This is a genomic window from Stenotrophomonas sp. YJH_SMC_19 (assembly GCF_059367915.1).
In genome coordinates this window covers 57,290-113,862 of the sequence record NZ_JCAFRI010000013.1, presented here as the reverse complement: position 1 = coordinate 113,862, position 56,573 = coordinate 57,290, and the positions used below count along the sequence as shown (strand labels likewise).

Genomic DNA, 56,573 nt, shown 5'->3' with positions numbered 1-56,573 from the left:
TCCCCGCCCTGAAGGCGATGCAGAAGGAAGGTGAGTCCGGCCGCCGCAAGATCACCCAGTATTCGCGCATCGGCGCCGTGCTGCTGGCAGTGGTGCAGGGCGGCTCGATCGCGCTGGCCCTGCAGGGCCAGGTCTCGCCGTCGGGCGCTCCGGTCGTGTACGCGCCGGGCATGGGCTTCGTGCTCACCGCCGTGGTCGCGCTGACCGCCGGCACCATGTTCCTGATGTGGGTCGGTGAGCAGGTCACCGAACGCGGCATCGGCAATGGCGTGTCGCTGATCATCTTCGCCGGTATCGTCGCAGGCCTGCCGGGTGCGATCATCCACACCTTCGACGCCTACCGCGACGGCAACATCCAGTTCATCCAGCTGCTGCTGATCGCCATCGTCGTGCTCGCCTTCACCTTCTTCGTGGTGTTCGTCGAGCGTGGCCAGCGCCGGATCACGGTCAACTACGCGCGCCGCCAGGGCGGTCGCAACGCGTACATGAACCAGACCTCGTTCCTGCCGCTGAAGCTCAACATGGCCGGCGTCATCCCGGCGATCTTCGCCTCGAGCCTGCTGGCGTTCCCGGCCACCCTGGCCATGTGGTCCGGCCAGGCTGCCAACCAGAGCAGCTTCGGCCAGGTCCTGCAGAAGGTCGCCAATGCCCTCGGCCCGGGCGAGCCGCTGCACATGATCGTGTTCGCTGCGCTGATCACCGGTTTCGCGTTCTTCTATACCGCGCTGGTGTTCAACTCGCAGGAAACCGCCGACAACCTGAAGAAGTCGGGCGCGCTGATTCCGGGCATCCGTCCGGGCAAGGCCACCGCCGATTACATCGACGGCGTGCTGACCCGCCTGACCGCAGCCGGCTCGGCCTACCTGGTGATCGTCTGCCTGCTGCCGGAACTGATGCGCACGCAGCTGAACGCCTCGTTCTACTTCGGTGGTACTTCGCTGCTGATCGTGGTGGTGGTGGTGATGGACTTCATCGCCCAGGTGCAGGCGCACCTGATGTCCCACCAGTACGAGAGCCTGCTGAAGAAGGCCAACCTGAAGGGCGGCAACCGCGGCGGTTTTGCCCGCGGCTGATTGGCCTGTTATACTTTCGTCTTCCTGACGTGATGGTCCCTCCGCTTCGCGGACTCCGGCCACACAAACGAAGGGCGGCCCCCGCAGCGGTTCCGGGTGGGGGTGTGATGAGGTGGTCCCGCGCTGGAGTAGCGCGGGCGGCCCCGGGGGGAACCCCAGGTCCAACCCCATCCGGCGCCGGAGCCTGGGCACACTCCCCAGGCCGGGTTCATGAAACCAATGGTTTCACGGGCTTCCATGTAAACCGGAACCTTGTTAGTATCGCTAGTTCACTTTTTTGATCCATCCTGCCGGATTGGCGTGCCCGAGGCGCGCTGTCGGCCATCACTCAGCTGGAGAACCGCGTCATGGCGCGTATTGCAGGCGTCAACCTGCCAGCCCAGAAGCATGTCTGGGTCGGGTTGCAAAGCATTTACGGCATCGGCCGTACCCGTTCGAAGAAGGTCTGCGAAGTCGCAGGCGTTGCTTCGACCACCAAGATCCGCGATCTGTCGGAGCCGGAAATCGAGCGCCTGCGCGCCGAAGTCGGCAAGTACATCGTGGAAGGCGATCTGCGCCGTGAGATCGGCATCGCGATCAAGCGCCTGATGGACCTGGGCTGCTACCGCGGCCTGCGTCACCGTCGTGGCCTCCCGCTGCGTGGCCAGCGCACCCGTACCAACGCCCGCACCCGCAAGGGTCCGCGCAAGGCGATCAAGAAGTAAGGGACTGAGAAATGGCTAAGCCCGCTGCTAAGACCAAGAAGAAGATCAAGCGCGTCGTCACCGACGGCGTTGCCCACGTCCACGCTTCGTTCAACAACACCATCGTCACCATCACCGACCGCCAGGGCAACGCTCTGTCGTGGGCGACCTCCGGTGGCGCTGGCTTCCGCGGTTCGCGCAAGTCGACCCCGTTCGCTGCCCAGGTGGCTGCTGAAAAGGCCGGTCGTGCTGCGCTGGACTATGGCGTGAAGTCGCTGGAAGTCCGCATCAAGGGCCCGGGTCCGGGCCGTGAGTCGGCCGTGCGTTCGTTGAACAACGTCGGCTACAAGATCACCAACATCATCGACGTGACGCCTATCCCGCACAACGGGTGCCGTCCGCCGAAGAAGCGTCGCGTCTAAAGGGAGCGATAAGAAATGGCTCGTTATATCGGTCCTACCTGTAAGCTCGCCCGCCGCGAAGGCGCCGACCTGTCCCTGAAGAGCCCGGCGCGTGCGCTGGACTCGAAGTGCAAGCTGGAGCAGAAGCCCGGCCAGCACGGCGCCACTGCCCGCAAGGGCAAGCTGTCCGACTACGCCACCCAGCTGCGTGAAAAGCAGAAGGTCAAGCGTATCTACGGCCTGCTGGAGCGTCAGTTCCGCAACTACTACAAGAAGGCCTCGACCAAGAAGGGCAACACCGGCGAGAACCTGCTGCAGCTGCTGGAAACCCGCCTGGACAACGTCGTCTACCGCATGGGCTTCGCCGTGACCCGTCCGGCTGCCCGTCAGCTGGTGTCGCACCGCGGCGTCACCGTGAATGGCAAGTCGGTCAACCTGGCTTCGTACCAGGTCAAGGCTGGCGACGCCATCGCTCTGTCTGAAAAGGCTGCCAAGCAGCTGCGCGTCCAGGAAGCCCTGACCGTCGCCGCCCAGCATGACCTGAGCCCGTCGTGGGTTGAAGTGGATTCCGGCAAGTTCACCGGCATCTTCAAGGCTGTTCCGGATCGTTCGGATCTGCCTGCGGACATCAACGAAGCGCTGATCGTCGAGCTGTATTCGAAGTAATTCACATTGGAGAGCCCCCGGCGACGGCCGGGGGTTCACTAGGAGAACCCGCAACATGACGGTTACCGCCAACCAGGTTCTGCGTCCTCGCGGTCCGCAGATCGAACGCCTTACCGACACCCGTGCAAAGGTCGTTATCGAACCTTTGGAGCGGGGTTACGGGCATACGCTGGGTAATGCCCTGCGTCGCGTGCTGCTGTCGTCCATCCCGGGCTTCGCCATCACGGAAGTCGAAATCGACGGCGTGTTGCATGAGTACACCACGGTCGAAGGTCTGCAGGAGGACGTGCTCGAAGTCCTGCTGAACCTCAAGGACGTGGCCATCCGTATGCACTCCGGCGACAGCGCCACCCTGTCCCTGTCCAAGCAGGGCCCGGGCGTTGTCACCGCTGCCGACATCAAGGTCGACCACAATGTGGAGATCCTGAACGGCGACCATGTGATCTGCCACCTGACCAAGGACACGGCAATCAACATGCGTCTGAAGATCGAACGTGGTTTCGGCTACCAGCCGGCTGCCGCGCGTCGTCGTCCGGACGAAGAAACCCGTGCCATCGGCCGCCTGGTCCTGGATGCCTCGTTCTCGCCGGTCCGCCGCGTCGCCTATGCCGTGGAAGCGGCCCGCGTCGAACAGCGTACCGACCTGGACAAGCTGGTCATCGATATCGAGACCAACGGCACCATCGACGCCGAGGAAGCCGTGCGCACCGCCGCCGACATCCTCAGCGACCAGCTGTCGGTGTTCGGTGACTTCACCCATCGCGACCGCGGTGCGGCCAAGCCGGCCAACAACGGCGTGGATCCGGTGCTGCTGCGCCCGATCGACGATCTGGAGCTGACCGTGCGTTCGGCCAACTGCCTGAAGGCTGAAAGCATCTACTACATCGGCGATCTGATCCAGAAGACCGAAGTGGAGCTGCTGAAGACCCCGAACCTGGGCAAGAAGTCGCTCACCGAGATCAAGGAAGTGCTGGCTCAGCGCGGCCTGTCGCTCGGCATGAAGCTGGAGAACTGGCCGCCGGCCGGTGTCGCCAGCCACGGCATGCTGGGCTGATATCGGTAATGCCTGAAGGCTCCACCGTTCGCGGTGGGGCCTTCAACGCAACACACCATGCCATGACGAACCGCAGGTTCGCGCGGCAGGTCGTCCAGGACGGGCGGCCAGGACCATCCGCAGTCCGCGCAGCAACGCCAGGATGGCGACAACGATCCACACAGCCACATCATTAACCAAGGAATATCACCATGCGTCACCAGAAGTCTGGCCGTAAGTTCAGCCGCACCAGCGCCCACCGCGAAGCGATGTTCAAGAACATGGCCGCCTCGCTGTTCAAGCACGAGCTGATCAAGACCACCCTGCCGAAGGCCAAGGAACTGCGCCGCGTTGCCGAGCCGCTGATCACCCTGGCCAAGGTCGACTCCGTCGCCAACCGCCGTCTGGCCTTCGCCCGCCTGCGCGACAACGAAGCCGTGGGCAACCTGTTCACCATCCTGGGCCCGCGCTACGCGAACCGTCCGGGCGGCTACCTGCGCCTGCTGAAGTGCGGCTTCCGCGCCGGCGACAACGCGCCGATGGCCTACGTCGAGCTGGTCGACCGTCCGGTCGTGGCCGAGGAAGTGGCCGAGTAATCGGACCGCTCCAACGCGACACAGCGAAAGCCCGGCCTCCGCCGGGCTTTTGCGTTCTGGTAGCGCCGGGCCATGCCCGGCGTTTCCGTATCCGCTACGCTCGCCGGGCATGGCCCGGCGCTACCTGCGGCACAATGCGACCCACACCCTTCCGACAGGCGTGCCGTGTGGCGGTTCAGACGGTGCGCACTCTCGGTTACGCTTGGCGCCTGATCCATTCGAGCGTTGACGATGAATCCACTGCGCTGGCCCTTCCGCGCCCAGTTCTTCCTGGGCTTCCTGATCTGCGCGGGCCTGCTTGGCTACGCCATCTTCCTGCAGCTGAAGATGGGCCTGGAGCCGTGTCCGTTGTGCATCTTCCAGCGCCTGGCGTTCGCTGCGCTGGGCCTGCTGTTCCTGATCGGTGCACTGCATGGTCCGTCCAACCGCCCGGGACGCGCGACCTATGGCGTGCTGGCCTTCATTGCCGCGGCAGTAGGTGTCGGCATCGCCGCGCGCCACGTCTACGTGCAGATGCTGCCGCCGGAAATGGGTTCCACCTGTGGCCCGCCGCTGGCGTTCCTGAGCGAGACCATGGGGCCACTGGAGGTGTTCCGCACGGTGCTGACCGGTACCGGCAACTGCGGCAACATCGACTGGACGTTCCTGGGCCTGACCATGCCGATGTGGTCGGGCGTGTGGTTCGTGCTGCTGGCGCTGTGGGCGCTGGTGGTGTCGCTGCGCAAGGTCAGGCGCTGAACGTGGCCACGCATGGCGTGGCTCTACTGGGTAGTGCCGGCCGCTGGCCGGCATACCGTGGGATTGCCGGCCAGCGGCCGGCACTACCTCAGAAGTCCTGCTGCAGGCTCAGGTAGGCACCGCGGCGTGGTCCCCACTGCGGGGCGAACACACCCACGCCGCCACCGTCGCGCAGCTGGTAGCTGCGGTCCAGCGCGTTGATCACCGCCAGCTGGACATGCAGCGGATGCCCGCTGTCGGCGTTGAAGTCATGCCCGGCGCTGAGGTTCACCTGCAGGTACGACGGCAGCTCGCCGCCGTTGGGCACGCCCTCGATGTCGGAACGCAGGCCGCTGCCGAACACGTAGTTGGCACCGATCCGGTTGTGTCCGGCGAAGGCGTAGCTGAGACCACCCGATGATGTCAGCTTCTGGTCGTGGTCGAGGTGGATCCAGTGGTTGGCCACATAGGCCAGGGCATCCGGATCGAGGTTGTACTGGCCGGTGATGACGTCGGTACCGATGGCCTTGTTCAGCGCGGCGTTGAAGTAGGCGCTGAACGGACCGTTGCTGTAGTCGGCGCTGAACTCCAGGCCGCGGATGTGGCCACGGCGGTAGTTGAAGGTCGAATAGATGTAGGCAGCGCCGAACTGGCCTTCGTCCTGCAGGCGTGCGACGCGTCGGTCATACGCGTCCAGGCCCAGGGTCAGGTGCTCGCCCAGTTGCTGCGAGACGCCGATGTCGTAGTAGTCGCTGCGCTCGGCCAGCGGCGTGTTGTTGCCGCCGCTGGGCTGCTGGTTGGTGGTGCCGTCGTACAGCGCGATGTCGCTGCTGGCAATCAACTCGCTGGCCGGTGGCGTGAAGTAGCGCGAATAGCCGGCGTGCACGGTGGTGCTGTCGCTGGCATTCCAGACCACGCCCACGCGCGGGCTGAGCTGGCCTTCGGTGCGGCCGAAGGCCTTGTAGCGGTCGCCACGCAGGCCGTAGTTCACGGTCCAGTCGTCGCCGATCTTCCACTCGTCCTGTACGTACAGTGCCAGCGTACTGGCGTGGAACGCGCTGCGGTCGGGGATCAACAGCGGTGTCGTGCCGGACTGCTGGCCGCCGTCATCAACCGGGAACACCCAGCTGTTGCTGCTGGCCCGCGCGTTCTCGTAATTGCCGTACAGGCCATAGCGCAGCGTGTGGTCGTTGCCCAACGGCGTTGAGAAGTCGGCCTGCAGGGTGTTGGCGCGGTTGCTGCGCTGGACCTGCGAGGCGACGCCGCTGAACACCAGGTCGCCCACCACGTCCGGGTTGAACGCCACGTCGCTGTAGCGCTGTCCGGCCGATAGCTGGTACGCGGTGCTGCCCAACGTGCCCTGCAGCACCAGCATCCCGAAGCGGGTGGTCTCGCGCTGGGTCTCATCCAGCTGGCTGGAGTCGAAGGTGGTGGTGTCCAGATATCCGAACTGTGGCGTCTGGCCCGGGTTGACCGGGATCTGGAAGCGGTTGTTGGCGAAACCGGCGAACACACTCAGGCGGGTGTTGTCGTTGACCAGGTAGGTGAGGTCGGCGAAGGCCTTGCCCTGGTGAGTATCGTCGTGCAGCGGCTTGCGCGAGTTGGTGGGGTTCTCCAGGCCGACCTCATGCTGGTCGTAGTTGCCGGTCAGGAACCAGCTCCAGCGCCCCTGGTTGCCCCACCAGGAGGCGTTCGGATTGATCTTGCCGAACGAGCCGGTGGTCAGCCCCGCGCTGCCGCCATTGCCCAGCTCGGCACCGTTGCGGGTGGTGATGTCGACCACCGCTGCGGTGCGCTCGCCGAACTGCGCCGGCAGTGCGCCGTCCATCAGGCGGATGCTCTTGATGGTGCGCGCGTCCAGGGTCTGGCCGAAGCCGGAGATCGATTCGGGCAGCAGCACGCCGTTGATGCGGTACTGCAGGTTGGCGTGGTCGCCGCGTACGTGCACGCCGCCATAGGAGTCCTGGACCACGCCAGGGGCCTGCAGCAGCACTTGGCTGAGCGGCGCGGAGGCACCCAGCGGCTGCTTCTGGATGTCCTCGGCGGTGATCTGGTACTGGCTGCTGCCGATGTCCGGCGACAGCGTGTTGCGGGCCTGGTCGAGCTGGGCGTGGACGGTGACCGCATCCAGATCCTTGACGGACGAAGCGGGGGCGTCGGCTGCCGAGGCGAAGGCGGGCAGGCTGGCCAGGGCCAGGGCGAAGGTGATGCCGGTAGCGAGGGGCGAGGGCTTCATGGTGGGAGAGGTGGCGGCTGGATGTGGAAGGGGCCGGTCCATGACATTGAAGTGTTACTCCGTAACAAATCATGCGCCTGTCCCGGGCGGCTGACCATGCAGGATCTGGCCGCTGGCGTCGGCCTTTCTCTGCCGTTCAGGCGAGCCGGTAGGCCGGACCGGCCCTTTGCGTCAGCGGCCGGCTCTGCGACCATGACCGCCCCCCATCCCGGAAGTCTGCAATGAGCCTGTCCGCCGTTCCGCCCGTGCCCGATCCCGCCGCGACCGCCGCCGGCGCTGCCTGGTCGCCGGAGAGCTGGCGGGGCAAGACCGCGCTGCAGATGCCGACCTATCCCGACCCGGTAGCACTGGAGGCGGCCCTGCACGAGCTTAAGCGGCTGCCACCGCTGGTCACCTCATGGGAGATCCTGGCGCTGAAGCAGCAGCTGGCCGAGGCCCAGGAAGGCAAGCGCTTCCTGCTGCAGGGCGGCGACTGCGCCGAGAACTTCAGCGACTGCGAATCGGGCACCATCTCCAACCGGCTGAAGGTACTGTTGCAGATGAGCCTGGTGCTGGTGCACGGCCTGCGCCAGCCGGTGATCCGCGTTGGCCGCTTTGCCGGCCAGTACGCCAAGCCGCGTTCGGCCGATACCGAGACCCGCGACGGCGTGACCCTGCCGAGCTACCGCGGCGATGTGATCAACGCCCCCGCTTTCACTGAAGCAGCGCGTCTGCCGGACCCGAAGCGGATGCTGCAGGCCCACGCGCATTCGGCGATGACGATGAACTTCGTGCGTGCGCTGATCGACGGTGGTTTCGCCGACCTGCACCACCCCGAATACTGGAACCTGGAGTGGGTAAGCCACTCGCCGCTGGCGGCCGAGTACCAGAAGATGGTGGCCTCGATCGGCGATGCGGTGCACTTCATGGAGACCCTGGCCGGGGCCCGCGTGCACAACCTGAACCGCATCGACTTCTACACCTCGCATGAAGCACTGCTGCTGCCCTACGAGCAGGCGCTGACCCGCCAGGTGCCGCGCCAGCAGGGCTGGTTGAACCTGAGCACGCATTACCCGTGGATCGGCATGCGCACGGCTGCGCTCGATGGCGCGCACGTGGAATACCTGCGTGGCGTGCGCAATCCGATTGCGATCAAGGTCGGCCCGTCGGTGACGCCGGACCAGCTGCTGCGCCTGATCGATGTGCTCAACCCGCACGACGAACCGGGTCGACTGAGCTTCATCCACCGCATGGGTGCGGCGCAGATCGCCGAGAAGCTGCCGCCGCTGCTGGATGCCGTCAAGCGTGATGGCCGCCGCGTGCTGTGGGTGTGCGATGCGATGCATGGCAACACCGAAAGCACTGCCAATGGCTTCAAGACGCGTCGCTTCGACAATGTGCGTGGCGAAGTGGAGATGTCGTTTGATCTGCATGCGGCCGCGGGCACGCGCCTGGGTGGCGTGCACCTGGAGCTGACCGGCGAGGACGTGACCGAATGCACCGGTGGTGCGCGCGAACTGACCGAGCGTGACCTGGAGCGTGCGTATCGCTCAACGGTGGACCCGCGGTTGAATTACGAGCAGTCGCTGGAGATCGCGATGGCGATCGTGCGCAAGCAGGAGCAAGTGCGGTAAGGGGTTTTCGGCAGGGCTTGCAGCCCTGCACCTGCTGCAATCAACGTCAACGGCAAAAGCCGAAGCAGCGGCAACAGCCTGCATTCCGTGGGCTGGCGGGGCGGTGTCGGAGTGCGGGGACGCTGCAAGTACGTCCCTGTAAGCTTGGCAGCCGCATCCATGCGGCTGACACCCCGCACTCCGACACCGCCCCACCTTCGACAGGTTCAGGTCGCTATTGGTGGGTGCCGACCGTTGGTCGGCACATCTGTCAGATGTCGAATGAATCATCCACGCATGGCGTGGATCTACTGGTAACTGCGGCGATTGGCATGCGCGGCTGTTGGTAGGTGTCGACCGTTGGTCGATACGATTTTTCTGTCAGATAGCAGTATTCAAAATGGGCTCCGACCCCGTGCCGACCAACGGTCGGCACCCACCATCAGCAGCAGGTTCCGACAGATCGCAGAAAACTGTCGAAGGCGGGGTGGGTCCGGTTGCGGGGGCGTGAGCCGCATGGGCCCGAGGCATGCCTCGGGCGGGTTGGGCAGGACGCCCAACCCCGGTCTTGCCGTGTGCGCAGGACTGCGCACACGAGCAAGCGGCGACCGAGCTTACATGGGTGAGGGCGCTTTGCTTGCGAAGCACTGCTTCGCAAGCGCCCGAACGCACAGCCGCCGGCGGCTGGGCCGGGCCCCGGAGGGGGACTTGCAGCGCCCCCCGCAACCGGACCCACCCCGCCATCCCACAGGAAATCCGCTTCTGCTTCTGCTTCGGCTGTTGCTCCAGCACGCAGCAGGTGCAGGGCTGCAAGCCCTGCCGACCAACACCCTGCTTACGAACGGCTGACGTGACGCTCATGCGCCATGCGCGAGGCTGTCCACCTGGTTGTTCGACTGGAGGTGGCAACGGTGCACTGGCAGAGCGCACAGGCCTACGCATGGCCGTTGGGATTGGCCGTAGTGGTGGGCGGCATAGGCGCGTGGCTGATCCTGTGGATCTATCACCGGCTGAAAGGGCGTGATCGCCGACGTGCGCGTATCGGTCGAGTACTCGGGTTGCCGCTGGCCACCGCGTGGCCGCTGCTGCTGCTGATTCCCGCCTTGCAGGCGACGCCGCTGCAGGATCCGTTGCTGGGCCATCTGCAGCACGGACTGCACATTGCATTGATGGCCTGCTTCGTCTGGCTGCTGGTACGCGCGGTGGCGGCGGGCGAGCGCGCGATCCTGCGCAGCCATCCCATCGATGTCTCCGACAACCTGGAGGCACGCCGCATCCAGACCCAGACGCGCGTGCTCAGCAGGGTGTTGATGGGCGGCATCATCGTGCTCGGTGCGTCGCTGGTGCTGTTGACCTTCCCGATGGTGCAGAAGATCGGCACGGCGCTGCTGGCGTCGGCAGGCCTGATCGGGCTGGTGGCGGGCATCGCCGCCAAGCCGGTGTTCGGCAACCTCATCGCCGGCCTGCAGATCGCACTGACGCAGCCGATCCGCCTGGACGACGTGGTGATCGTCGAAGGCGAGTGGGGACGCATCGAGGAGATCGGCAGCAGCTACGTGGTGGTGCGGATCTGGGATGAGCGGCGGATGGTGGTGCCCTTGACCTGGTTCATCGAGAACCCGTTCCAGAACTGGACGCGGCGCAGTGCCGATCTGCTCGGCACTGCGTTTCTGTGGCTGGACTATCGGGCACCGATCGCGGCGATCCGTGCCGAGCTGGAGCGCATCTGCCATGGCCAGGCGCTATGGGATGGGCGCGTCTGCGTGACCCAGGTGACCGAAACCAACGAGCGCGCGATCCAGGTGCGTCTGCTGGTCAGCGCGCGCAGTTCCGGTGATGCCTTTGATCTTCGCTGCCTGGTGCGCGAACGCATGCTCGATTTCCTCGCACGTGAGCATCCGCAGTCGTTGCCGCAGGTGCGTGCGCGGCTGCAACACGAAGACGAGCTGGATATGCCGCGTGGTCCACGTACACGCACCTCGGATGTGCGTTCGCCAGGTGCTGAAGATGGTGAGGCCGCGATCGTGCCGGAGGAGCCGCAGGATCGGTAGTGCCGGCCGCTGGCCGGCAACGCCGGAGCGATCGAGCTGCCGGCCAGCGGCCGGCACTACCGGAAGCAAGATGTCGCGGCGTCACCGGAGCTCAGGGTTCGCCGGCGTCGATCAGCGCATCGGTATCAAAGTGTGGCGGCCGCCGCGCACGGGTGCGCTGCTCGTAGGCGTAGGCCATTTCGATCAGCTTCGGCTCGCTCCAGGCGGTGCCCATGAACAGCAGGCCGACGGGAAGGCCGTTGATCTGGCCCATCGGCACGGTCAGGCTGGGGTAACCGGCCACGGCAGCGGCGCTGTAGCTCTCGCCGGGGAAGTCGTCGCCTTCGCTGCGGATCGGCCACGCCACACCGGTGGTCGGCGCCACCAGCGCATCGAGCTGATGGGCGGCGAGGGCTGCATCGATGCCTTCCGGACCGGCCAACCGGCGCGCATCACTGCGCGCGCGGATGTAGGCAGGGTCTGCCAGGCCGGTGGTGGCATCGGCCTCCACCAGCAGCTCCTGGCCGAACAGGCCCAGTTCCTGCTTGCTGTGCGCCTGGTTGAAGGCGATCAGTTCGGCCAGGCTGCGCAGTGGCGCGCGGTGGGTGCTGAAGTAGCGCTCCAGCCCGGCCTTGAATTCGTACAGCAGCAGCGTGCGCTCAGCCTCGGCCCACGCGCCCTGGTTGGGCAGCTCCACTGGCACCACCACGGCGCCGGCGCGACGCAGCTCGGTCGCTGCCTGATCGATCAGCGGCGGCATGCCGCGGTACTTCAGCAGCGGCGTCTGCAGCAGACCGATGCGTTTGCCGCGCAGGCCCTGCGGGTCCAGGCGCGCGGTGTAGTCGTAGACCGCACGGCCGGGCATGGTCGCGGTGGCGGGATCGGCGTCATCGCGGCCGGCGATCGCAGTCAGCACGGCAGCAGCATCGGCGACGCTGCGGGTCATCGGGCCGGCGGTGTCCTGGCTGAAGGAGATCGGCACGATGCCATCACGACTGACCAGCCCGACCGTCGGCTTCAGACCGACCACGCCGTTGATCGCGGCCGGGCAGACGATGCTGCCGTCGGTTTCGGTGCCGATCGCCACGCTGGCCAGGTTGGCGGCCACGGCCACCGCGCTGCCGCTGCTGGAACCGCACGGTGAATGGCTGATGCGGTAGGGGTTGCGGGTCTGGCCGCCGCGCGCGCTCCAGCCGGAGATGGAGTCATTGCCGCGGAAGTTGGCCCACTCGCTGAGGTTGGTCTTGCCCAGCACTACGGCGCCAGCCTCGCGCAGCCGGCGTACCAGGTAGGCATCGTCCGGACGGAAGCCCTGCAGGGCCAGTGAGCCGGCACTGGTGACCATCGGTGCGGCGTTGATGTTGTCCTTCAGCAGCAGGGGGATGCCATGCAGTGGCCCACGCAGGCGCCCTTCGTGGCGCTCGCGGTCGCGTGCGGCGGCTTCCTTCAGGGCGTCGGGGTTGAGCTCGATCACCGCGCGCAGGCGGGGCCCGGTGCGGTCCAGGGCGGCGATACGCTGCAGGTAGGCCTGGGTCAGGGTGGTGCTGTCCAGATCTCCGGCAGTCATCCGCGCCTGCAGGTCGGCGACATCGGTTTCGGCGTACGGGAACGGCACGTTGCGGCTCGCAGGTTCGGCCGCATGCGCGCTGGGCGTGGCCGGGCTGCAGCCAGCCGAAAGCAGCGCCGGCAGCGCGGCGAGCAGGCAGGTCAGCAGAGGCGGCAAGGACGGGCGCATGGGGCGGCTTGGTCGGCTCCAATCCCCAGTGTAGCCGGTGCTCAGCGGTGGCGCTTGCGCAGATCGCGGGCGAGGACGTAGACCACGATCAGGTTGATCGCCAGGATCGTCCATGACGGCCAGCCGGGATGGCGGATGATCGCGAAGATGTCGAAAGGCAGGTACAGGGCGGCGGTCAGGCAGCCCAGCCAGGACGCCCAGGCCTTGGCCCGCCACAGGCCCCAGGCTTCGACCAGGTGCAGCAGGCCGTAGCCGATCATCCCCGCCGCGGCCAGGTGGACCGCGTCGGGACTGATCATGTGCAGCAGCGAGGGCAGGGTGCCATGATCCGGATCCAGGCTGAAACGCCGGATCAGGGCCATGATGCCGTGCCGCAGCGGCTGCGGTCCGAGCACTTCCAGCCCGGTGGCGGCCAACAGCGCCAGCATCGCCTTGCTCGCTTCGAGCAGGGCGATGACGTGCAGACCCGGATGCCGGTGTGGATCCGGGTTGTAGCCGCTCTGGTTCACGGGGTGCTGGCTCAGCCGCCGCGCGAAGCCTTCTTGCGATCGCTCTCGGTCAGGAACTTCTTGCGCAGGCGGATCTCCTTCGGGGTGATCTCGACCAGCTCGTCGTCTTCGATGAAGTCCAGGGCCTGTTCCAGCGAGTACTTGATCGCCGGGGTCAGCTGGATCGCATCGTCCTTGCCCGAAGCGCGCATGTTGGTCAGCGGCTTGGTCTTGATCGCGTTGACGGTCAGGTCGTTGTCCTTGGAGTGGATGCCGACCAGCTGACCTTCATACACGTTGTCGCCTTCAGCAGCGAACAGCTTGCCGCGCTCCTGCAGCGGGCCCAGCGAGTAGGCCGGCGTGGTGCCCGGTGCATTGGCGATCATCACGCCGTTGATGCGCTTGGCAATCGCGCCCTGTTCCTTCGGACCGTAGTGGTCGAACACGTGGAACAGCAGGCCCGAACCCTGGGTCAGGGTCTTGAACTCGTTCTGGAAGCCGATCAGGCCACGGGCCGGGATCTGGTACTCCAGGCGCACGCGGCCCTTGCCGTCCGATTCCATGTTCTTCAGCTGGCCCTTGCGGGTGCCCAGCTTTTCCATCACGCCGCCCTGGTGGATTTCTTCGATGTCCACCACCAGCTGCTCGATCGGCTCCATCAGCTGGCCGTCGATTTCCTTGATGATCACTTCCGGGCGCGACACGGCCAGCTCGTAGCCTTCGCGGCGCATGTTCTCGATCAGCACCGACAGGTGCAGTTCGCCACGGCCGGAGACCAGGAACTTGTCGGCGTCTTCCAGCTGCTCGACCTTCAGGGCCACGTTGTGGACCTTTTCACGGTCCAGGCGGTCCTTGATCTGGCGGCTGGTCAGGAACTTGCCACCGGACAGGTCCTTGTTGCCGGCGAACGGCGAGTTGTTGACCTGGAAGGTCATCGAGATGGTCGGCTCGTCGACGGTCAGCGCCGGCAGCGCTTCCGGGAAGTCCGGTGCGCAGATGGTGTCGGAGATGGTCAGCTCCTGGATGCCGGAGATGGCCACGATGTCGCCGGCCTCGGCCGAATCCTGCTCGATGCGCTCCAGGCCCATGAAGCCCAGCACCTGCAGCACCTTGCCGTTGCGCTTCTTGCCTTCACGGTCGATGACCGCGACCTGCATGTTCTTCTTCAGGGTGCCACGCTGGATGCGGCCGATGCCGATCACGCCCACGAAGTTGTTGTAGTCCAGCTGGCTGATGCGCATCTGGAACGGGCCTTCCGGATCCACTTCCGGCTTCGGCGCGTGCTGCATGATCGCTTCGTACAGCGGGGTCATGTCGCCGTCGCGCACGGTGTCTTCCAGGCCGGCATAGCCGTTCAGGCCCGAGGCGTAGACGATCGGGAAGTCCAGCTGCTCGTTGGTGGCGCCGAGCTTGTCGAACAGGTCGAAGACCTGGTCGATCACCCATTCCGGACGGGCGCCCGGACGGTCGACCTTGTTGACCACGACGATCGGCTTGAAGCCCATCGCGAAGGCCTTCTGGGTCACGAAGCGGGTCTGCGGCATCGGGCCGTCCATCGCGTCGACCAGGATCAGCACGGTATCGACCATCGACAGCACGCGCTCGACCTCACCACCGAAGTCGGCGTGGCCGGGGGTGTCGACGATGTTGATCCGGTTCTTGATGCCGGTCTTCTTGTCTTCCCAGGTGATGGCGGTGTTCTTGGCCAGGATGGTGATGCCGCGTTCCTTTTCCTGGTCGTTGCTGTCCATCACGCGCTCGGCGAGGACGGTGCGCTCGGACAGGGTGCCGGACTGCTTCAGCAGCTGGTCGACCAGGGTGGTCTTGCCATGGTCGACGTGGGCGACGATGGCGATGTTGCGAAGATTTTCGATGGACATACGAAAGGGGGCCAGTCGGCGCCGGATTTGGAAAAAGAAGTCCAACATTATACGTCGAACTTGACGATTCGCGAAAAGGTGGATTTCACATCCGTCGCGGGGCCCATTCAGCTGGCTGTCCGCCGTGTCGGCCGGGGCCGCCAGCGCCCGGAGACGCGGCTTCCCGTCCACGGGCTGAAGCCGGGTTCTTCACCGATGGTCGAAGCCGCCGCCGCCACGAGGCAGGTGTAAACTAGGTGGCTAGACGCGTTCCCCTCTGCATCAAGGATCTTCATGTCCCTCATCGCCACTTTCGACACCACCCAGGGCCCGATCAAGGTCGAGCTGTTCGCCGACAAGGCGCCGCTGACCGTGGCCAACTTCGTGAACCTGGTCAAGCACGGCTTCTATGACGGCCTGATCTTCCACCGCGTGATCGCCGACTTCATGATCCAGGGCGGCTGCCCGCAGGGTCGTGGCACCGGCGGCCCGGGCTACAAGTTCGAAGACGAGAAGAACGGCGTGAAGCACGAGGTCGGCTCGCTGTCGATGGCCAACGCCGGCCCGAACACCAACGGCAGCCAGTTCTTCATCACCCACATCAAGACCGACTGGCTGGACGGCCGCCACACCGTCTTCGGCAAGGTCCTGGAAGGCCAGGCCATCGTTGATTCGGTCAAGCAGGGCGACGTGATCCATTCGATCACCCTGGAAGGCGACGTCGACGCCGTGCTGGCCGCCCAGGCCGACCGCGTCGCGGAGTGGAACAAGCACCTCGCCGCCTGATCCCCCTTCGAAACGGCCACCCATGGGTGGCCGTTTCCCTGTTCCCCGCCGCCCGCCTGGCCTGCGTGGCTCTGCCCGCGGCGTCCCATCAAACGCTTGCAAGCAAGAGGAAACCCCCATGAAAGCACCCGTTCGTGTTGCCGTGACCGGCGCCGCCGGCCAGATCGGTTATGCCCTGCTGTTCCGCATCGCCTCCGGCGAAATGCTGGGCAAGGACCAGCCGGTCATCCTGCAGCTGCTGGAACTGCCGGTGGACAAGGCCCAGGCCGCCCTGAAGGGCGTGATGATGGAGCTGGAAGACTGTGCCTTCCCGCTGCTGGCCGGCATGGTCGGCACCGATGACGCCGAAGTCGCGTTCAAGGACGCCGACATCGCCCTGCTGGTCGGCGCACGTCCGCGCGGCCCGGGCATGGAGCGCAAGGACCTGCTGCTGGAGAACGCCAAGATCTTCACCGCCCAGGGTGCAGCGCTGAACAAGGTCGCCAGCCGTGACGTGAAGGTGCTGGTGGTCGGCAACCCGGCCAACACCAACGCCTACATCGCGATGAAGTCGGCCCCGGACCTGAAGCCGGAAAACTTCACCGCCATGCTGCGCCTGGACCACAACCGCGCGCTGAGCCAGCTGTCGACCAAGCTCGGCAAGCCGGTCGGTGGCATGGAGAAGCTGGTGGTGTGGGGCAACCACAGCCCGACCATGTACCCGGACTACCGTTTCGCCACCGCCGATGGTGCGTCGATCGCCGATGCGATCAACGACCAGGAGTGGAACGCCAACACCTTCATCCCGACCGTCGGCAAGCGCGGCGCGGCGATCATCGAAGCCCGTGGCTCGTCCTCGGCTGCTTCGGCCGCCAACGCAGCGATCGACCACGTGCGTGACTGGGTGCTGGGCAGCAACGGCAAGTGGGTCACCATGGGCGTGCCGTCCGACGGTTCCTACGGCATTCCGGAAGGCGTGATCTTCGGCTTCGCGGTGACCACCGAGAACGGCAAGTACACCCTGGTCAAGGACCTGCCGATCGACGACTTCAGCCAGAAGTACATCGACAAGACCCTGGCCGAGCTGGAAGAAGAGCGCGCCGGCGTCGCCCACCTGCTGGGCTGATGCAGGCGGTACCGGCTCCGGCCGGTACGTCTTCCATCAAGGTAGGTACCGAACGTTGGTTGGTACGCAGAAAACGGGGAGGCTTCGGCTTCCCCGTTTTCATTTGGAATTCCTGGAACCGCATGATCCACCTGCACTACATCGATGACGCACTGCTGGTGGCCGAGAAGCCGGCTGGCCTGTTGTCCGTACCCGGCCGCAGCGCCGAGAACCAGGACTGCGTGGTCGCGCGCCTGCAGGCGCTGTATCCGGATGCGTTGACCGTGCACCGGCTGGACCAGGTGACCTCGGGCCTGCTGCTGCACGCGCGCGGCAAGGAGACGCAGGCCGCATTGTCGAAGCAGTTCGAGCAGCGCCAGGTTGGCAAGCGGTATGAAGCGGTGGTGCAGGGGCTGCTCGAGGGTGATTCCGGCGAAGTGGACCTGCCGTTGATCGTTGACTGGCCGAACCGGCCGAAGCAGATGGTCGATCACGAACGCGGCAAGCCGGCGTTGACCCGCTGGCGCGTGCTGGCGCGTGATGTAGAAGCGCGGCGCACGCGCGTGGCGTTGGAACCGATCACTGGCCGCAGCCATCAGCTGCGGTTGCACATGGCCAGTATTGGCCATCCGATTGTTGGCGACGTGCTGTATGACGCGGCACCGGCGCACCGCGTGCATCTGCATGCGTGCAGCCTGCAGTTCACCCACCCGGTGACGGGCGAGGTGCTCGCGTTCGAGTCTGCGGCTCCGTTCTAGGGGGTCGGCAGGGCTTGCAGCCCTGCACCCGCAGAATCAACGTCAACGTCAAAAGCGGGCTATACGTGGGTTGGCGGGACGGTGTCGAAGTGCGGGGCCGCCGCAAGTACGTCCGTGTAGGCTTGGCAGCCGCATCCATGCGGCTGACACCCCGCACTTCGACACCGCCCCACCTTCGACAGGTTCACTCGGCTGTTGGTAGCGGTGGCCGTTGTTCCGCGCAGCTGTTGGTAGGTGTCGACCTTGGTCGACACGATTTTTCTGTCAGATATCGAATGAACCATCCACGCATGGCGTGGATCTACCGCGTCGACCAAGGTCAACACCTACCAGAGCAGTCGACCAAGGTCGACACCGACCAGAACAATATGCCGTTCCGGCAGATCGCGGAATCTGTCGAAGGCGGGGTGGGTCCGGTGGCGGGGGCGTGAGCCGCATGGGCCCGAGGCATGCCTCGGGCGGGTTGGGCAGGACGCCCAACCCCGGTCTTGCCGTGTGCGCAGGACTGCGCACACGAGCAAGCGGCGACCGAGCCTCCAAGGACGGATTCACGGCGTCCCCCGCAATCGGACCCACCCCGCCATCCCCCAGTAAGCCAGCTTCTGCTGTTGCTTCGGCTGTTGCTTCTGAGGTTGCCGGCCAGCGGCCGGCACTACCGCGGGTGCAGGGCTGCAAGCCCTGCATAACAAACCCCACCCCCTACCAAGGTAGGGCGGCCCGCGCGGCAGCACCGGACTATCCTCGAACCCATGACTTTGTCTGGGAGGGCTGCGTCATGAACTACGAGGAAACCTACCGTCGCTCGATCGACGAGCCGGAGGCCTTCTGGGGCGAGGAAGCCAAGCGCATCCATTGGCATAAACCGCCGCAGCAGGTGCTCGACTACAGCAACCCGCCGTTCCGGCGCTGGTTCGTCGGCGGCGAAACCAATCTCTGCTACAACGCCGTCGACCGCCACCTGGCCGAGCGCGCCGACCAGCTCGCGCTGGTCGCCATCTCCACCGAAACCAACAGCACACGCGAGATCACCTATCGCCAGCTGTACCGCGAAGTGAACGACTTCGCCGCGGTACTCAAGCACCTCGGTGTCGGCCACGGTGACCGCGTGGTGATCTACATGCCGAACATGGCCGAGGCGGTGTTTGCGATGCTGGCCTGCGCGCGCATCGGTGCGGTGCACTCGGTGGTGTTCGGTGGCTTCGCCGCGCACAACCTGGCGCTGCGCATCGACGATGCCAAGCCCAAGCTGCTGATCGCGGCCGACGCCGGTATGCGCGGTGGCAAGCTGATTCCGTACAAGCCGATGGTCGACGCCGCCTGCGCCGAAGCGGCGTCGCCGCCACCGCACGTTCTGATCGTGTCGCGTGGGCTGGATGCCGCCGAACCCTGCGTGCCGGGCCGTGACGTGGACTACGCGACGCTGCGTGCGCAGATCGGTGAAGTCGACGTGCCGGTGCAGTGGCTGGAAGCGAGCGAGCCGAGCTACCTGCTGTACACCTCCGGCACCACCGGCAAGCCGAAGGGCGTGCAGCGCGATGTGGGCGGCTATGCGGTGGCGATGGCGCAGTCGATGGAGACCGTGTTCGACTGCAAGCCGGGCCAGGTGATGTTCTCCACCTCCGATGTCGGCTGGGCGGTGGGCCACTCCTACAACGTGTACGGCCCGCTGATCGGTGGCTGCACGTCGCTGCTGTACGAAGGGCTGCCGACCAACCCGGACCCGGGCATCTGGTGGGCACTGTGCGAGCAGTACAACGTGCGCACGATGTTCTCTTCGCCCACCGCCATCCGCGTGCTGAAGAAGCACGACGCAGACTTCATCCATCGCCACGACCTGCGTGCGCTGAAGTACCTGTTCCTGGCTGGCGAGCCGCTCGACGAGCCGACCGCGCACTGGATCAGCGAAGCGCTCGGCAAGCCGATCATCGACAACTACTGGCAGACCGAAACCGGCTGGCCGGCACTGACCCTGCTGCCGGGCCTGGAGATGAAGCCGGTGCGCTTCGGTTCGCCGGGTTTCCCCAATCTCGGCTATCGGATGAAGGTGATCGACGAGAACACCGGTGAGGAAGTCGCACCGGGGCAGAAAGGCGTGCTGGTGGTGTCGCCGCCGTTGCCGCCGGGCTGCATGAGCACGGTGTGGAATGATGACAGTCGCTTCCTGCAGAGCTACTTCAGCCACTTCAAGGAACTGCTGTACAGCTCGCTGGACTGGGCGATCCGCGACGACGATGGCTACACCTTCATCCTCGGTCGCACCGATGATGTCATCAATGTAGCCGGGCACCGTCTGGGCACGCGCGAGATCGAGGAGGCCATTTCCAGCCATCCGCGGGTGGCCGAGGCCGCCGTGATCGGGGTCAAGGATGAACTGAAGGGGCAGGTGCCGCTGGTGTTCGTCACCCTCAAGCAGGGCCTGGATGGCGAGGATCCGGCGCCGGTGGTGGCCGAGATGATGGCGACGGTGACCACCTCGCTCGGCGCGGTCGCACGCCCGGCGCACGTACACGTGGTCAATGCACTGCCCAAGACCCGCTCCGGCAAGCTGCTGCGGCGCTCGCTGCAGGCGCTGGCCGAACAGCGCGACCCGGGTGACCTGTCGACGCTGGACGACCCCAGCGCGCTGGAGGAGATCCGCCGCGCGCTGGCCCGTTGATCCGGTAGTGCCGGCTACTGGCCGGCACCCCCCACTCAATCCCGAGGTTGCCGGCCAGCGGCCGGCACTACCCGCGGCACTTGCGCTAAGCTCGGCCTGTCATCGACCTGCAATACGCGGCGCGCGCCGGGGAAGGCGCGTGCCGTCCGGGGATGGCACACAGGGGGGCGTGCCCGTCAGGGCGCGCCGGCATTGCGCATCGAGGGAGGGGGAGGCAATGGCATTGCTGCACGCCAAGACGGCTGCTGGCCGTCAGGAAATCGAAGACCGTGGCCGGCGCCTGCCGGCGGCACTGCGTTCGATCCTGCTGATGGTCGACGGCCATCGCGATGACACTGAATTGCGTGGCCTGTTCGAAGGCCTGCGCGCGCCGGACGATGCACTGGAGCAGCTGGAAGCGCAGGGCCTGATCGAAGTGATCGGTGGCAATGCCGAGGTGGCACCGGTACGTGGCATCAGCACCGGCCGCGAACAGGATCCGGCGTTGTACCAGCAGCTCTACGACGCGATGAGCGAGGCGGTGCGGCGCCACCTGGGCCTGAAGGGCTACTTCATGCAGTTGAAGATTGAACGCTGCACCGATGCACTTGCGTTGGAACGCCTGTGCCCGGAACTGCTGGCGGCGGTGGGCAAGGCGCGCAGCCCGGCGCTGGCGCAGCGCTGGTGGCAGGAAACCCAGGCCGCCGTGGTCAATGGTGGCGGCGAGGTCGTGCAGGCCTGAGCCACCGCGTAAAGTGATCGGTTCACTTCCCCACAAGGAGTCCCGCGTGCAGGACGACCACGACGACACCGACACCCCAGGCTGGGACGCGATCAATGCGGCGCTGGCGCCGCTGTATGCCGGCCAGGAACCCCGTCACTACGGTACGGCGTTGCCGTACACGCTGGGTGGCCAGGATCCACTGGATGGCATCAGCGTTTACTGGGCGGATGCGCCGGTACCGCACTGGCATTACATCACCTACGGCTTCTCCGAGCTGTACGCCAAGGAGAGCAGCGATGCCGCCGCCAGCGGCTATGGTTTCGAGCTGACCTTCCGCCTGGCTGCTGAAGCCGGTGAGCACGCCGGCAGTACCCCGCCGGTGTGGCCGATGAACCTGCTGCAGAACCTGGCGCGCTACGTGTTTGGCAGCGGCAACGTGTTCGAGGATGGTCACCATCTGAACGCCAACGGCCCGATCGCGCTGGAGACCGGCACGCGTCTGTGCCACCTGGCCTTCATCGCCGATCCGCAGTTGCCTGCGCGCGACACCGCCAATGGCCACCTGCAGTTCCTGCAGCTGGTCGGGCTGACCGATGAGGAGATGGAAGCGGTCAAGCGCTGGTCGACGCGCGGCGTGCTGCAGGCGCTGCAACCGGCGATGCCGCTGTGGATCAGTGACCTGCATCGCGGCAACCTGTTGGAGGATCCGACACTCGCCGCACAGGTGCGGGCCGGCAGCGAGCGCGAGGGCTCCAGCACCGGCATGTTGTTCATCGAGACACTGGATTGGCGGCAGGAGGCGGGCGTCACCACCCTGGTGCTCGGCGCCGGCCAGGTGGCCAGTGTGTGCGAGCTGTTGCCATTGCGCCTGCGCCACGGCAAATCGCTGGAACTGGCCAGCCGCGAGCGGCAGTGGGAATTCATTCCGGCAGCGCGCGGTGAAACCGGCGAGGTATCGGCCGACAGCGCGCGCTGGGCGCTGGACGAGACGGGGCTGCAGGCCCTGGCGGGCGTGCGTGCCGAACGTGGCATCTACCCGGTGGCGGGAGCGCTGCGCATCGAAGTGGTGCCGACCTACCTGCGCGATGCCAACGGTGAAGTGATCCGCCAGATCGGCTGAGTGTGGTGATGGCGCCGGTGGGGTCAGAGCCGCCTGCTGTGCAGACGGATCCGACCCCGGGTCAGGCTCAGGCCAGGCCTTCGGCCTTCAGTGCGGCCTGCACGCCGGCATCGGCGTCCATGCGTGCCTTGTAGGCGGCCAGGTTGTCCAGGCCCGACAGGTCGACCTTGGTGCCGGCGGCCCAACGCAGGGTGATGTAGAAGTACGGATCGGCGAAACTGCGGAAGCCGGCCAGCCAGGGCTTGTCGGCCAGCTGCCTGTCAGCGGTCTCGAACAGGCCACGCAGGCGCTTGTGTGCGGCGGCGCGGATCGCGTCGAACTGGCTTTCGTCGGCGATGAACTTGCCCGGTGCGAACAGCGGCGAGAAGGCCGGATGCACGTCGGAATTGACGAAGGCCAGCCAGCGGGTGGCTTCGGCACGCTGGCGCGCACTGCCATCGCCGCCGAGGCCGGCCTGCGGGTAGGTGTCGGCGATATAGCCCATGATCGCGGCGTTCTGCAGCAGCACGAAGTCGCCATCGACCAGCGCGGGAACGGCGCCGGCCGGATTGATCTTGAGGAATTCCGGACCCTTCAGGGTGTCCTTGTTCAGCAGTTCGACCTCGAACGGCTGGCCGGTCCACTGCAGGGCGATGTGGTCGGCGGTGGAACAGGCACCGGGCTTGCTGTACAGCTTCATGGGAACTCCAGGTGATGCGGGCGGGAAACGCCCACTATCCCAGAGCCTGCCAGCGGGCGGCAACGCTGCCGCCAGCACGGATCGTTACGACTGCCGCGGCTTGAGGTTCTGCACCTTATAGAAGGTGTGATCGCCGATGGTGGCCACCTGGTAGGCGTTGCGCCAGTTCGGGCTGGCGATGGACAACGCGGCGAAGTGGCTGGCTCCGGGCACGATCTCGCGGCGCTCGCCGGCCGGCAGCGCCCAGTTGCGCTCGGCGTCGAAGGCCACGTTCATTGCCTCGCTCCAGGCCGCGTCATTGCCCAGCTGGGTGCCGGGGGAGACGATGGTCGGCGCGAACTGCTTGCGCGCGGTGACCACCTGGCACATCGAGTCGCCCCACAGGCCACTGTCGAGGCGGCGCAGGGCGACCTCGGCAACGGCTTGCTGGCCGCGCAGGGTCTGGTCGCGGGCTTCCAGGTAAACGGTGGTGCTCAGACACAGTGAATCAGCGGCCGGCTGCGGCAACAACTGCGACAGCCAGAGAATCCAGGCCAGTTTCATATAACTCCTTGCTCCGTATGGGCCGCACTCTCCGCTTCCAGTCGCGGGGGCGACAGGATGCGGGGTACGACTTGGCGTCATGGGGAGGCGGCCATCGGGGCCGCCCCGTGGGCAGCCCCAAAAGAAACGACCAGTACCGATCGTGGGGGCTGCGCCGGCTCACCGGAAACTGGCTGGTGAGCGGAAAGATGGCGCAAGGTAGGGGGGCGTAGCCGAACGCATCGTGAACCGTCCGGCTTGACATTCAGGTTCGGGAGGGGTGACGGAAATCACATTCCGTCCCCCATTCATGCGCTCATCAGAGCGCGGCGGCCACCCGGCTGCCCTGGTCGATGGCCCGCTTGGCGTCCAGTTCGGCCGCTACATCGGCACCGCCGATCAGCTGCGCGTTGATGCCGGCGGCCTGCAGTTCGGCCTGCAATGCGCGGTTCGGTTCCTGCCCGGCGCAGATCACCACATGGTCGACCGGCAGCAGCTGTTCGCTGCCTTCCACGCGGATGCGCAGGCCTTCGTCGTCCACGCCCAGGTACTCGACGCCGCCGAGCATGCGCACGCCCTTGGCCTTCAGCGTGGCGCGGTGGATCCAGCCGGTGGTCTTGCCCAGCCGCGCGCCGGGCTTGCCGGGGCTGCGCTGCAGCAGCCACAGCCGCCGCGGCGATGCCTCGGGCTGCGGCCTGGCCAGCGAGCCGCGGGCCTCGAACGTGCTGTCCACGCCCCATTCGGCCATCCAGCGCTGTGGGTCCAGCGAGGGGGACTCACCAGCGTGGCTGAGGAACTCGCCGACATCGAAGCCGATGCCGCCGGCGCCGATGATCGCCGCACTGGCGCCCACTTCGACCCGGCCCAGCAGCACGTCCAGGTAGCTGACCACCTTGGCGTGGTTGGCGCCGGGGAAGTCGACCTTGCGCGGCGTGATGCCGGTGGCCAGCACCACCTCGTCGAAGCCGGCCAGGCTGGCCGCGTCTGCTCGCGTGCCCAGGCGTAGCTGCACGCCGGTTTCAGCCAGCTTGTGGCGGAAATAGCGCAGGGTCTCGTGGAACTCTTCCTTGCCGGGGATGCGCTTGGCCACGTTGAACTGGCCACCGATCTCGTCGTTGGCATCGAACAGGGTGACCTGGTGGCCGCGCTCGGCGGCCACCGTGGCGCAAGCCAGGCCGGCCGGACCTGCGCCGACCACCGCGACCTTTTTCGGCGTGGCAGCCGGGCGGTAGACCAGCTCGGTCTCGTGTGCGGCACGCGGATTGACCAGGCAGCTGGCCAGCTTGTTCTCGAACACGTGGTCCAGGCAGGCCTGGTTGCAGGCGATGCAGGTGTTGATCGCCTCGGCGCGGCCGGCGCGGGCCTTGTTGGGCCATTGCGGGTCGGCCAGCAGCGGGCGCGCCAGCGACACCATGTCGGCGCCGCCGCTGGCGAGGATGTGCTCGGCGACGTCGGGCATGTTGATGCGGTTGGTCGCCACCAGCGGCACCGTTACATGCGGCTTGAGCTTGGCGGTGACACCGGCGAAGGCGGCGCGCGGCACCGAGGTGGCAATGGTCGGGATGCGCGCTTCGTGCCAGCCGATGCCGGAATTGATGATCGTCGCGCCAGCCGCCTCGATGGCCTGGGCCTGCTGCACGATCTCTTCCCAGTTGCTGCCGTCGTCAACCAGATCCACCAGTGACAGGCGGTAGATGATGATGAAGTCCGGGCCGCAGGCCTCGCGGATGCGGCGCACGATCTCCACTGCAAAACGCATGCGTTGGTGGGCGTCGCCACCCCAGCGGTCGGAGCGCTTGTTGGTGCGCGGGGCGATGAACTCGTTGATGAGGTAGCCCTCCGAGCCCATCACTTCGACGCCGTCGTAGCCGGCTTCGCGGGCCAGCTTTGCGCTGCGTGCGTAGTCGGCGATATGCCGCTCGACGCCGCTGGCCGACAGCGCACGGGGGGTGAACGGGTTGATCGGCGCCTTCAGCTTCGACGGTGCCACCGACAGGGGATGGTAGGCATAGCGGCCGGCATGCAGCAGCTGCAGGCAGATCTTCGCGCCGTGCTGGTGCGCGGCCGCGGTGAGCTGCCGGTGCGGGCGCACTTCCCAGGGCCAGGACAGCTTTCCGCCAAAGGGCTTCAGCCAGCCGACCACGTTCGGCGCGAAGCCACCGGTGACGATCAGGCCGACGCCACCTTCGGCGCGTTCGGCGAAGTAGGCGGCCAGGCGCGGGAAGTCGCGGGCGCGATCTTCCAGGCCGGTGTGCATCGAACCCATCAGCACGCGGTTGCGCAGCTGGGTGAAGCCCAGGTCCAGCGGGGCGAACAGGTGGGGGTAGGCGCTTTCGTTGGCTGGCGACATGATCGATACGCTTGCGTACGGAAGCGCGAAGCGTGCCGGGAAACGGCGGCCGGGGCAAGGGGCGCGGGCGGTAGTGCCGGCCGCTGGCCGGGTACGCTCGGCACATGCGTGCTGTCGCTCCCGCATTTCGCTGCGCGAACCGCGGGCCCCACTTACCGACCTCCAACCCCCGCGCCTGCGGCGCTGCCCCCGAACTCCGGGGGCGGTAGTGCCGGCCGCTGGCCGGCATTCGATCAGCTCAGGGTGATTGCGGTTGCCGGCCAGCGGCCGGCACTACCGGGGGACGCCCAATCCCGAACCAGCCCAGCGTTACTCCGCACAGGGGGCCAATCAGCAGGGCGAAGGCGAGGGTGCCGACACCGACGTTGCCGCCGAGCCACCAACCCAGCAGCAGCACGCTGCCCTCGATCAGGCTGCGCACCTTCCAGATCGGCCAGCCGGTGCGGGCATGCAGGCCGGTCATCAGGCCGTCGCGCGGGCCGGGCCCGAGCTTGGCGCCGATGTACAGGCCGGTGGCCAGGGCGACCAGCAGCATGCCGGCGCAGAACATCGCCAGCTGCCAGCCAAGGCCGACCGCCGGGGGAAGCAACCACAGCCCGAACTGCGCGGATGGGCCGATCAACATCACGTTGAGCACGGTGCCGACACCCGGCTTCTGTCGCAATGGCCACCACAGCAGCAGCACCAGTGCACCGATCACATTGGTGGCCAGGCCGAACGATAGCGGCGTCTGTGCGGCGATGCCCTGCGACAACACGTCCCAGGGGGCCACGCCGATCGCTGCACGGATCATCAGTGAGGCGCCGAAGCCGTACAGGAACAGGCCGATGATCAGTTGCAGCAGACGCAGGGGCAGGGCGGTGGGCATGACGGCGCTCGGGGAGAGGGGAGGGATCTGTTTCCACCGTAATCCCGATTCAGTCACTCCCATAGATACAGATGCCGGCCGATTCGCCGCTACAGGAGTCGTCGATCCTGCGTATGGGCCGTTCTGTGGAGCTGGGCCATGCTCCGGCTGCTTTGCCTGGCACCGCCAGCCGAACATGGCTCGGTACTGCACCGGCGTTCCAGCCTGGCTCAGTCGCCCCAGCCGGCCAGCGCCAGCTTGCCCACCGTGCGCCCGCTGGCCAAGCGCTGATGCGCGATGTCCAGATTCGCCGCATTGATCGCGCCCAGCGTCTCGCTGAGGGTGCCGCGCAGCTGGCCAGCGTCGATCATGCTGGCCGCGCGGCTGAGGATGCGGTGCTGTTCGATGCGGTCCGCCGTGGCGAAGCGCGAACGCGCGAACATGAACTCCCAGTGGATGCCGATGCACTTGGCCTTGTAGGGATCACCGATGCGCAGCGCGCCGCGCGGTTCGACGATGAGGCCGACATGGCCCTGTGGCGCCAGCAGCTGACCCAACGCATCCCAGTAATGGTCGGTGTCGGCCAGGTTGAGCGCGACCTGTACTGCGTCGATGCCCAATGCCTGCAGCTGGGGCAGCAGCGGCTGCCGGTGGTCGATTACATGCTGGGCACCCATCTGCCGGCACCAGTCGATCGATGATTCACGCGAGGCGGTGGCGATCACCTCGAATCCGGCATGCCGGCCCAGCTGGATCGCCATCGATCCAACACCGCCTGCTCCGCCGATCACCAGCAGGTGCTGGCCGGCATGGCGGCGATCATCCAGCTGCAATGGCATGCGCTGGAACAGCAGTTCCCATGCGGTGAGCGTGGTCAGTGGCAGTGCGGCCGCTTCGGCGAAGTCGAGCGTGGTCGGCTTGCGCGCTACCAGCCGTTCGTCCACAAGATGGAACTGCGCATTGCAGCCTGGCCGGGTGACATCACCGGCGTAGTAGACCTCGTCGCCGGACGCGAACAGGCTGGCGTCCTCGCCGATCGCTTCGACCACCCCGGCGGCGTCCCAGCCGAGTACGCGGGGTGCTTCGAGCGTGGCCGGATCGGTGGCCGCCCGCTGCTTGCCGTCGACCGGGTTCACCGAGACGGCCTCGACCCGGATCAGCAGGTCGCGGCCACGCGGAGGCAGCGGCGGGGGCAGGTGGATATCGCAGAGGGCGGGGGCGGATTCACGACTCAGGGCGACGGCTTTCATCTCGGCTCCGGCTGGGTACGTGGCTCCATCATAGAGTTCCTCACGTTTCAGCAGATACGCTGAATCGGGCGGCGCAAGCTGTTGCGCAATATGTCGTACTCCGCACCTAAATCCCGTCAAACCCTTGCAGCGTGAGGGTCTTGCGGATTTTCATCATCCTGTATAGGGTTTCAACGTCGGACCGGTGGAGGGTCGGGCGCGATACTTCACATGTTACGGGACTGTTAACATGACCTTCACCCGCCTGAGCATAATGTTCGCGGCGGTGGCGTGCTGAATCGGCTGTCGAACATCGACGCACTAGTGCTGGCCCATGCCTCTACCGGTTTCATACCCCCGAAATAGGAGCTGTACTCAATGAACAAGAAGATCCTTACTGCCGCGCTGCTGGGTGGTCTGGCTTTCGCCCAGGCTGCGTCCGCGCAGGAGTTCGATGACCGCTGGTACCTGACCGGTTCGGCCGGCTTCAACTTCCAGGACAGCGACCGCCTGACCAATGACGCTCCGTTCGTCACCCTGGGCCTGGGCAAGTTCATCAGCCCGAACTGGTCGCTGGACGGTGAGCTGAACTACCAGAACCCGAACTTCGACGCCAACAAGGACATGAACTGGTCGCAGTACGGCGTCTCGCTGGACCTGCGTCGCCACTTCATCAAGGAAGGCCGCGGCTGGAACCCGTACCTGCTGGCCGGCCTGGGCTACCAGAAGTCGGAAGAAGAGTACAACCCGATCAGCGGTGGCCTGGCTGACCGCAAGGACGGCAACTTTGCCGCCAAGGTCGGCGTCGGTCTGCAGACCACCTTCGAGAAGCGCGTCGCTGTCCGTGCCGAAGTCGCCTACCGCGCTGATTTCGACGACCAGAGCGTGAACCCGAAGCGTGCCGGCAACGATGAAAGCTGGTTCGGCGACGTGCTGGCTTCGGTCGGCGTCGTGATCCCGCTGGGCCCGGCTCCGGTCGCGGCTGCTCCGGCTCCGGCTCCGGTTGCCCCGAGCTGCGCCGACCTGGATGACGACGGTGACGGCGTCAACAACTGCGACGACAAGTGCCCGAACTCGCAGCCGGGTCAGACCATCGGTCCGGACGGTTGCCCGGTGCCGGTCTCCATCGACCTGAAGGGCGTCAACTTCGACTTCGACAAGTCGAACCTGCGTCCGGACGCCGTGGCGATCCTGAGCGAAGCCACCGAGATCCTGAAGCGTTACCCGGATCTGCGCGTTGAAGTCGCCGGTCACACCGACTCGAAGGGTACCGACGCTTACAACCAGAAGCTGTCGGAGCGTCGTGCTACCGCCGTGTACAACTACCTGACCAAGAACGGCGTTGACGCCGGTCGCCTGGTCGGCCCGATCGGCTACGGCGAGAGCCGTCCGATTGCTCCGAACACCAACCCGGATGGTTCGGACAACCCGGAAGGTCGCGCCAAGAACCGTCGTACCGAGCTGAACGTCCAGAACTAAGTTCTGACGCTCTGCCAGTAGGACACAGCAGGACCCGGCTTCGGCCGGGTCTTGTTGTTTCTGCGGCCCGGAATCCGGTGCCTGCCGGTCCGGGGGTAACCGTTCGTCGGGTTTTTGTCCGTAAAACCAATGGGTTGCCGTATTCATTGAAAGTGGCGCTTGAAAGCTGTCGCGGCATTGCTAAACTCGCCGCGTCACTTCCTTTCCTGGATGCCCTTCATGCTGCGCTCTGCATCGGCCGCCGTCCTGGCGCTGGCCCTGGTTCCCGCCGCCCACGCTGCGGTCGATTGCTCGGTCAACACCAGCGCCTCGCCGCTGCCGTTGCCGGCCACGACCATCGCGCCGGTGGCCGACGAGCTCTACATCCGTGGCAACCAGCTGGGCATGCCGGCCGGCGTGCTGAGCAGCAACTACGATCCGTCGCAGTCGCTGGACCAGGTGCTGCAGCGCCTGCGCATCGATGGCTGCCAGAACATCGCCAAGGCCATTCCGAGCGCACCGGCGGTGAAGCCGAACGATCCGGCGGCCTACAAGCCGCAGACCGAATTCGACAACACGCCCTGGCGCTTCGACATGAGCCAGAACGGCAAGCGCATGACCGCCGAAGAGTTCGACGCCTGGATGAAGGCGCGTGGCGTGCGTGTGGTCAAGGCGCGTCCGGCTCCGGCCGCCACTCCGGCCCCGGCCGAAGCACCGGCTGAGACCAAGCCGGTCGACAAGAAGTAAGCACCGCGGGGAGCAGAGGCTTGCGCACGCGCCGCCCACCTGCCACCCCCGCCGCCCGCTCCCACGCATCGCGTGGGCGTGCGACTCCCGCTGCCACCGCCGCCGGTGTCCGTCATGGCCTGGCGCGCGTGCTGTCCAAGGCCGGCGTCTGCTCGCGCAGCGAGGCCGCGCGCTGGATTGCCGAGGGCCGCGTACGCGTCTCCGGCCGCATCGTGCGGGATCCCGAGTTCCCGATTGGCCAGCCGGCGCCGCCGATCGAGGTCGATGGCCAGCCGATGGGCGCGCCGCAGCGCCTGTACCTGATGCTCAACAAGCCACGCGGGGTGGTGACCACCGCGCAGGACGAGCGTGGCCGCGACACCGTCTACCGCTGTTTCGATGGTGCAGGGCTGCCGTGGATAGCGCCGGTCGGGCGCCTGGACAAGGCCAGTGAAGGGCTGTTGCTGTTCAGCAACGATCCGCAGTGGGCGGCGCGCCTGACCGATCCGGAAACGGGTCCGCAGAAGACGTACCACGTGCAGGTCGACCGCCTGCCAGATGACGCCACGCTGGCGGCCCTGCAGGCTGGCGTGGATGACGAGGGCGAGTTCCTCGTGGCCCAGGCCGTGCGCGTGCTGCGCAGCGGCGACAAGACCGCGTGGCTGGAGGTGGTCCTCGACGAGGGCCGCAACCGCCACATCCGCCGCCTGCTGGCGGCCTTCGACCTGCAGGTGCTGCGCCTGGTCCGGGTTGCGATCGGCGGGCTGCAGCTCGCCGATCTCGGCAAGGGCCAGTGGCGGATGCTGGAGGTCAATGACCAGCAGCGGTTGGGGGCCGCTGCACCGGGCTGATCATCGCCCGCGGCCGGCGGTTGCCGGCCACCGTTCCAGGCGTAGGGGGCGCCTGGTTGCTGAACTTCCCGAACGGAGCCTGCCCATGTACCACCCGACCCTCAACCAAACCCTGCGCTGCGCAGGCCTGCTGCTGCCGATGGTGCTGCTGACCGCCTGTGGTGGCCACAAGAAGGTGGCCAAGGCAGAAACGCCGGCCGAAACCCCGGTGGTGGAAGTGAAGACCCCGGAGCTGGATGGCCGCGGCAGCTACCGCTTCCTGATGAGCAACGGCGACAAGAAGATGACCGCCGATGAGTTCGATGCCTGGATGAAGGCCAACGGCATCCGCGTTGCCAAGGGCAACGGCCAGGACGCTGCCGCCAAGCCGGTGGTGGTGGCCAGCAAGGACGAGCCGAAGGGCAAGAAGAAAAAGAAGTGATGCCGGGAAGGTGCCGACCTCGGTCGGCACGCCCTCAAGCTCTGGTAGGTGCCGACCTTGGTCGGCACGCTTTGACCGCTGGGATCAACCCTTGATCACGCCCAGCTCGACGCCAATGCGGGTGAACGCATCGATCGCGCGGTCGAGGTGCTCGCGGCTGTGCGCAGCGCTGATCTGGGTGCGGATGCGCGCCTGGCCCTTGGGCACCACCGGGAAGAAGAAGCCGATCGCGTAAATGCCTTCTTCGAGCAGGCGCTCGGCGAACTTCTGCGCCAGCGGTGCGTCGTACAGCATCACCGGGCTGATCGGGTGCACGCCCGGCTTCACGTCGAAACCGGCGGCGACCATCTTTTCGCGGAAGTAGCGGGTGTTCTCCACCAGGGTGTCGCGCAGGTCGTCAGCGGCGGCCAGCATCTCGAACGCCTTGATGCCGGCGGCCACCACATGCGGCGGCAGCGAGTTGGAGAACAGGTACGGCCGCGAACGCTGGCGCAGCAGCTCGATCACCTCGGCGCTGGCGCAGGTGAAGCCGCCCAGTGCGCCGCCCATGGCCTTGCCCAGGGTGCCGGTGATGATGTCGATCTTCTCCAGCACGCCCTTCACTTCGGCCGAGCCGCGGCCGGTGGCACCGAGGAAGCCGGTGGCGTGGCATTCGTCGATGTGCACCAGCGCGTTGTACTTCTTCGCCAGCGCGGTGATCTCGTCCAGCGGGGCAATGAAGCCGTCCATCGAGAACACGCCGTCGGTGGTGATCAGCTTGGTCTTGCAGCCGGCGGCATCGGCGGCCTGCAGCTGGGCTTCCAGGTCGGCCATGTCGCAGTTGGCGTAGCGGAAGCGCTTGGCCTTGCACAGGCGCACGCCGTCGATGATCGAGGCGTGGTTCAGTGCATCGGAAATGATCGCGTCGTTCTCACCGAGCAGCGGTTCGAACAGGCCGCCGTTGGCGTCGAAACAGGCCGCGTACAGAATGGTGTCCTGCTTGCCGAAGAAGTCGGCAATCTGCTTCTCCAGCTGCTTGTGCAGGTCCTGGGTGCCGCAGATGAAGCGCACCGAGGCCATGCCGAAGCCGTGGGTATCCAGCGCATCCTTGGCGGCCTGGATCAGGTCCGGATGGTCGGCCAGGCCCAGGTAGTTGTTGGCACAGAAGTTCAGCACCTTGCGGCCATCCTCGAGGGTGATCTCGGCCGACTGCGGGCTGGTGATGATCCGCTCGGACTTGAACAGGCCCTGGGCGCGGATGGCGTCCAGTTCCTCGGCGTAGTGGCGGGTCAGGGCGGAGGAGGCGTCGGTCATGGCGTGGGCACGGCTCTGAACGGGGAAACCGTTGATTCTACCGGGCTACGACGGCCTTCGACCGGGCCGGGCAGGGCACCGCCACGGGTGGCACATGTTGCATCGCAATAGCAAACGGGTTAAAAATTCGTGAACCGCGCCTGTCTGGCGCCGGTTGCCCGCTCCCCCTTCCCGCCCCCGCCACCCTCGGAGACGCCCATGAAGCACGCCCGTGCCTGCCTCGCCATTGCCGCTGCCCTGACCCTGGCCGCCCCGTTCGCCGCCAGCGCCCAGGAAAACGAATCGCCGTACAGCTGGAACGTCACCGCTGTTTCCGATTACCTGTTCCGTGGTGTGTCGCAGACCGACGAGGATCCGACCCTGCAGGCCGGTTTCACCTACACCAGCCCGGTTGGCCTGTACGCAGGCGTGTGGGGCTCGGGCGTGGATTTTGGTGCGGGTGACCCGAAGACCGAGGTCGACTACCTGATCGGCTACGGCGTGGACGTCACCGAGCGCGTCAACTTCGACGTGCTGCTGAACCGCTACACCTACCTGAAGTCCAGCCACCAGAACTACAACGAGCTGATCACCACCACCACGCTGGATGACACCTACAAGCTGACGGTGGCCTACACCAACGATGTCTGGAACAGCAGCACCGATGGCTGGTACTTCGGCCTGGGCGGCAGCTGGGGCCTGCCGAAGGACTTCACCCTGAATGCCAACGTCGGTCGCAGCACCTTCGAGGACGGCATCGCCAAGGACTACACCGACTGGAACGTCGGCGTCGCGCGCCAGTTCGGCCTGTTCAACGTCGGCCTGGGCTACTACGGCACCGACGGCAACGGCCGCGACAACTCCGGCAAGCTGGCCCACAGCCGGGTGATGCTGAGCGTCGCCGTCGGCAAGTAACGCCGCAGGCGTTACGGGTAGTGCCGGCCGCTGGCCGGCAACACCAAAGAAAAAGGCGCCCATCGGGCGCCTTTTTCAATTTCAAGGTGTGCCGAGCAGGCTCGGCACCCACCCATCGCGCACGGCGAAGGGTCAATTCCAGCTCAAAACAACCTTGCCGGCCTTGCCTTCTTCCATCAGGTCGAAGCCCTTCTGGAAGTCGTCGATCGGCAGCTGGTGGGTCATCACCTTGCCGAGCGGGAAGCCGGACAGCACCAGCTGGGTCATCTTGTACCAGGTCTCGTACATCTTGCGGCCGTAGATGCCCTGCACGGTCAGGCCCTTGAAGATGATCTTGTCCCAGTCGCAGCCGGCGCCCTTGGGCATGATGCCGAGCATGGCGATCTTGCCGCCGTGGTACATGCAGTCGAGCATGTCGTTGAACGCGCGCGGGTTGCCGCTCATTTCCAGGCCCACGTCGAAGCCCTCCATGTGCAGTTCCTTCATCACGTCCTTCAGCGACTGGTTGGCCACGTTGACCACGCGGGTGGCACCCATGTCGGCGGCCAGCTTCAGGCGGAAATCATTGACGTCGGTCACCACCACGTTGCGCGCACCGATGTGCTTGCAGATGCCGGCGGCGATGATGCCGATCGGGCCGGCACCGGTGATCAGCACGTCCTCGCCGATCACGTTGAACTCCAGCGCACAGTGCGCGGCATTGCCGTACGGGTCGAAGAACGCAGCCAGCTCCGACGGGATCTGGTCCGGGATCGGCCACAGGTTGCTGGCCGGCATCACCATGTACTCGGCGAAGGCGCCGTTGACGTTGACGCCGATGCCGACGGTGTTCGGGCACAGGTGCGGGCGGCCGCCACGGCAGTTGCGGCAGTGGCCGCAGACGATGTGGCCTTCGGCCGAGACGCGCTGGCCGATTTCATAGCCGGTCACGGCCGAGCCGAGTGCGGCGACGCGACCGACGAATTCGTGGCCGATGGTCAGGCCCGGCTTGATGGTGCGCTGGCTCCACTCGTCCCACAGGTAGATGTGCAGGTCGGTACCGCAGATCGCGGTCTTTTCGAGCTTGATCAAGACCTCGTTCGGGCCCGGGGTCGGCACCGGAACCTCTTCCAGCCAGATGCCCTTGGCCGCTTCGCGCTTGACCAGGGCCTTCATCGTTTGCTGCGCCATCGGGGTGGAACTCATCAGGGGGAAAGCGCGGATTATAGGGTGCCGCGCGGATTTCCCATGTTGCGCTGCGGGTGCATTGGCGGAACGAAAGGCGTGCGCAGGCGGGCGTTTCGAACGTGCCGCAAACAGCAGCGCCTCCCTGATTCCGGGGGAGGGGGCGTGGTCACCCTGGCCGGGACACGCAAAAGCCCATCCATGGTGCTCGATGGCGCCTTGCTCGTGCGCGCTGTCCTGCGCACACGGCAAGACCGGGGTTGGGCGTCCTGCCCAACCCGCCAGTCGCATGCGCCCGGCCCATGGCGCCAACGGTCCCGGCCAGGGTGACCACGCCCCCTCTGGACGATTCCATGTGCGCGGCCGACGTGCGCATGGCAGCGCAAGAAGTAGGCCCATGACTTCCGGGGTTCGGGGCGGGGCAGGGCGGCGGGCTACAATCGAGGGTTCCACTACCAGGGGCCGCTCCATGCGCTCGAACCTGCTTGCATTCTCCATCGTCGCCAGCCTCGGGCTGGCCCAGGTCGCCCATGCCGCTGAAGGCATGTGGGTGCCGCAGCAGCTGCCGGAAATCGCCGGCCCGCTGCAGAAGGCCGGCCTGAAGCTGTCCCCGGAACAGCTGTCCAACCTGACCGGCGACCCGATGGGCGCGGTCGTCGCCCTCGGCGGCTGCACCGCCAGCTTCGTCTCGCCGCAGGGCCTGGTGGTCACCAACCACCACTGCGCTTATGGCGCCATCCAGCTGAATTCGACCGCGCAGAAGAACCTGATCAAGGACGGCTTCAACGCGCCGACCCTGAAGGACGAACTGAGCGCCGGCCCGAACGCCCGCGTGTTCGTGCTCGACCAGATCACCGACGTCACCACCCAGGCCAAGGCCGCCATCGCTGCCGCCGGCAACGACCCGCTGGCCCGCAGCCGTGCGCTGGACGCCTTCGACAAGGCCCAGGTCGCCGCCTGTGAAGCCGATGCCGGCTTCCGCTGCCGCCTGTACAGCTTCTCCGGCGGCAACACCTACCGCCTGTTCCGCAACATGGAAATCAAGGACGTGCGCCTGGTCTACGCGCCCCCGGGCAGCGTCGGCAAGTTCGGCGGCGACGTCGACAACTGGATGTGGCCGCGCCACACCGGCGATTTCTCGTTCTACCGCGCCTACGTCGGCAAGGACGGCAAGCCGGCCGCCTTCGCCGCCGACAACGTGCCGTACCAGCCCAAGCACTTCCTGAAGTTCGCCGACCAGCCGCTGGGTGCCGACGACTTCGTGATGGTGGCGGGCTACCCGGGCCGCACCAACCGCTATGCCCTGGCCGGTGAATTCAACGAAACCGCCAGCTTCACCTACCCGACCATCGCCAAGCACTACAACGCCGTGCTGAAGATGATCGCCGACGCCGGCAAGGCCGACGCCGACGTCAAGGTGAAGTACGCCGCCACCGCCGCCAGCATGAACAACGTGGCCAAGAACTACCTGGGCCAGCTGGAAGGCTTCAAGCGCATCGACGCCGCGGGCCAGAAGCAGGCTGAAGAAGCCGCCGTGCTGGCGTGGCTGAAGAAGCAGGGCGCTGCCGGCAAGCCGGCCCTGGCGGCACACGCGCAGCTGCTCAAGCATCTGGATACCAGCAAGTCGACCCGCGAACGCGACCTGTTCGTCGGTCAGTTCAACAACACCTCGGCCGTTGGCGCGGCGATCACCCTGTACCGCCTGTCGATCGAGCGCAGCAAGCCGGATGCCGAACGCGAAGCCGGTTACCAGGAACGCGACCTGACCACCATCGAAGGTGGCCTGAAGCAGATGGACCGTCGCTACGTGGCGAAGATGGACCAGCAGCTGCAGGCCTACTGGCTGGAGCAGTACGTGGCCCTGCCGGCCGCACAGCGCGACAACGAAGTGCTGAACAAGTGGCTGGCCGGCAGCGATGCCGCTGCGGTGAAATCGCTGGTGGGCAAGCTGTCGGGCACCGAGCTGGGCAGCCTGGATGCACGCCTGAAATGGTTCAAGGCCGACCGCGCCGCGTTTGAGGCCAGCAACGATCCGGCCATCCAGTACGCCGTGGCCGTCATGCCGGCACTGCTGAAGCAGGAAGAGCAGAAGAAGATCCGCGAAGGCGAATCGCTGACCGCGCGCCCGCTGTACCTGCAGGCCGTGGCCGACTACAAGAAGAGCCAGGGTGAGTTCGTCTACCCGGACGCCAACCTGTCGCTGCGCATCACCTTCGGCAACGTCATGGGCTATGGCAAGGACGGCGTGAAGTACACCCCGTTCACCACCCTGGAAGGCGTGGCGGCGAAGGAAACCGGTGAGGATCCGTTCGATTCGCCGAAGGCGCTGCTCGATGCGGTCAAGGCCAAGCGTTATGGCGGCCTGGAAGACAAGCGCATTGGTTCGGTGCCGGTGAACTTCCTGTCCAACCTGGACATCACCGGTGGCAACTCGGGTTCGCCGGTGCTGGACGCCAACGGCAAGCTGGTCGGCCTGGCCTTCGATGGCAACTGGGAATCGGTCAGCTCCAACTGGGTGTTCGACCCGGTGATGACCCGCATGATCGCCGTCGACAGCCGCTACATGCAGTGGATCATGCAGGAAGTGGCGCCGGCGCCGCAGCTGCTGAAGGAACTGAACCTGGCGAAGTGAGGTAGTGCCGGCCGCTGGCCGGCAACCTCGACCAGACAGCCGGAGTTTCCGAAACCCCGCGACCCACGTCGCGGGGTTTTTTCATGCCCGGCCCGGTGCGCCGAACAGGTATCATCCCTGTTCCGCGTACTTCACAGGATGTGAACGAAACGCGGAAACCTCCTCCCCCCAGGACCCCTTGCACGCATGCGCATCCTGCTTGCCCGCCACGGCGAAACGCCGTGGAACGCCGAAGGCCGCTACCAGGGCCAGATCGATATTCCGCTTTCGCCGATCGGTGAAGCCCAGGCCCAGGCACTGGGTGCCCGCCTGGCCTCGGTGGACATCACCCGTGCCGTCGCCTCGCCGCTGTCGCGCGCGCAGCGCACCGCGCAGCTGGCGCTTGGCGCCGCCCGCGCCGACATGCTGCTGACCGAGCCCGAGCTGCAGGAAATCGCCCACGGTGAATGGGAAGGGTTGCTGGCGAGCGAGATCCACGAGAAGGATCCGTCGCGCCTGCAGGCCTGGCGCGAGGAGCCGGATACGGTGTTGATGCCCGGCGGCGAATCGCTGCGCCTGGTGCTGGAGCGCAGCTGGCGTGGGCTGGCGCGTGCCACCGAAGGCCTCGGCGAGCACGACACTCTGCTGGTGGTTGCGCACGATGCGGTCAACCGCGTGATCCTGTGCAAGGTGCTGGGCCTGCCGCTTTCCCGCCTGTGGACCTTCCGCCAGGCACCGACCACGCTCAACCTGCTCGAAGGCGCCGACCTGGACAGCCTGGAAGTGGTGCGCCTGAACGACTGCGCCCACCACACGCCGTTCTTCGGCGAAGCCAAGCACCGCGCCCTCTGATCCATCCCCCGCATCAACTGCTTCTGCTGGAACCGCTGCCGTGACGAACACCCCGACCACCCTGGCCGACTGGCTGGACTACATTGAACGCCAGCACCCGGCGAGCATCGACATGGGCCTGGAGCGCGTGCGCGCCGTGGCCGCGGCGATGGGCCTGGGCGCGCCGGCCAAGCGCACCATCGTGGTCGGTGGCACCAACGGCAAGGGCTCAACCGTGGCCTTCATCGAAGCCATTGCACGCGCCGCCGGCTGGAAGGTCGGTGCCTACACCTCGCCGCACCTGCTGCGCTACAACGAGCGCGTGCGCATCGACGGCCAGGACGTGGACGATGCCGCGCTGGTCGCCGCGTTCAATACCATCGAAGCCGTGCGTGGCGAGATCACGCTGACCTATTTCGAGTACGGCACGCTGGCCGCGCTGCAGCTGTTCGCCGACGCCGGGCTGGACCTGGCGGTACTGGAAGTGGGCCTGGGCGGCCGCCTCGATGCGGTCAACATCGTGGACGCCGACGTGGCGGTGATCACTACCGTGGACATCGACCATGCCGAGTGGCTGGGCGAGGATCGCGAGGCGATCGGGACCGAGAAGGCCGGCATCATCCGCGGCTGGAAGCCGGTGATCCTGGGCGAGACCGATCCGCCGTCGAGCGTGCTGCGCCGTGCCTACCTGGTTGGCGCCAATGCGATCCGTGGTGGCAGCGACTATTTCTACGAGCCGATCGATGCGCAGCGTTGGCGCTGGCGCGATGTCGGCCTGCGCATGGAACTGCCGACCCCGGCGCTGGCCGGCCCGATCCAGCTGGCCAATGCGGGTGCCGCCATCGCCGCGCTGCGCGCGCTGGACAAGCCGGTGCCGCGTGCGGCGTGGGCCGCCGGTGTCGCAGCGGCACGCATTTCCGGCCGGCTGCAGGCATTCGAGCGCGATGGCGTGCAAATCCGCGTCGACGTCGGCCACAACCCGCAGGCGGCGGGCCAGCTGGCGCGTGCGCTGAAGGCCGAGGTCTCGGCCGGGCGCACCCTGGCGGTGTACGCCGCGCTGCAGGACAAGGACGCAGCGGGGGTGGTGCAGGCGCTGGAGGACGTGGTGGGCGAGTGGACCCTGGCCGGGCTGGAAGGCCCGCGCGGGCAGAGCGCCGCCCAGCTGCAGGCACGCCTGGCCGGCACCGCCGCCGCCACGGCGCTGCTGGCTGACAGCGTCGAACAGGCACTGGCGCAGGTGCTGGCCCAGGCCGAGCGCGGTGACCGCGTGCTGGTGTTCGGCTCCTTCCATACCGCTGCCGCCGCCCTGCAATGGCTGCAGGGCGATGCCTGATACGCGTTCAGCCAACGCCGACGCCGTCCGGTCCGGCACCCGTATAATCGATGCCAATCTCCGGACAGTTGCCTGCCTCACGTGGATACGCCTCTGAAACAGCGTCTGATTGGTGCCATCGTGCTGGTGGCACTGGCCGTGATTTTCCTGCCGATGCTGGTCAAGGGACCCGCACCGGACAGCGGCGTGGCCAATGTGCCGATCGCCGCGCCGGATGCCCCGGCCGATGGCCAGTTCGAAACCCGTGAGCTGCCCCTGGTCGCCCCGGCCGGTGGTGCCACCGGCCTGCAGACCGGGCAGGCCAAGCCGCTGCAGGACGCCGCCACGCCGGCCACTCCGCCGACCGTGGACACCTCGCCGACGGTCGCCGCCGGCAACTATGCGGTCACCTTCGGTGCCTACGGCAGCAAGGCCGACGCCGACGCGGTGATCGCCTACCTGAAGCGCTCGCAGCTGCCGGGCTTCGCCGAAACGGCGACCATCAACGGACGCCAGGCGTGGCGCGTGCGCGTGGGGCCGTACGCCGACCGTGCACAGGCCGAGGCCGCCCGCCTGCAGGCGGTGAAGATCCGTGCCGATGTGAAGGCCGAAGTGATCACCCTGGATGCCGCAGCGGACAGCAGCGCCCCGGTGGCAGCCACCCCGGCACCGGCTACGCCGAGCGCCAGTACCCCATCCGCCGCCACCGCGCCGTCGGCCAGCAGCAACCCGGTGCGCAGTGAAAGCCTGCCGCCGAGTACGCCGACTGCAACGACCACTCCGGCGGCCAAGCCCGAGCCGCCGAAGCCGGCGCCGAAGCCCGAAACCCCGAAGCCCGAGCCGAAGCCGGAGGCCACCGCCAGCAAGCCGGCAACGGCCCCGGCCACGCCGGCAGCACCGGCCGCCAGCGGCGTCGGCTTTGCCGTGCAGCTGGGCGCGTTCGGCCAGGCCAACGATGCCAACGCCCTGCGCGACAAGGTCCGCGCCGCCGGCTTCAGTGCTTTTGTCGAGCAGGTGCGCACCGAAAAGGGCACCCTGCATCGCGTCCGCGTCGGGCCGGTGGCCAACCGTGGCGATGCCGAGCAGCTGAAGGCGCAGGTTGCCGCCAAGGTCGGCGTGGCCGGCATGGTCCGACCGCACCCATGACCCACGCGCAGCCTCGTTGCCAGCGCCGCCGAAGGAGCGGGGCGCCATGATCGACGTGGTGCTGCTGATCGTGATCGCCGCCTCCACCCTGCTGGGGATGCTGCGCGGCTTCGTGGGAATCGTCATCGGCACCCTGTCGTGGCTGCTGGCCGCGTGGGCGGCCTTCGCCTTCGGCAATGACGCCGCCCATTGGTGGGCCGCCCCGGCGGCCCCCGGTGGCGAACACTTCGTCGGTGGCTACCTGGGGGTCGGCATCGGCGTGATGATCGTGGTTGCGGTGATCGGCATGGTCATCAAGGCTCTGGTCCACCGCAGCATGCTGACCAGCCTGGACCGCCTGCTGGGCGGGGTGCTGGGCGCCGTGCGGGGCGGCCTGATCGCCGCGATCCTGCTGCTGCTGGGCAGTTTCACCCCGCTGACCGCCGAGCCCTCTTGGCAGCGCTCGGCGGTGCGGCCACTGCTGAACCCCACCGTTGCCTGGATGAACAGCAAGCTGCCGCACTGGGAGGTTCCCGGGGCCGATCTGCTGCCCAAGGCCTTGCCGACCGACGCGCTGTCCCCATCTGCATTGATGGAGTTGGGCAAGAACGCAGGCGCCGGGTTGGGAAAGCCGGGCGCGGCAGGCGATAATGGCATCCTCAACCAGGTAGTGGCAGGCAGCGGATGGCTGCGGCCTGCGAAAGCGGAACAGGGCGATTCCTACGATCCGGCCGAAGTGCGTCCGGACGCCCCAGCACTGCCGGACAGTATCGAGCCGGGCGATCCGGCCAATGTCGACCGCAGGCGCGGCGACCACCGCGGCCAGGTACGGCCACCTTCCTTGTAACTGGGCACAGCCCAGCGGAGACCTCGCACCATGTGTGGCATCGTCGGAATCGTCGGCAACCAGAACGTCGCCGGGCAGTTGTATGACGGCTTGACCGTCCTCCAGCACCGTGGCCAGGACGCGGCGGGCATCGCCACCGCCAACGGCAGCCGCCTGCGCGTGCAGAAGGCCACCGGCCTGGTCCGCGATGTGTTCGATGCCCGCACCATGTCCACCCTGGAAGGCAGCGTCGGCATCGCCCACGTGCGTTACCCGACTGCCGGTTCGGAAGGCATGGACGAGGCGCAGCCGTTCTACGTCAATTCGCCGTACGGCATCGCGCTGGCCCACAACGGCAACCTGATCAATACCGAGGCGCTGCGCCAGCAGGTGTTCGAACAGGACCGCCGCAACGTCAACACCGATTCGGACAGCGAAGTGCTGCTGAACGTGTTCGCCTACGAACTGGAACAGCAGCGCCAGCTGAGCCCGGAAGCCGCGATCCGCGCGGTGGCTGGCGTGCACCGCCGCTGCAAGGGTGGCTATGCAGTGGTCAGCGTGGTGCTGGGCCTGGGCCTGGTCGCCTTCCGCGACCCGCATGGCATCCGTCCGCTGGTGCTGGGCAAGCGCAGCCATGCCGAGGGCGACGAGTACATCGTGGCGTCCGAGTCGGCCGCGCTGGACGTGCTGGGCTTCCAGCGCGTGCGCGATGTGCAGCCGGGCGAAGCGCTGGTGATCACCGCGCGTGGCGAGCTGTTTTCGGAGATCTGCGCCGAGCCGGCCGAGCACACCCCGTGCATCTTCGAATACGTGTATTTCGCACGCCCGGATTCGATGATCGACAACGTGTCGGTGCACAAGGCGCGCATGCGCATGGGCATCAAGCTGGGCGAGAAGATCCTGCGCCTGCGCCCGGACCACGACATCGACACCATCATCCCGATCCCGGATACCTCGCGCGACGCTGCGCTTGAGATCTCCAACGTGCTCGGCGTGAAGTACCGCGAAGGCTTCATCAAGAACCGCTACATCGGCCGTACCTTCATCATGCCGGGGCAGGGCGAACGCGTGAAGTCGGTGCGTCGCAAGCTCAACCCGATCCACCTGGAGTTCCGCAACCGCGTGGTGCTGCTGGTGGACGATTCGATCGTGCGTGGCACCACCAGCCAGCAGATCGTGCAGATGGCCCGTGACGCGGGCGCGCGCAAGGTCTACCTGGCCAGCGCCGCGCCGCCGGTGCGCTACCCGAACATCTACGGCATCGACATGCCGGCGGCCGAGGAACTGGTCGCGCACAACCGCACCGTGGAAGAGATCGAAGCCCACCTGGGCTGCGACTGGCTGATCTACCAGGACCTGGAAGACATGGAAGCGGCAGTGAGCGAGGGCAATCCGGCGCTGCGCAACTTCGATTCGTCCTGCTTCAACGGCCACTACCCGACCGGCATTGAACCGGGCTACTTCGAGCGCATCCAGCAGCTGCGGTCGGACGACGCCAAGCACAAGCGCCGCGCCTGAGGACCAGGCGTGGTTGACGTGCCCGACGTTGCTGGCGACCTGCTGCGCGCAGCGCAGCAGTGCCTGGCCGAAGCCGACCCGCTGCGCAAGGTGGCGCTGACCCAGGCCTACGCCGCTGCGTTCCGCGCCGGCCGCCTGAAGGTGGCTGCCGACGCGCCACCGCCAAAGCCGATCCGCATGCCGGGCCGGCCGGCGCAGCTGGCGCTGGTGCACCCGCGCGAAGTGCCGCGGCGCGGACTGGGCGGTGTGGAAGGACGGGCTGCCTTCATCCACGCCATCGCGCATATCGAACTCAACGCGATCGACCTGGCCTGGGACGCGGTGTACCGCTTCCGCGACCTGCCGCCGGCGTTCCATGCCGACTGGGTCAGCTGTGCCGACGACGAATCGCGGCACTTCATGCTGCTGCGGGAGCGCCTGCAGGTGCATGGCCACGACTACGCCGACTTCCCCGCGCACAACGGCCTGTGGGAAATGTGCGAAAAGACCGCGCACGATGGCCTGGCACGCATGGCGCTGGTGCCGCGCGTGCTGGAAGCGCGCGGCCTGGACGTGACGCCCGGCATGATCGGGAAACTGCGCAATGTCGGCGATGGCGAGACCGCAGATGTGCTGGAAGTGATCCTGCGCGAGGAAGTGGCACATGTGGCTGCCGGTTCGCGCTGGTACCGCTGGTACTGCGACCGCGCCGGCGTCGAACCGCGTGCACGTTTCAAGGAACTGCTGGTGGAGTACGCCGGCGGCTACCTGCACGGACCGTTCAACATGGAAGCGCGCCTGCTGGCCGGTTTCGATGCGGATGAGCTCGCCAACCTGGTCGAACAGGCCGGTTGAAGAAAAGGGGACGGAGGGGATTAAGTCGTTTGTGGCACAAACGACTTAATCCCCTCCGTCCCCTTTTTTCAGGCGTTCGGCAATACCACGCGCTTGCCATCCACCGTCGGCCGGTTGATGTAGAACAGGCCGGGACCCGGCCGGTAGGGTAGTTCGCTGACGCCGGCATCGGCGGCGTAGGTCAGTGCGGTGTCGCCCAGTGCATCGAAGTTCCAGTGCGCCGACTGCATCAGGTAACGCCGGCGCAGCAGCGCCTCCTGTGTCTGCGTCAGCGGCTGTCCGGCCACCAGGCGCCGTGCGATCGGCTGCAGGGCGGACGGCAGCTCCCAGCCAGGAACCTCGGCGGCATTGGCGGTCCATTGCACGCCGGCGTCGATGGCCTGCTGCTGCATCACCTGCAGTGCGATCAGCTGGTAACGCCAGTCGATGCGCCGACGCAGCACCACCGCGGCGGTCACATACAGCACCGGTGACAACAGCACGCTGCGGCTGCCGGCGCGACGCTGCTGCTGCCACTGGTGCCAGACATCCACCCAGACCTCCTTCTCACCCACGCCCAGCTGCTGGCGCCAGCGTTCGGCATCGGCCTGCGTTTCAGCGTAGACCGTGGTGGCCCGCAGCAACGCCAGTGGAGGGACCTGGTAGTCGGCAACCGCGGGGCGGCGCAACTGTTGCCGGCGCGGGCGGCTGAGCAGCTTGGGACCTTCTTCCAGCTGGTTGTAGCCACCGCCGATATTGGCGTGTACGCCGGGTAGGGCGATCTCGGCAAACGGCGGTGCCACGCTGGTCAACGGATAGTGCTGGCGATGTTCATCGCGTGCAGTGAGCTGCACGACGCGACCGGCGATGCCGCTGTGCAGGGCCAGCTGCGGCCGCTCATCGGCGCGGCCGCCATTGACTGCGACAACGGTGTCGAACAGCCCGATGAAGCGCAGCACCGGCGTGGCCGGGGCGAAGTTCGCAGTGCAGGACAGGCCGGCGGCCTGCAGCAGCTGGCGCCAGCGCACGCTGTCCCAGCCCTGCAGTTGGTTGGCGATGTCACGTGCGGCAGCAGCACCGCGTGAATAACCGAACAGGTCCAGCTGCACGCCATGCAGCGGTCGCTGCCAGCGTGCGGATAGTCCCGACAGTGCGGCCGGCAGCAGCACCTGCAGCGCGCGCTGCACTTTCGCGCGAACGCCACTGGCACCGATGCCGAAGGCCAGCCCGATCAGATCGTCGTCGGCATCATCGCGGGTACCCACGCCTTCGACATAGATCGACAGCGAGGGAGCGGCCATCGCATCACGGCGGCTGTCCGGATACAGCTGCTGCAGGCGCGCGATGTTGGTCAGGCCGTTGTCGTAGCTGCTGGTCAGCCGGCTCTGGTAGGTCGAATCATCGTCCGCGCGCAGCTGCGCCGGTCGAGGCTGCGGAACCTGCGGACGGCCGCGCGCCAGGTTGTGTGCGTTGTTGCGGGTGCCGTCGAAGAACAGGCCGATCCGCAGCAAGCCGACATCTTCGTCCGTGTCCTTCGCTGGTGCCATGTGCATTCCCCGTCGTGGCCGCGTCACGGTAGCGCGAAAGCGGTGTATTGGCGAAGTGTAGTGACGCTTTTGACCTTACTTAACGCAGATGCGGTCGATCACAGTTCCTGATTTTCATTTCCATCTTCTATTGAATTCACACGACCCGCGCAGGCCATATGGCCAAACCCGGCAAACCCGGGCGTGCTGCATCAACGCTGTTCACATCATTCAAGGAGCGACGCAATGTTGTCCAGATCGATTGGCAAAGCGGCAGGTGGCCTGGTGTTGGGTTTGTCGGTGGCGGCAGCCGCGCACGCGGCACCGTTGTTCGAACCGGTGACGGTCATCAGCCGGGCATCGGCCAACAGCGAGCCTGCACTCGGCAAGCTGCTGGCCACCCCGTCCACGGCGACGGTGCAGGAAGTGCGTGTCGACGCGGCGGCTACGGCGCAGCCGCAGCTGGAATTCGAGCTGCTCGGCAAACGGGTGCAGGCGGTGCGCAGCAAGGTCGAGGCGCTGCCCGATGGTGGCAGCATCTGGTACGGCCAGTTCCGTTCGCCGTCCGACCGGTTGACCGCCGCCACCTCCAGCGGCCAGGACGATCCGGGCAATTCGTTGATCCTGGTACGTTCGGGCGACACCATCACCGGTTCGATCCGCAAGGACGGCAAGCTTTATCGCCTGCGTCCACTGGGTAACCGCCACGTGCTGGTCGAAGTCGACGAATCGAGGATGCCAGCCGATCATCCGGCTGACTACAACCAGCTGCCGAAGATCCCGATGGCCGACAACGACCACATCGGCATCGCGCAGGCCTCGTCGGGAACGCCGGCGACCATCCGCGTGCTGGTGGTGGCGACCAATGCGGCGGTCACTGCCTATGGCGGCAACATGCAGTCGCTGGTGCAGCTGGCGGTGGCCGAGTCCAACCAGGGTTACGTCAACAGCAACGTTGGAATCACCATGCAGCTGGCCGGTTACGAGACCACCAGTTACACCGAGTCCGGCAGCTTCGATACCGATCTGGCGCGCTTCCGCGGCACCAGTGATGGCTACATGGACAGCATCCACACCAGCCGCAACAACACGGCGGCCGACGTGGGCGTGCTGCTGATCAACAACACCGCGTACTGCGGCCTGGCCTCGGGCATCGGTTCGACGGCATCGACCGCCTTCGCGGCGGTGTACTGGGATTGCGCGACCGGCTACTACTCCTTCGCACACGAGATCGGCCACCTGCAGAGCGCGCGGCATGATATCGCGACCGACTCGAGCACCTCGCCCTACGCCTATGGCCACGGCTATCGCTACGAGCCTGCCACCGGCACCGGTTGGCGCACGATCATGGCCTACAACTGCACCCGCAGCTGCCCGCGCCTGAACTACTGGTCGAACCCGAACATCAGCTACAACGGCATCCCGATGGGCAATGCCAGTACCGCCGACAACCAGCGCGTGCTGGTCAATACCAAGGCCACCATCGCGGCCTTCCGCTGAGGCCAGGCGCCGACCAGGCGCGGCGTCTACCCGGGCACGTGCACCTGCCCGGGTAGATGCCAACCTTGGTTGGCACCCTCGGACCCATCATTCGCGCGCGAGCGTATCCAGCGACCAGCCGCCGGCATCCACGCGCAGCACCGAACCCTGCTCGTACCAGTCGCCCAGCACGATGCGGGTGCAGGCACGGCCACCGGCCTGCAGCGAATGGATCGCCGGGCGGTGGGTGTGGCCATGGATCATCGTGTCCACGCCATGGCGCGCGAACGTGGCATCGACTTCGGACGGCGCCACGTCGGTGACGGTCTCGAACTGCGCGCGATCACCCTGCTTCATTTCCGACTGGCGGGCCTGGCTGGCTTCGCGCGCCTTCTGCGCGAACGCGATACGCGCTGCCAGCGGCTGTGACAGGAACTGTGCCTGGAACGCCGGGTCACGCGTCTGTGCACGGAACTGCTGGTAGGGAATGTCATCGGTGCACAGCAGGTCACCGTGCTGCAGCAGCACCGGGCGACCGTAGAGGTCGATCATGCACGGGTCGGGCAGGATGCGCAGGCCGGCACGGCGCGCGTAGTCCTCGCCAAGCAGGAAGTCACGGTTGCCGCGGATGAAGTACACCGGCACGCCGCTGTCGGACAGCACCTTCAGTGCATCGGCCACCGCGTCGGCGGCGGGCGAGGGAGTGTCGTCACCGATCCAGGCTTCGAACAGGTCGCCGAGGATGTACAGCGCATCGGCGCCGGGCGCCTGCTCGCGCAGGAAGCGCAGGAACAGGTCGGTGATCTCCGGACGGCTGGGGTCCAGGTGCAGGTCGGAAATGAACAACGTGGTCATGCGGGCATTCTAGGGCATCAACGATGACGGTAGCGCCGCCGGCATCGTGGGGATCAGATCCCTCCCCGAAGGAAAACGGATCTGACCCCGGGGGCTACACCGGCAACGGTAACCAGGCCAGGCTGGCCGAGGCCAGCCCGATGGCGATGCCGGTGGCGGCCAGCACATCGGACGGGTAGTGCAGGCCGAGTACCACCCGCGACAGCGCCACGCCCGCGGTGAACGGCACCAGCAGTGGCGCCAGCCACGGGTAATAGGCCAGCGCCACGATGGTGAACGACACCGCGTGCAGGGTATGCCCGGAGGGGAAGCTGAACTCGTCCAGCGGTGCCACCCAGGCACGGATGCGCAGGTCGGCGGCATACGGGCGCGGGCGCCGGGTCCAGCGCTTGAGGCCCTTGTACAGCAACAGCGCGGCCAGGCCGGTGGCGGCCATGTGCACCGATGCGCGCAGGCCGTCGAAGCCATCAAGCAGCACCAGGGCGCCCATCAGCACATACCAGAACACGCCATCACCGAGCCGGCTGATGACCGCGAACAGGCGGCGCACACGGCGGCGGCGGCAGTAGTGGTTGGCCCGCCGGCACAGGCGCGCTTCGCGGTCGGCCAGCAGTTCAAGCCGCGTTGTGCGCATGGCCGGTCCTCCGCGACTGGGCCAGTTCGGCCAGCAGGGCGTCGAATTCCGCCACCACCTGCTGCGGATGCAGGCGCTTCATGGCGCGTGCGGCGTTGCTGCCCAGCACGTGGCGCTGCGCGTCATCCGCGGCCAGTTGCACGGCCGCGTCGATGAACTGCTCGTCGTTGTCCACTGCAGCGCCATTCTCGCCATTGCGCAGGTACTCGCGCGCCGCGCCATAGTCGAAGGCCACCGTTGCCACACCGCTGGCCATGCTTTCAAGGGTCACGTTGCCGAAGGTCTCGCTGCGGCTGGGGAACAGGAACAGATCGCCGCTGGCGAAATGACGTGCAAGCGCATCGCCACGCTGGACGCCGCAGAAGATGAAGTCGGGATTTTCATGCGCCAGCTTTTCGCGGGCCGGGCCATCGCCCACCCACACGAAGCGGGCCTTCGGACGGATCTGCTGCAACCGACGGAAGGCCTTCACCGCCAGGCCGAGGTTCTTTTCCGCGGCGATGCGGCCGACGTAGATCGCCACCAGGCCGTTGCCGTCCACGCCCCACTCTTCGCGCAGGGCAGGGTCACGGCGGTTCGGATCGAACTGCTGGCTGTCGACCGCGCGCGCCAGCAGGCGCACGCGTTCGAAGCCCTGTTCGCCGAGGAACTGCTGCAGTTCGCGGGTAGGTACCAGGGTTGCATCGGCCTGGTTGTGGAAGCGGCGCATCCAGCGCATCGCGGCGGCCTGCAGCCAGGCCACGCCGTAGTCGGGCAGGTACTCGTCGAAGCGGGTGTGGAAGCCACTGGCCACCGGGATGCCGAGGCGCCGTGCGGTGCGCACCGCCGACCAGCCCAGTGGGCCTTCGGTGGCGACATAGACGGCATCCGGGCGTTGCTGCTGCCAATGGCGACCGAGCCGGATCGGTGCCGGCATGCCGAAGCGCAGGCCGGGGTAGCGCGGCAGGGCGGCGCCGGGAACCAACAGGGTGCCCGGTGCGGAGTCCAGCGCTTCGTTGGCCTGGCGGGGCCGGATCAGGTCGATCTCATGGCCGGAATTGCGCAGTCCCTGCTCCAGCCCCTGCACGGTGAGGGCAACGCCGTTCACTTCCGGCGGATAGGTCTCGGTGACGATGGCATAGCGCATGGCGGGCCTCCGGGTTTCCGGCATGCTCGGGCCTGGCGATGTAGCCGATGTGACCGCTTTGCGACCGGCAGATGACGCGGCCGGAAGCGTACGCCATCACGGCCCCGAAGGGCCGTGGTGGGCACCGTGCGTGGTGCGTGGATCAGAAGCGCTGCTGGTATTTCATGTAGATGAAACGGCCGATGTCGAAGCCACCGTAGTAGGAGAAGTTGGCACTCGGCTGGCTGTACATGGCCGGGCCCTGGCGGCCGAACGCGTTGTTGGCGCCGATCGAAACGGTGGCGTCCCACGGCAGGCTGTAGCGCGCCTGCACGTCATGGAAGGTGACCGATCCACGACGGTTGTAGTCGCGCGTACCGCTGAACCACGGCGCGCGCTGGTCGGGGTGGGAACACTCGTTCGGATAATCCTCCGCACCCAGGCAGCGTTCCTTGACGGCGGAGAAGTAACGCAGGCCCCAGGTCAGGCCGAGGTTGCCATGCTCCCAGCCCAGCGACGCGTTGGAGCGCACGCGGAAGCCGATGCCGCCGTTGGTGGCAATGCCATTGCTGGGGATGGCCGGTACGCCGGCTTCGTTGGTGGTCTTCTCTTCGGCGTTGACCACATAGGTGGACTTCCAGTCAGCGCTCAACCTGCCCCAGCGGGTTTCGACCTTGTGGCCGATCTCCAGGTCGTAGCCTTCTGCCTGGCGGAAGCCGCTGTTGCGGTTGCCGAAGTTGAGTTTGTTGACGATGCCCAGCTCCGGGTCGCGGGTGAAGCTGCTGCAGCGCTCGGCAATACCCAGCTCGTAGCAGTCGCGAAGGATGTCGTTGGGATGGTCGGAGACGATGGTGTTGTCAATGCGGATCTTCCACCAGTCCAGTGCGATGTGAAGCCCTTCGGCGAACGTCGGGCTCCAGACCAGGCCCAGAGTGCGGCTGGTCGAAGTTTCCGGCTGCAGGTCGGGATTGGAGCCGTTGGTGAAGGGCAGGGGCGTCTGCCCACTGCTGCCGGTGATGGGTTCATTGCCCTGGCCGAGCTGGCGGTAGGTGTCGGCGTTGGCGATGTCGGCAGCACAGCGCGCGCGGACCTCGGCACTGCTTGCGGCTGCGCCATGGACCGTATCGCAGGGATCGCGGAAGCCGGTGGTGAACGTCTCCGAGCCGCCGCCGTACAGGTTGGCGATGGTCGGCGCACGGAAGCCCTGTGCCCAGGTGCCGCGGACCAGCAGCTGATCGATCGGCTTCCAGGTGAAGCCGAACTTGCTGTTGAGGGTTCCGCCGAAGGTGGAGTAGTCCGAGTACCGCGTCGCCGCGCTGAGGGTCAGTTCGCGGGCGCCGGCGAGCTCGCGCAGCACCGGCACGCTCAGTTCCAGGTAGGCCTCGTCGACGCGGTAGCCGCCACCGGTGGGGCCTGCCGCCAGGTTGGTGGTGGCACCGGTCTGCGCAAGTGCATCAGGGATGAAGCGGCCGTCCTCGCGGCGGCTCTCGGCCCCCACGGCGAAGCCCAGCTCACCGGCGGGCAGGCTGGCAAGGCTGCCGCTGAGGTTGGCGAACAGGTTGCGGGTGGTGGTGCGGCCGCGGGTGAGTTCTTCCGGGAACAGCCAATCCTGGAGCTCCGTGTTGCCGGTCAGGCCATAGGGATCGTCCTGGCCATACGGAACCAGCGGGTTCCAGGGTTTGCAGCCTGCGATCGGCGCATCTGGCGTTCCGCATTCGACCTTGCCGGTTGCCGGGTTGTAGAACGAAGGACCGGTGGCATCGGCCACGCGCTGCTTGTGCAGGTTGCCGGTGGCACGTTGGGTCAGCTCACTGCGGTTGTACTGGTAACCCGCTTCCCAGTCGAAGTCGCGACCGCCGAATTCGAAGTTGCCCTCGAGTGCCGCGACGGCCTGCCAGGTGGTCAGATCGCTGGTGCTGACGCGAGGAATCTCCCAGGTACGACGGTTCCAGTGCACATCGCTGGGCGTGTCGTAGCCGTGATGGCTGCCGAACGGATTGAACCAGCTGTCGGCCGACATCGGGGTGATGCCGGCTGGGCCGGACTGGAAGGGATAGCCGGCAATCTGGCGCGTGGTGGTGCGCCGGTTGTAGGCCAGCTGGGTGTTGAAACGGACCTGGTCGTTCAGCTCCACGCGCGCATCGACGAAGATTGAATCGCGCTTGATCGGCGTCTGCAGATGCATCTGCTCGTTGCTGTTGCTGACATCACCGGTGAACGGTGTGTTGTCGCTGAGGTGGAAGCTGTCCGGCCCACCTGGCTGGCTGCCACGGTCGAGCGAGTAGCTGCAGCCCCGGCTGTTGCTGCAGCCGGGGCCCTTGAAGCCGGTGATGCGACCCCACTGGCCGACCGTGGTCCAGCCGTCATCCGCGTGGCCGTCGGTATAGGTATAGGCACTGAAGCCGCGGTCTCTGGCCCAGACGCCCTTTTCTTCGACATGCTCGGCAGCAACGCTGATGGAAGCACGGTCATTGGACCAGCCGGCAACCACGTCGTACTGGGTACGGGCACCGTCGCCTTCACTGTATTGGCCGTGATAGACGTTGGCGGTTACACCCTGAACGTTGCGCCGGGTGATGATGTTCACCACGCCGGCCATCGCGTCGGACCCGTAGATGGCCGAGGCACCGTCCTTGAGCACTTCCATGCGTTCCACCGCAGCGGCAGGAATGCTGGAGATGTCCTGAAAACCCGAAGTGGTCATGCCCAGCCGCTTGCCGTTGACCAGCACCAGGGTGCGCTGGGCACCGAGGCCACGCATGTTCATGTAGCTGCCGCCGGCGGCTTCGCCGGCGCTCAACGGGCTGGCGCGGCTCAATGCCGGGCTGCCGGTCGCGGTCAGGTTCTGCAGGATGTCGGCAACGGAGTTGAAGCCCTGTCGCTCGATGTCGGCGCGGCTGACGGTCAGCACCGGCTGTGCGGTTTCCAGGTCGACCTGGCGGATGCGTGAGCCGGTGATTTCGATGCGGTCCAGCGTGGTGGCTTCCGGTGCCTGCTGCGCGAGCGCTGGAACGGCCAGGGTTGTGGTCGCCGTGATTGCAAGCGCACGACGGATCGCCAGCCCCAGTGCGGGAATACGGATGGTCATGGGTGTCTCTCTCTCAGTCTTCGAAGTCTTCGGTGCGCAGCCAAGCGGGCCGCGCCAACGCCACCGCAGGCGGTGGTTGTTCGAACCTAGTGAAGGAGGAGAGGGAGATGTATGGGGAAAGGACGAAATCGCCATGGAGCGGCATGACGCTTCCGCACAAACCGGAAGTGAATCAATCGATTGATCTGATCGACGGCGGAGCGATGGACGATGCACCCTCGCCCCGACTCTGGACCGAAAGCGTCATGGCATTTGTTGGCAGCGACAGCCTGCGCGGAAACAGAAAAGACCACGGCTCCGAAGGGCCCTGGTCGTAGAGCTTCAACAGTTTGTCGAACACGCGCGGAACAGGCCTTTGGCGACGCGTCATGACGTGCCGCCCTGGCCGTAGGGATCAGGCCACGAACGGCCGGAACTGGATGCCCAGCCCGGCGATGCCGTCGGTCTCGCCGATCAGGTCGGCGCGGAGCAGCGGGCGCGCATCGATGAAGGCCTGCGGCACGATCAGCGACAGGCGATTGTCGTCCGCGGTCAATTCCAATGCCGGCAGCGGATCGTCCTCGTGTGCGCGGTTGAGCAGTACCGCCAGGCGCAGCAGGGCGGCCAACCGGCGTGCGGTCAGCAGCAGGCGCTCGGGCAGGGCGTCGAACGCGGTCTTGGTCACGCTGCGGCGATGGCTGCGTACCAGTGCGGCCAGCATCTGCTGCTCCTGCCGCGAGAAGCCGGCGATGTCCGAGTGTTCCAGCACGTAGCTGCCATGCACGTGGTAGCCGCTGTGGGCAATCATCAGGCCCAGCTCGTGCAGGCGCGCGGCCCAGCCGAGCATGCGTGCGTCGTCGGCATCGAGTTTCCAGCGCTCCTGCACCTGCTCCAGCAGCGACAGCGCGGTGTCCTGCACGCGGTCGGCCTGTACCGTGTCGATGCCGTAGCGCTGGCTGAGCGCGGCCACCGATTCGTCGCGCAGGTCGTTCTCACCGGCACGGCCGACGATGTCGTACAGGATGCCTTCGCGCATCGCCGCCTTGCTGACCAGCAGCTTCTGCAGACCCAGGGCCTGGAAGGCGGCCTCCAGCACCAGGATGCCGCCGGCGATGATCGGGCGGCGGTCGCTGGACAGGCCCGGCAACTGGATGTCGTCGATCTTCTTGGCCTTCAGCAGCTCGTCGCGCAGCTGGGGCAGGGCCTCGGCGTTGATCGCGCCTTTGCTCAGCTTCATCGTCGCGCAGATCTCGCTGATTGCCTTGTGCGTGCCCGAAGATCCGAGCGCTTCCTGCCAGCCCAGTGCGCGGTACTTGCTGGCAAAGGGCTGGAATTCGCGGCCGATCTCGGCCAGCGCGTCCTTCCAGCGCTTCTTGCTCAGCTTGCCGCCGGGGAAGAAGCGGCGGGTGCTGGCGATGCAGCCGGCCTGCAGGCTTTCACGCTCCAGGGTCTGCATGCCCATGCCGATGATGAATTCGGTGGAGCCGCCGCCGATGTCGATGACCAGCCGGCGCTGGCCGGGCTTGGGCGGTTGCGCGTGGGCCACGCCGAGGTAGATCAGGCGCGCTTCTTCGCGGCCACTGACCACTTCGATGGCATGCCCCAGCGCGGTTTCGGCCGGGACCAGGAACGACTGCGGCGAGCGCAGCTGGCGTACGGTGTTGGTGGCCAGCGCGCGTACCCGGTGCGGCGGCACATTGCGGATGCGCTGGCCGAAACGGGCCAGGCATTCCAGCGCGCGCTGCCGTGCGGCGGAAGAGAGCCCACCTTTGCCATCCAGGCCATCGGCCATGCGCACGGTCTCGCGCAGGCGGTCGATCACCCGCAGCTGGCCGAGCGTGTAGCGCGCGATGACCATGTGGAAACTATTGGAGCCAAGGTCGATGGCGGCCAGCAGGTCGCCATCCTGCAATGCGGGCGGAGTCGTAGTGGTATGCGGCATGGGCGAATGTTAGCCGAAGGGGCGGTGTGCTCGTCACCGCGCGGCCTTCACATTTTGGAAGAGGGGAGTGCGGCAGGGCTGCGCCCTGCACCCGCAGAGGCAACGTCAACGTCAACGTCAAAAGCGGTATCCGTGGGATGGCGGGGTGGATCCGGTTGCGGGGGACGCCGTGAACCCATCCTTGGGGGCTTGGCCGCGGCATCCATGCCGCGGACACCCCCGCAACCGGACCCACCCCGCCTTCGACAGTTCCCTGCGATCTGCCGGGACGGCGTGCTGTGCGGCTGCTGGTGGGTGTCGACCTTGGTCGACACGGTAGATCCACGCCATGCGTGGATGAGTCCAAACGCGCCGACCTTGGTCGACACGTACCGGATCAGAGGCCCTGCATCAATGCCATCTGCGCAGAATGCGGGGCTTCGTCGTGCGCCGGGGCACGCTTGTGGTAGATGCCGTCGGCATCCAGTTCCCAGGCGTTGAGGTTGTCGTCCAGGTAGTTCTGCAGCACCTCGCGGTAGACTCGCTTGGCCAGCTCCGGGTCGAGGATCGGGAAGCAGGTCTCGACCCGGCGCAGCAGGTTGCGCTCCAGCCAGTCGGCGCTGGCGCAGTACATCTCCGGTGCGCCGTCGTTGCCGAACCAGTAGACGCGGCTGTGCTCCAGGAAGCGGCCGACGATCGAGCGCACGCGGATGTTGTCCGAAATGCCCGGCACACCCGGGCGCAGGGTGCAGGCGCCGCGGATGATCAGGTCGATCTGCACGCCGGCCTGCGAGGCGGCGTACAGCGCGCGCACCACCTGCGGTTCGTTCAACGCGTTCATCTTGGCGATGATCCGCGCGGGGCGACCGGCGGCGGCGATGCGCGTTTCGCGCTCGATGCGGCCGAGGATGCCGGTGTGCAGGGTGAAGGGCGACTGCAGCAGGCGCTTGAGCTTCATCTTCGAGGCCAGCCCGGACAGCTGCTGGAACAGCAGGTGCACGTCGTTGCCGATGTCCGCATCGGCGGTGATCAGGCTGATGTCGGTGTACGCGCGGGCGGTGCCGCTGTGGTAGTTGCCGGTGCCCAGGTGTACATAGCGGCGCAGCTTGCGGCCCTCGCGGCGCACGATCAGCAGCATCTTGGCGTGGGTCTTGTAGCCGACCACGCCGTACACCACCTGTACGCCGGCTTCCTGCAGGCGATCGGCCAGGCCCAGGTTTGCCTCTTCGTCGAAGCGTGCGCGCAGTTCAACGACCACGGTCACGTCCTTGCCGTTGCGCGCAGCCTGGATCAGCGCATCGACAATCAGCGAATCCTTGCCGGTGCGGTACAGGGTCTGCTTGATCGCCAGCACGTTGGGGTCGATCGCCGCCTGCCGGATCAGGTCCAGCACCGCGGTGAAAGCATCGAACGGGTGGTGCAGCAGCAGATCCTGGCGCGCCGCGGTTTCGAAGATGCCGTCGCTGTCGCGCAGCGTGCGCGGGGTCATTGGCGGGTACTTCAGGTCCGGCTGTGCGATCAGGTCGTACAACTGGATGATGCGGTTGAGGTTGACCGGGCCGTCGATGCGGTACACCGCGTTCTCGGTCAGGCCGAAGTTCTGCAGCAGGGTGCGCACGATCTCGCGCGGCATGTCCTGCGCGATTTCCAGCCGCACCGCCGGCCGGTAGCCGCGATCGACCAGTTCGTCGCGCAGTGCCAGCGCCAGGTTCTCCACCTCCTCCTCGTCCACCACCAGCTCGGAGTTGCGGGTGACGCGGAACTGGTAGGCCCCCTGGACTTCCATGCCCGGGAACAGCTCATCGACGAAGGTGGACAGCACCGAGGACAGGAACACGAAATTCTGCGACCCGCCGAGCTTCTCCGGCAGCTGGATGATGCGCGGCAGCGAGCGCGGCGCACGCACGATGGCCAGATGGCCGGCGCGGCCGAATGCGTCGGTGCCCTTCAGCACCACCACGATGTTCAGCGACTTGTTGAGGATCTTCGGGAACGGGTGCACCGGGTCCAGGCCCAGCGGCGACAGCACCGGCATGATCTCGTTGCGGAAATAGGCGCGCAGCCAGCGCCTCTGCCGATCGGTCCAGGAGTGGCGGCCGAGCACGCCGATGCCGGCCTCCATCAGCGCCGGGCGCAGCGTCTCGTTCCAGCAGCGGTACTGCTGGTCGACCAGTTGTGCCGCGCGGTCGTGGATGGCGTTGAGGATGGCCTGCGGGCTCATCCCGTCCGGTGCCGGTGGCAGGCCGAATTCCTGCGCGTGGCGGACGGCGGCGGCGCGGATCTCGAAGAACTCGTCCAGG

General features: G+C 66.6%; 48 protein-coding genes (2 of these 48 running past the window's edge). 30 read left to right on the top strand and 18 right to left on the bottom strand.

Annotated features, from left to right (window positions below):
- From secY to AC5P5R_RS14270, 7 genes are all read left to right on the top strand, one after another.
- A protein-coding gene (secY, locus tag AC5P5R_RS14300) for a preprotein translocase subunit SecY (protein WP_005408215.1) crosses the window boundary here: on the top strand, nucleotides 1-1,073 show its 3' portion. 295 nt of this gene lie to the left of the window's left edge; only the last 1,073 of its 1,368 coding nucleotides appear in the window; its start codon lies off the left edge, out of view; the stop codon is at nucleotides 1,071-1,073.
- Nucleotides 1,074-1,420: 347 nt separating this feature from the next.
- Nucleotides 1,421-1,777: a 30S ribosomal protein S13 gene (rpsM, locus tag AC5P5R_RS14295; RefSeq protein ID WP_004154500.1), complete on the top strand. Its 357-nt coding sequence runs from the start codon at nucleotides 1,421-1,423 to the stop codon at nucleotides 1,775-1,777.
- 11 nt (nucleotides 1,778-1,788) lie between these two features.
- Entirely contained in the window at nucleotides 1,789-2,178 is a 390-nt protein-coding gene (gene rpsK / locus AC5P5R_RS14290; RefSeq protein WP_004145443.1) for a 30S ribosomal protein S11, read from the top strand.
- A gap of 15 nt (nucleotides 2,179-2,193) precedes the next feature.
- Nucleotides 2,194-2,823 (top strand): 30S ribosomal protein S4, encoded by a 630-nt coding sequence (gene rpsD / locus AC5P5R_RS14285; protein ID WP_004145446.1) that lies wholly within the window; start codon nucleotides 2,194-2,196, stop codon nucleotides 2,821-2,823.
- Nucleotides 2,824-2,878: 55 nt separating this feature from the next.
- Nucleotides 2,879-3,877, top strand: coding sequence for a DNA-directed RNA polymerase subunit alpha (locus tag AC5P5R_RS14280; protein ID WP_005408216.1), 999 nt, complete (start codon nucleotides 2,879-2,881; stop codon nucleotides 3,875-3,877).
- Between the two features lie 191 nt (nucleotides 3,878-4,068).
- The gene (gene rplQ / locus AC5P5R_RS14275) at nucleotides 4,069-4,452 is read left to right on the top strand and encodes a 50S ribosomal protein L17 (protein WP_005408217.1); all 384 of its coding nucleotides are present in this window, start codon (nucleotides 4,069-4,071) and stop codon (nucleotides 4,450-4,452) included.
- Between the two features lie 231 nt (nucleotides 4,453-4,683).
- Nucleotides 4,684-5,190 (top strand): disulfide bond formation protein B, encoded by a 507-nt coding sequence (locus AC5P5R_RS14270; protein WP_049432774.1) that lies wholly within the window; start codon nucleotides 4,684-4,686, stop codon nucleotides 5,188-5,190.
- A gap of 88 nt (nucleotides 5,191-5,278) precedes the next feature.
- Here AC5P5R_RS14270 and AC5P5R_RS14265 read toward each other — a convergent pair whose 3' ends face one another.
- Nucleotides 5,279-7,405, bottom strand: coding sequence for a TonB-dependent receptor (locus tag AC5P5R_RS14265; protein WP_111722874.1), 2,127 nt, complete (start codon nucleotides 7,403-7,405; stop codon nucleotides 5,279-5,281).
- 221 nt (nucleotides 7,406-7,626) lie between these two features.
- Between AC5P5R_RS14265 and AC5P5R_RS14260 the strand changes: the two genes are divergently transcribed.
- Both AC5P5R_RS14260 and AC5P5R_RS14255 read left to right on the top strand, forming a co-directional pair.
- Nucleotides 7,627-9,018 carry a class II 3-deoxy-7-phosphoheptulonate synthase gene (locus AC5P5R_RS14260; protein ID WP_012479239.1) on the top strand — a complete coding sequence of 464 codons (1,392 nt, stop codon included), beginning with the start codon at nucleotides 7,627-7,629 and terminating at the stop codon, nucleotides 9,016-9,018.
- An 845-nt stretch (nucleotides 9,019-9,863) separates the two neighbouring features.
- The gene (locus AC5P5R_RS14255; RefSeq protein ID WP_059033257.1) at nucleotides 9,864-11,048 is read left to right on the top strand and encodes a mechanosensitive ion channel family protein; all 1,185 of its coding nucleotides are present in this window, start codon (nucleotides 9,864-9,866) and stop codon (nucleotides 11,046-11,048) included.
- 91 nt (nucleotides 11,049-11,139) lie between these two features.
- On the opposite strand, the gene AC5P5R_RS14250 is transcribed toward AC5P5R_RS14255, so the two are convergent.
- Genes AC5P5R_RS14250 through typA form a run of 3 tightly spaced genes read right to left on the bottom strand, consistent with a single transcriptional unit; the run spans nucleotide 11,140 to nucleotide 15,130 of the window.
- Nucleotides 11,140-12,762 carry an amidase gene (locus AC5P5R_RS14250; protein WP_099596480.1) on the bottom strand — a complete coding sequence of 541 codons (1,623 nt, stop codon included), beginning with the start codon at nucleotides 12,760-12,762 and terminating at the stop codon, nucleotides 11,140-11,142.
- A 41-nt stretch (nucleotides 12,763-12,803) separates the two neighbouring features.
- A complete protein-coding gene (locus AC5P5R_RS14245; RefSeq protein WP_005408223.1) occupies nucleotides 12,804-13,271 on the bottom strand; it encodes a DUF2127 domain-containing protein in 468 nt (155 codons plus the stop codon).
- An 11-nt stretch (nucleotides 13,272-13,282) separates the two neighbouring features.
- Complete coding sequence (gene typA / locus AC5P5R_RS14240; RefSeq protein WP_005412346.1) at nucleotides 13,283-15,130, bottom strand: translational GTPase TypA; 1,848 nt, start codon at nucleotides 15,128-15,130, stop codon at nucleotides 13,283-13,285.
- A gap of 273 nt (nucleotides 15,131-15,403) precedes the next feature.
- On the opposite strand from typA, the gene AC5P5R_RS14235 reads away from it, so the two are divergent.
- The 7 genes from AC5P5R_RS14235 to AC5P5R_RS14205 all read left to right on the top strand — a co-directional run bounded on the left by AC5P5R_RS14235 (nucleotide 15,404) and on the right by AC5P5R_RS14205 (nucleotide 22,216).
- The gene (locus AC5P5R_RS14235) at nucleotides 15,404-15,895 is read left to right on the top strand and encodes a peptidylprolyl isomerase (protein WP_005408225.1); all 492 of its coding nucleotides are present in this window, start codon (nucleotides 15,404-15,406) and stop codon (nucleotides 15,893-15,895) included.
- Between the two features lie 118 nt (nucleotides 15,896-16,013).
- Nucleotides 16,014-17,000: a malate dehydrogenase gene (locus AC5P5R_RS14230; RefSeq protein ID WP_004153634.1), complete on the top strand. Its 987-nt coding sequence runs from the start codon at nucleotides 16,014-16,016 to the stop codon at nucleotides 16,998-17,000.
- Nucleotides 17,001-17,122: 122 nt separating this feature from the next.
- A complete protein-coding gene (locus AC5P5R_RS14225; protein WP_059033261.1) occupies nucleotides 17,123-17,737 on the top strand; it encodes an RluA family pseudouridine synthase in 615 nt (204 codons plus the stop codon).
- A 290-nt stretch (nucleotides 17,738-18,027) separates the two neighbouring features.
- The gene (locus tag AC5P5R_RS14220) at nucleotides 18,028-18,168 is read left to right on the top strand and encodes a hypothetical protein (protein ID WP_154329255.1); all 141 of its coding nucleotides are present in this window, start codon (nucleotides 18,028-18,030) and stop codon (nucleotides 18,166-18,168) included.
- A gap of 344 nt (nucleotides 18,169-18,512) precedes the next feature.
- A complete protein-coding gene (prpE, locus tag AC5P5R_RS14215; protein WP_495226392.1) occupies nucleotides 18,513-20,393 on the top strand; it encodes a propionate--CoA ligase in 1,881 nt (626 codons plus the stop codon).
- Nucleotides 20,394-20,610: 217 nt separating this feature from the next.
- On the top strand, nucleotides 20,611-21,114 hold the full coding sequence (locus AC5P5R_RS14210) for a hypothetical protein (RefSeq protein WP_164281589.1): 504 nt from the start codon (nucleotides 20,611-20,613) through the stop codon (nucleotides 21,112-21,114).
- A gap of 46 nt (nucleotides 21,115-21,160) precedes the next feature.
- Nucleotides 21,161-22,216, top strand: coding sequence for a suppressor of fused domain protein (locus tag AC5P5R_RS14205; RefSeq protein WP_099474272.1), 1,056 nt, complete (start codon nucleotides 21,161-21,163; stop codon nucleotides 22,214-22,216).
- 67 nt (nucleotides 22,217-22,283) lie between these two features.
- On the opposite strand, the gene AC5P5R_RS14200 is transcribed toward AC5P5R_RS14205, so the two are convergent.
- The 5 genes from AC5P5R_RS14200 to AC5P5R_RS14180 all read right to left on the bottom strand — a co-directional run bounded on the left by AC5P5R_RS14200 (nucleotide 22,284) and on the right by AC5P5R_RS14180 (nucleotide 27,864).
- Complete coding sequence (locus tag AC5P5R_RS14200) at nucleotides 22,284-22,895, bottom strand: glutathione S-transferase N-terminal domain-containing protein (protein WP_005408230.1); 612 nt, start codon at nucleotides 22,893-22,895, stop codon at nucleotides 22,284-22,286.
- An 84-nt stretch (nucleotides 22,896-22,979) separates the two neighbouring features.
- Nucleotides 22,980-23,438, bottom strand: coding sequence for a cell wall hydrolase (locus AC5P5R_RS14195; protein WP_004154513.1), 459 nt, complete (start codon nucleotides 23,436-23,438; stop codon nucleotides 22,980-22,982).
- 298 nt (nucleotides 23,439-23,736) lie between these two features.
- Nucleotides 23,737-25,767, bottom strand: a complete 2,031-nt coding sequence (locus tag AC5P5R_RS14190) for an NADPH-dependent 2,4-dienoyl-CoA reductase (protein ID WP_099474274.1) — start codon at nucleotides 25,765-25,767, stop codon at nucleotides 23,737-23,739.
- Between the two features lie 238 nt (nucleotides 25,768-26,005).
- On the bottom strand, nucleotides 26,006-26,635 hold the full coding sequence (yczE, locus tag AC5P5R_RS14185; RefSeq protein ID WP_005408232.1) for a membrane protein YczE: 630 nt from the start codon (nucleotides 26,633-26,635) through the stop codon (nucleotides 26,006-26,008).
- Between the two features lie 209 nt (nucleotides 26,636-26,844).
- On the bottom strand, nucleotides 26,845-27,864 hold the full coding sequence (locus AC5P5R_RS14180; protein ID WP_049459798.1) for a zinc-binding alcohol dehydrogenase family protein: 1,020 nt from the start codon (nucleotides 27,862-27,864) through the stop codon (nucleotides 26,845-26,847).
- A gap of 357 nt (nucleotides 27,865-28,221) precedes the next feature.
- On the opposite strand from AC5P5R_RS14180, the gene AC5P5R_RS14175 reads away from it, so the two are divergent.
- From AC5P5R_RS14175 to AC5P5R_RS14160, 4 genes are all read left to right on the top strand, one after another.
- Entirely contained in the window at nucleotides 28,222-29,322 is a 1,101-nt protein-coding gene (locus AC5P5R_RS14175; RefSeq protein ID WP_005408234.1) for an OmpA family protein, read from the top strand.
- A 219-nt stretch (nucleotides 29,323-29,541) separates the two neighbouring features.
- The gene (locus AC5P5R_RS14170) at nucleotides 29,542-30,048 is read left to right on the top strand and encodes a hypothetical protein (protein WP_005408235.1); all 507 of its coding nucleotides are present in this window, start codon (nucleotides 29,542-29,544) and stop codon (nucleotides 30,046-30,048) included.
- Between the two features lie 20 nt (nucleotides 30,049-30,068).
- Entirely contained in the window at nucleotides 30,069-30,878 is an 810-nt protein-coding gene (locus tag AC5P5R_RS14165) for a pseudouridine synthase (protein WP_043033745.1), read from the top strand.
- An 85-nt stretch (nucleotides 30,879-30,963) separates the two neighbouring features.
- Nucleotides 30,964-31,299 (top strand): hypothetical protein, encoded by a 336-nt coding sequence (locus tag AC5P5R_RS14160; RefSeq protein ID WP_005412356.1) that lies wholly within the window; start codon nucleotides 30,964-30,966, stop codon nucleotides 31,297-31,299.
- 84 nt (nucleotides 31,300-31,383) lie between these two features.
- Here the strand turns inward: AC5P5R_RS14160 and kbl are convergent, their stop codons facing one another.
- Nucleotides 31,384-32,592, bottom strand: a complete 1,209-nt coding sequence (gene kbl, locus AC5P5R_RS14155; RefSeq protein ID WP_005408238.1) for a glycine C-acetyltransferase — start codon at nucleotides 32,590-32,592, stop codon at nucleotides 31,384-31,386.
- Between the two features lie 198 nt (nucleotides 32,593-32,790).
- Between kbl and AC5P5R_RS14150 the strand changes: the two genes are divergently transcribed.
- Complete coding sequence (locus AC5P5R_RS14150) at nucleotides 32,791-33,486, top strand: TorF family putative porin (protein ID WP_005412357.1); 696 nt, start codon at nucleotides 32,791-32,793, stop codon at nucleotides 33,484-33,486.
- 132 nt (nucleotides 33,487-33,618) lie between these two features.
- On the opposite strand, the gene tdh is transcribed toward AC5P5R_RS14150, so the two are convergent.
- Nucleotides 33,619-34,641, bottom strand: a complete 1,023-nt coding sequence (tdh, locus tag AC5P5R_RS14145; protein WP_010483949.1) for an L-threonine 3-dehydrogenase — start codon at nucleotides 34,639-34,641, stop codon at nucleotides 33,619-33,621.
- Between the two features lie 478 nt (nucleotides 34,642-35,119).
- On the opposite strand from tdh, the gene AC5P5R_RS14140 reads away from it, so the two are divergent.
- The 7 genes from AC5P5R_RS14140 (at nucleotide 35,120) to AC5P5R_RS14110 (ending at nucleotide 43,707) form a co-directional block, all read left to right on the top strand.
- Complete coding sequence (locus AC5P5R_RS14140) at nucleotides 35,120-37,282, top strand: S46 family peptidase (RefSeq protein ID WP_100438899.1); 2,163 nt, start codon at nucleotides 35,120-35,122, stop codon at nucleotides 37,280-37,282.
- Between the two features lie 186 nt (nucleotides 37,283-37,468).
- Complete coding sequence (locus AC5P5R_RS14135) at nucleotides 37,469-38,113, top strand: histidine phosphatase family protein (protein WP_005408242.1); 645 nt, start codon at nucleotides 37,469-37,471, stop codon at nucleotides 38,111-38,113.
- Between the two features lie 40 nt (nucleotides 38,114-38,153).
- The gene (gene folC, locus AC5P5R_RS14130) at nucleotides 38,154-39,425 is read left to right on the top strand and encodes a bifunctional tetrahydrofolate synthase/dihydrofolate synthase (RefSeq protein WP_059033280.1); all 1,272 of its coding nucleotides are present in this window, start codon (nucleotides 38,154-38,156) and stop codon (nucleotides 39,423-39,425) included.
- 81 nt (nucleotides 39,426-39,506) lie between these two features.
- Nucleotides 39,507-40,550, top strand: coding sequence for an SPOR domain-containing protein (locus AC5P5R_RS14125; protein WP_005408244.1), 1,044 nt, complete (start codon nucleotides 39,507-39,509; stop codon nucleotides 40,548-40,550).
- A 46-nt stretch (nucleotides 40,551-40,596) separates the two neighbouring features.
- Nucleotides 40,597-41,376 carry a CvpA family protein gene (locus AC5P5R_RS14120; protein ID WP_012479253.1) on the top strand — a complete coding sequence of 260 codons (780 nt, stop codon included), beginning with the start codon at nucleotides 40,597-40,599 and terminating at the stop codon, nucleotides 41,374-41,376.
- A 30-nt stretch (nucleotides 41,377-41,406) separates the two neighbouring features.
- A complete protein-coding gene (gene purF / locus AC5P5R_RS14115; protein WP_005408246.1) occupies nucleotides 41,407-42,873 on the top strand; it encodes an amidophosphoribosyltransferase in 1,467 nt (488 codons plus the stop codon).
- Nucleotides 42,874-42,882: 9 nt separating this feature from the next.
- A complete protein-coding gene (locus tag AC5P5R_RS14110; RefSeq protein ID WP_062607711.1) occupies nucleotides 42,883-43,707 on the top strand; it encodes a ferritin-like domain-containing protein in 825 nt (274 codons plus the stop codon).
- Nucleotides 43,708-43,775: 68 nt separating this feature from the next.
- Here AC5P5R_RS14110 and AC5P5R_RS14105 read toward each other — a convergent pair whose 3' ends face one another.
- Nucleotides 43,776-45,233, bottom strand: a complete 1,458-nt coding sequence (locus AC5P5R_RS14105; protein ID WP_060380638.1) for a T6SS phospholipase effector Tle1-like catalytic domain-containing protein — start codon at nucleotides 45,231-45,233, stop codon at nucleotides 43,776-43,778.
- Nucleotides 45,234-45,458: 225 nt separating this feature from the next.
- Between AC5P5R_RS14105 and AC5P5R_RS14100 the strand changes: the two genes are divergently transcribed.
- Nucleotides 45,459-46,712 carry a zinc-dependent metalloprotease gene (locus AC5P5R_RS14100; RefSeq protein ID WP_049449917.1) on the top strand — a complete coding sequence of 418 codons (1,254 nt, stop codon included), beginning with the start codon at nucleotides 45,459-45,461 and terminating at the stop codon, nucleotides 46,710-46,712.
- Nucleotides 46,713-46,799: 87 nt separating this feature from the next.
- Here the strand turns inward: AC5P5R_RS14100 and lpxH are convergent, their stop codons facing one another.
- From lpxH to AC5P5R_RS14080, 4 genes are all read right to left on the bottom strand, one after another.
- A complete protein-coding gene (gene lpxH, locus AC5P5R_RS14095; RefSeq protein WP_012479257.1) occupies nucleotides 46,800-47,546 on the bottom strand; it encodes a UDP-2,3-diacylglucosamine diphosphatase in 747 nt (248 codons plus the stop codon).
- Between the two features lie 94 nt (nucleotides 47,547-47,640).
- Complete coding sequence (locus AC5P5R_RS14090) at nucleotides 47,641-48,180, bottom strand: phosphatase PAP2 family protein (RefSeq protein ID WP_005408251.1); 540 nt, start codon at nucleotides 48,178-48,180, stop codon at nucleotides 47,641-47,643.
- A complete protein-coding gene (locus AC5P5R_RS14085; protein ID WP_005408252.1) occupies nucleotides 48,161-49,306 on the bottom strand; it encodes a glycosyltransferase family 4 protein in 1,146 nt (381 codons plus the stop codon). Before AC5P5R_RS14085 ends, AC5P5R_RS14090 begins: the two co-directional genes overlap by 20 nt.
- Before the next feature lie 142 nt (nucleotides 49,307-49,448).
- Nucleotides 49,449-52,373 (bottom strand): TonB-dependent receptor plug domain-containing protein, encoded by a 2,925-nt coding sequence (locus tag AC5P5R_RS14080; protein ID WP_099472746.1) that lies wholly within the window; start codon nucleotides 52,371-52,373, stop codon nucleotides 49,449-49,451.
- 143 nt (nucleotides 52,374-52,516) lie between these two features.
- Between AC5P5R_RS14080 and AC5P5R_RS14075 the strand changes: the two genes are divergently transcribed.
- Nucleotides 52,517-52,690, top strand: coding sequence for a hypothetical protein (locus AC5P5R_RS14075; protein ID WP_157803286.1), 174 nt, complete (start codon nucleotides 52,517-52,519; stop codon nucleotides 52,688-52,690).
- Nucleotides 52,691-52,767: 77 nt separating this feature from the next.
- Here the strand turns inward: AC5P5R_RS14075 and ppx are convergent, their stop codons facing one another.
- A complete protein-coding gene (ppx, locus tag AC5P5R_RS14070; RefSeq protein ID WP_060380248.1) occupies nucleotides 52,768-54,294 on the bottom strand; it encodes an exopolyphosphatase in 1,527 nt (508 codons plus the stop codon).
- A 376-nt stretch (nucleotides 54,295-54,670) separates the two neighbouring features.
- On the bottom strand, nucleotides 54,671-56,573 hold the 3' portion of the coding sequence (gene ppk1 / locus AC5P5R_RS14065) for a polyphosphate kinase 1 (RefSeq protein WP_005408256.1). Its footprint extends 185 nt past the window's final position; only the last 1,903 of its 2,088 coding nucleotides appear in the window; the start codon falls outside the window, past its right edge; the stop codon is at nucleotides 54,671-54,673.

Excerpts from the sequence above, each read along its gene's own strand:
- rpsM (WP_004154500.1), top strand. The coding sequence starts at position 1,421 with ATGGCGCGTATTGCAGGCGTCAACCTGCCAGCCCAGAAGCATGTCTGG.
- rpsK (WP_004145443.1), top strand. The coding sequence starts at position 1,789 with ATGGCTAAGCCCGCTGCTAAGACCAAGAAGAAGATCAAGCGCGTCGTC.
- rpsD (WP_004145446.1), top strand. The coding sequence starts at position 2,194 with ATGGCTCGTTATATCGGTCCTACCTGTAAGCTCGCCCGCCGCGAAGGC.
- AC5P5R_RS14280 (WP_005408216.1), top strand. The coding sequence starts at position 2,879 with ATGACGGTTACCGCCAACCAGGTTCTGCGTCCTCGCGGTCCGCAGATC.
- rplQ (WP_005408217.1), top strand. The coding sequence starts at position 4,069 with ATGCGTCACCAGAAGTCTGGCCGTAAGTTCAGCCGCACCAGCGCCCAC.
- AC5P5R_RS14270 (WP_049432774.1), top strand. The coding sequence starts at position 4,684 with ATGAATCCACTGCGCTGGCCCTTCCGCGCCCAGTTCTTCCTGGGCTTC.
- AC5P5R_RS14265 (WP_111722874.1), bottom strand. The coding sequence starts at position 7,405 with ATGAAGCCCTCGCCCCTCGCTACCGGCATCACCTTCGCCCTGGCCCTG.
- AC5P5R_RS14260 (WP_012479239.1), top strand. The coding sequence starts at position 7,627 with ATGAGCCTGTCCGCCGTTCCGCCCGTGCCCGATCCCGCCGCGACCGCC.
- AC5P5R_RS14255 (WP_059033257.1), top strand. The coding sequence starts at position 9,864 with ATGCGCGAGGCTGTCCACCTGGTTGTTCGACTGGAGGTGGCAACGGTG.
- AC5P5R_RS14250 (WP_099596480.1), bottom strand. The coding sequence starts at position 12,762 with ATGCGCCCGTCCTTGCCGCCTCTGCTGACCTGCCTGCTCGCCGCGCTG.
- typA (WP_005412346.1), bottom strand. The coding sequence starts at position 15,130 with ATGTCCATCGAAAATCTTCGCAACATCGCCATCGTCGCCCACGTCGAC.
- AC5P5R_RS14235 (WP_005408225.1), top strand. The coding sequence starts at position 15,404 with ATGTCCCTCATCGCCACTTTCGACACCACCCAGGGCCCGATCAAGGTC.
- AC5P5R_RS14230 (WP_004153634.1), top strand. The coding sequence starts at position 16,014 with ATGAAAGCACCCGTTCGTGTTGCCGTGACCGGCGCCGCCGGCCAGATC.
- AC5P5R_RS14225 (WP_059033261.1), top strand. The coding sequence starts at position 17,123 with ATGATCCACCTGCACTACATCGATGACGCACTGCTGGTGGCCGAGAAG.
- AC5P5R_RS14220 (WP_154329255.1), top strand. The coding sequence starts at position 18,028 with ATGGCGTGGATCTACCGCGTCGACCAAGGTCAACACCTACCAGAGCAG.
- prpE (WP_495226392.1), top strand. The coding sequence starts at position 18,513 with ATGAACTACGAGGAAACCTACCGTCGCTCGATCGACGAGCCGGAGGCC.
- AC5P5R_RS14210 (WP_164281589.1), top strand. The coding sequence starts at position 20,611 with ATGGCATTGCTGCACGCCAAGACGGCTGCTGGCCGTCAGGAAATCGAA.
- AC5P5R_RS14200 (WP_005408230.1), bottom strand. The coding sequence starts at position 22,895 with ATGAAGCTGTACAGCAAGCCCGGTGCCTGTTCCACCGCCGACCACATC.
- AC5P5R_RS14195 (WP_004154513.1), bottom strand. The coding sequence starts at position 23,438 with ATGAAACTGGCCTGGATTCTCTGGCTGTCGCAGTTGTTGCCGCAGCCG.
- AC5P5R_RS14190 (WP_099474274.1), bottom strand. The coding sequence starts at position 25,767 with ATGTCGCCAGCCAACGAAAGCGCCTACCCCCACCTGTTCGCCCCGCTG.
- yczE (WP_005408232.1), bottom strand. The coding sequence starts at position 26,635 with ATGCCCACCGCCCTGCCCCTGCGTCTGCTGCAACTGATCATCGGCCTG.
- AC5P5R_RS14180 (WP_049459798.1), bottom strand. The coding sequence starts at position 27,864 with ATGAAAGCCGTCGCCCTGAGTCGTGAATCCGCCCCCGCCCTCTGCGAT.
- AC5P5R_RS14175 (WP_005408234.1), top strand. The coding sequence starts at position 28,222 with ATGAACAAGAAGATCCTTACTGCCGCGCTGCTGGGTGGTCTGGCTTTC.
- AC5P5R_RS14170 (WP_005408235.1), top strand. The coding sequence starts at position 29,542 with ATGCTGCGCTCTGCATCGGCCGCCGTCCTGGCGCTGGCCCTGGTTCCC.
- AC5P5R_RS14160 (WP_005412356.1), top strand. The coding sequence starts at position 30,964 with ATGTACCACCCGACCCTCAACCAAACCCTGCGCTGCGCAGGCCTGCTG.
- kbl (WP_005408238.1), bottom strand. The coding sequence starts at position 32,592 with ATGACCGACGCCTCCTCCGCCCTGACCCGCCACTACGCCGAGGAACTG.
- AC5P5R_RS14150 (WP_005412357.1), top strand. The coding sequence starts at position 32,791 with ATGAAGCACGCCCGTGCCTGCCTCGCCATTGCCGCTGCCCTGACCCTG.
- tdh (WP_010483949.1), bottom strand. The coding sequence starts at position 34,641 with ATGAAGGCCCTGGTCAAGCGCGAAGCGGCCAAGGGCATCTGGCTGGAA.
- AC5P5R_RS14140 (WP_100438899.1), top strand. The coding sequence starts at position 35,120 with ATGCGCTCGAACCTGCTTGCATTCTCCATCGTCGCCAGCCTCGGGCTG.
- AC5P5R_RS14135 (WP_005408242.1), top strand. The coding sequence starts at position 37,469 with ATGCGCATCCTGCTTGCCCGCCACGGCGAAACGCCGTGGAACGCCGAA.
- AC5P5R_RS14120 (WP_012479253.1), top strand. The coding sequence starts at position 40,597 with ATGATCGACGTGGTGCTGCTGATCGTGATCGCCGCCTCCACCCTGCTG.
- purF (WP_005408246.1), top strand. The coding sequence starts at position 41,407 with ATGTGTGGCATCGTCGGAATCGTCGGCAACCAGAACGTCGCCGGGCAG.
- AC5P5R_RS14105 (WP_060380638.1), bottom strand. The coding sequence starts at position 45,233 with ATGGCACCAGCGAAGGACACGGACGAAGATGTCGGCTTGCTGCGGATC.
- AC5P5R_RS14100 (WP_049449917.1), top strand. The coding sequence starts at position 45,459 with ATGTTGTCCAGATCGATTGGCAAAGCGGCAGGTGGCCTGGTGTTGGGT.
- lpxH (WP_012479257.1), bottom strand. The coding sequence starts at position 47,546 with ATGACCACGTTGTTCATTTCCGACCTGCACCTGGACCCCAGCCGTCCG.
- AC5P5R_RS14090 (WP_005408251.1), bottom strand. The coding sequence starts at position 48,180 with ATGCGCACAACGCGGCTTGAACTGCTGGCCGACCGCGAAGCGCGCCTG.
- AC5P5R_RS14085 (WP_005408252.1), bottom strand. The coding sequence starts at position 49,306 with ATGCGCTATGCCATCGTCACCGAGACCTATCCGCCGGAAGTGAACGGC.
- AC5P5R_RS14080 (WP_099472746.1), bottom strand. The coding sequence starts at position 52,373 with ATGACCATCCGTATTCCCGCACTGGGGCTGGCGATCCGTCGTGCGCTT.
- AC5P5R_RS14075 (WP_157803286.1), top strand. The coding sequence starts at position 52,517 with ATGACGCTTCCGCACAAACCGGAAGTGAATCAATCGATTGATCTGATC.
- ppx (WP_060380248.1), bottom strand. The coding sequence starts at position 54,294 with ATGCCGCATACCACTACGACTCCGCCCGCATTGCAGGATGGCGACCTG.